General features: G+C 63.3%; 52 protein-coding genes (1 of these 52 cut by a window edge). 20 read left to right on the top strand and 32 right to left on the bottom strand.

Features of this window, described 5'->3' with window-relative positions; all coding sequences use genetic code 11:
* The 7 genes from pseC to QU481_RS13060 all read right to left on the bottom strand — a co-directional run.
* Nucleotides 1–471 carry the beginning of a UDP-4-amino-4,6-dideoxy-N-acetyl-beta-L-altrosamine transaminase gene (pseC, locus tag QU481_RS13090; protein WP_289830467.1) on the bottom strand. Its footprint begins 687 nt before the window's first position, so the window shows 471 of its 1,158 coding nt (coding positions 1–471); its start codon is at nt 469–471; its stop codon lies off the left edge, out of view.
* Nucleotides 472–474: 3 nt separating this feature from the next.
* Complete coding sequence (pseB, locus tag QU481_RS13085; RefSeq protein WP_289830466.1) at nt 475–1,473, bottom strand: UDP-N-acetylglucosamine 4,6-dehydratase (inverting); 999 nt, start codon at nt 1,471–1,473, stop codon at nt 475–477.
* A gap of 1,168 nt (nt 1,474–2,641) precedes the next feature.
* On the bottom strand, nt 2,642–3,376 hold the full coding sequence (locus tag QU481_RS13080) for an S-methyl-5'-thioinosine phosphorylase (protein ID WP_289830465.1): 735 nt from the start codon (nt 3,374–3,376) through the stop codon (nt 2,642–2,644).
* Nucleotides 3,377–3,642: 266 nt separating this feature from the next.
* On the bottom strand, nt 3,643–4,185 hold the full coding sequence (locus QU481_RS13075) for a hypoxanthine-guanine phosphoribosyltransferase (protein ID WP_289830464.1): 543 nt from the start codon (nt 4,183–4,185) through the stop codon (nt 3,643–3,645).
* 68 nt (nt 4,186–4,253) lie between these two features.
* Nucleotides 4,254–5,126, bottom strand: coding sequence for a UTP--glucose-1-phosphate uridylyltransferase GalU (gene galU / locus QU481_RS13070; RefSeq protein ID WP_289830463.1), 873 nt, complete (start codon nt 5,124–5,126; stop codon nt 4,254–4,256).
* Between the two features lie 88 nt (nt 5,127–5,214).
* The gene (gene ligA, locus QU481_RS13065) at nt 5,215–7,635 is read right to left on the bottom strand and encodes an NAD-dependent DNA ligase LigA (protein ID WP_289830462.1); all 2,421 of its coding nucleotides are present in this window, start codon (nt 7,633–7,635) and stop codon (nt 5,215–5,217) included.
* Nucleotides 7,636–7,701: 66 nt separating this feature from the next.
* Nucleotides 7,702–8,871, bottom strand: a complete 1,170-nt coding sequence (locus QU481_RS13060) for a cell division protein ZipA C-terminal FtsZ-binding domain-containing protein (RefSeq protein ID WP_289830461.1) — start codon at nt 8,869–8,871, stop codon at nt 7,702–7,704.
* Nucleotides 8,872–9,016: 145 nt separating this feature from the next.
* Between QU481_RS13060 and QU481_RS13055 the strand changes: the two genes are divergently transcribed.
* From QU481_RS13055 to QU481_RS13040, 4 genes are read left to right on the top strand one after another with little or no spacing between them, the layout of a single operon-like run.
* Nucleotides 9,017–9,493 (top strand): MarR family winged helix-turn-helix transcriptional regulator, encoded by a 477-nt coding sequence (locus QU481_RS13055; RefSeq protein WP_289830460.1) that lies wholly within the window; start codon nt 9,017–9,019, stop codon nt 9,491–9,493.
* Nucleotides 9,483–10,025: a cytochrome b gene (locus tag QU481_RS13050; protein ID WP_289830459.1), complete on the top strand. Its 543-nt coding sequence runs from the start codon at nt 9,483–9,485 to the stop codon at nt 10,023–10,025. Before QU481_RS13055 ends, QU481_RS13050 begins: the two co-directional genes overlap by 11 nt.
* A 38-nt stretch (nt 10,026–10,063) precedes the next feature.
* The gene (locus QU481_RS13045) at nt 10,064–10,606 is read left to right on the top strand and encodes a YceI family protein (protein ID WP_289830458.1); all 543 of its coding nucleotides are present in this window, start codon (nt 10,064–10,066) and stop codon (nt 10,604–10,606) included.
* Between the two features lie 32 nt (nt 10,607–10,638).
* Entirely contained in the window at nt 10,639–11,217 is a 579-nt protein-coding gene (locus QU481_RS13040; RefSeq protein WP_289830457.1) for a YceI family protein, read from the top strand.
* 77 nt (nt 11,218–11,294) lie between these two features.
* On the opposite strand, the gene QU481_RS13035 is transcribed toward QU481_RS13040, so the two are convergent.
* The 3 genes from QU481_RS13035 to smc form a co-directional block, all read right to left on the bottom strand.
* The gene (locus QU481_RS13035; protein WP_289830456.1) at nt 11,295–12,101 is read right to left on the bottom strand and encodes an energy transducer TonB; all 807 of its coding nucleotides are present in this window, start codon (nt 12,099–12,101) and stop codon (nt 11,295–11,297) included.
* Between the two features lie 15 nt (nt 12,102–12,116).
* Nucleotides 12,117–13,496, bottom strand: a complete 1,380-nt coding sequence (locus tag QU481_RS13030) for an MFS transporter (RefSeq protein ID WP_289830455.1) — start codon at nt 13,494–13,496, stop codon at nt 12,117–12,119.
* A 235-nt stretch (nt 13,497–13,731) separates the two neighbouring features.
* Nucleotides 13,732–17,217: a chromosome segregation protein SMC gene (smc, locus tag QU481_RS13025; protein WP_289830454.1), complete on the bottom strand. Its 3,486-nt coding sequence runs from the start codon at nt 17,215–17,217 to the stop codon at nt 13,732–13,734.
* Nucleotides 17,218–17,404: 187 nt separating this feature from the next.
* Between smc and QU481_RS13020 the strand changes: the two genes are divergently transcribed.
* The 9 genes from QU481_RS13020 to QU481_RS12980 all read left to right on the top strand — a co-directional run bounded on the left by QU481_RS13020 (nt 17,405) and on the right by QU481_RS12980 (nt 23,689).
* Entirely contained in the window at nt 17,405–17,962 is a 558-nt protein-coding gene (locus QU481_RS13020) for a YqgE/AlgH family protein (RefSeq protein ID WP_289830453.1), read from the top strand.
* Complete coding sequence (gene ruvX / locus QU481_RS13015) at nt 17,955–18,389, top strand: Holliday junction resolvase RuvX (RefSeq protein ID WP_289830452.1); 435 nt, start codon at nt 17,955–17,957, stop codon at nt 18,387–18,389. The genes QU481_RS13020 and ruvX overlap by 8 nt, the downstream gene beginning before the upstream one ends.
* Nucleotides 18,390–18,631: 242 nt before the next feature.
* Nucleotides 18,632–19,093, top strand: a complete 462-nt coding sequence (locus QU481_RS13010; RefSeq protein ID WP_289830451.1) for a DUF3592 domain-containing protein — start codon at nt 18,632–18,634, stop codon at nt 19,091–19,093.
* Nucleotides 19,094–19,516: 423 nt separating this feature from the next.
* Nucleotides 19,517–20,530, top strand: coding sequence for a methionine ABC transporter ATP-binding protein (locus QU481_RS13005; protein WP_289830450.1), 1,014 nt, complete (start codon nt 19,517–19,519; stop codon nt 20,528–20,530).
* A complete protein-coding gene (locus QU481_RS13000; RefSeq protein ID WP_289830449.1) occupies nt 20,527–21,195 on the top strand; it encodes a methionine ABC transporter permease in 669 nt (222 codons plus the stop codon). Before QU481_RS13005 ends, QU481_RS13000 begins: the two co-directional genes overlap by 4 nt.
* A gap of 71 nt (nt 21,196–21,266) precedes the next feature.
* Nucleotides 21,267–22,049, top strand: coding sequence for a MetQ/NlpA family ABC transporter substrate-binding protein (locus tag QU481_RS12995; RefSeq protein ID WP_289830448.1), 783 nt, complete (start codon nt 21,267–21,269; stop codon nt 22,047–22,049).
* Between the two features lie 326 nt (nt 22,050–22,375).
* Nucleotides 22,376–22,522, top strand: a complete 147-nt coding sequence (locus QU481_RS12990) for a hypothetical protein (RefSeq protein ID WP_289830447.1) — start codon at nt 22,376–22,378, stop codon at nt 22,520–22,522.
* Between the two features lie 227 nt (nt 22,523–22,749).
* Nucleotides 22,750–23,085 (top strand): hypothetical protein, encoded by a 336-nt coding sequence (locus QU481_RS12985; protein WP_289830446.1) that lies wholly within the window; start codon nt 22,750–22,752, stop codon nt 23,083–23,085.
* Between the two features lie 91 nt (nt 23,086–23,176).
* Nucleotides 23,177–23,689: a hypothetical protein gene (locus QU481_RS12980; RefSeq protein WP_289830445.1), complete on the top strand. Its 513-nt coding sequence runs from the start codon at nt 23,177–23,179 to the stop codon at nt 23,687–23,689.
* Between the two features lie 106 nt (nt 23,690–23,795).
* Here the strand turns inward: QU481_RS12980 and QU481_RS12975 are convergent, their stop codons facing one another.
* Both QU481_RS12975 and QU481_RS12970 read right to left on the bottom strand, forming a co-directional pair.
* Complete coding sequence (locus QU481_RS12975; RefSeq protein ID WP_289830444.1) at nt 23,796–27,584, bottom strand: ATP-binding protein; 3,789 nt, start codon at nt 27,582–27,584, stop codon at nt 23,796–23,798.
* Between the two features lie 16 nt (nt 27,585–27,600).
* Nucleotides 27,601–28,293: a response regulator gene (locus QU481_RS12970; RefSeq protein WP_289830443.1), complete on the bottom strand. Its 693-nt coding sequence runs from the start codon at nt 28,291–28,293 to the stop codon at nt 27,601–27,603.
* Between the two features lie 246 nt (nt 28,294–28,539).
* Between QU481_RS12970 and QU481_RS12965 the strand changes: the two genes are divergently transcribed.
* Both QU481_RS12965 and QU481_RS12960 read left to right on the top strand, forming a co-directional pair.
* On the top strand, nt 28,540–29,709 hold the full coding sequence (locus QU481_RS12965; RefSeq protein WP_289830442.1) for a patatin-like phospholipase family protein: 1,170 nt from the start codon (nt 28,540–28,542) through the stop codon (nt 29,707–29,709).
* Between the two features lie 59 nt (nt 29,710–29,768).
* Complete coding sequence (locus tag QU481_RS12960; RefSeq protein WP_289830441.1) at nt 29,769–29,960, top strand: YqaE/Pmp3 family membrane protein; 192 nt, start codon at nt 29,769–29,771, stop codon at nt 29,958–29,960.
* Nucleotides 29,961–30,141: 181 nt separating this feature from the next.
* Here the strand turns inward: QU481_RS12960 and QU481_RS12955 are convergent, their stop codons facing one another.
* From QU481_RS12955 to QU481_RS12900, 12 genes are all read right to left on the bottom strand, one after another.
* Nucleotides 30,142–30,795, bottom strand: coding sequence for a LysE family translocator (locus QU481_RS12955; protein WP_289830440.1), 654 nt, complete (start codon nt 30,793–30,795; stop codon nt 30,142–30,144).
* Nucleotides 30,796–30,873: 78 nt separating this feature from the next.
* The gene (locus QU481_RS12950) at nt 30,874–31,629 is read right to left on the bottom strand and encodes an AraC family transcriptional regulator (protein WP_289830439.1); all 756 of its coding nucleotides are present in this window, start codon (nt 31,627–31,629) and stop codon (nt 30,874–30,876) included.
* Between the two features lie 16 nt (nt 31,630–31,645).
* Nucleotides 31,646–32,266: a glutathione S-transferase family protein gene (locus QU481_RS12945; RefSeq protein ID WP_289830438.1), complete on the bottom strand. Its 621-nt coding sequence runs from the start codon at nt 32,264–32,266 to the stop codon at nt 31,646–31,648.
* Nucleotides 32,267–32,342: 76 nt separating this feature from the next.
* Nucleotides 32,343–33,374, bottom strand: coding sequence for a MerR family transcriptional regulator (locus QU481_RS12940; protein ID WP_289830437.1), 1,032 nt, complete (start codon nt 33,372–33,374; stop codon nt 32,343–32,345).
* Between the two features lie 133 nt (nt 33,375–33,507).
* On the bottom strand, nt 33,508–35,769 hold the full coding sequence (locus QU481_RS12935; protein ID WP_289830436.1) for a YgiQ family radical SAM protein: 2,262 nt from the start codon (nt 35,767–35,769) through the stop codon (nt 33,508–33,510).
* A 152-nt stretch (nt 35,770–35,921) separates the two neighbouring features.
* Complete coding sequence (gene ylqF / locus QU481_RS12930; protein WP_289830435.1) at nt 35,922–36,878, bottom strand: ribosome biogenesis GTPase YlqF; 957 nt, start codon at nt 36,876–36,878, stop codon at nt 35,922–35,924.
* A gap of 4 nt (nt 36,879–36,882) precedes the next feature.
* Entirely contained in the window at nt 36,883–37,095 is a 213-nt protein-coding gene (locus QU481_RS12925; RefSeq protein ID WP_289830434.1) for a DUF3820 family protein, read from the bottom strand.
* Between the two features lie 240 nt (nt 37,096–37,335).
* Nucleotides 37,336–37,695 carry a DUF4870 family protein gene (locus QU481_RS12920; protein WP_289830433.1) on the bottom strand — a complete coding sequence of 120 codons (360 nt, stop codon included), beginning with the start codon at nt 37,693–37,695 and terminating at the stop codon, nt 37,336–37,338.
* Between the two features lie 20 nt (nt 37,696–37,715).
* Nucleotides 37,716–38,306 (bottom strand): hypothetical protein, encoded by a 591-nt coding sequence (locus QU481_RS12915; RefSeq protein WP_289830432.1) that lies wholly within the window; start codon nt 38,304–38,306, stop codon nt 37,716–37,718.
* 467 nt (nt 38,307–38,773) lie between these two features.
* Nucleotides 38,774–40,393, bottom strand: coding sequence for an electron transfer flavoprotein-ubiquinone oxidoreductase (locus QU481_RS12910; protein ID WP_289830491.1), 1,620 nt, complete (start codon nt 40,391–40,393; stop codon nt 38,774–38,776).
* A gap of 98 nt (nt 40,394–40,491) precedes the next feature.
* On the bottom strand, nt 40,492–41,688 hold the full coding sequence (locus tag QU481_RS12905) for a CaiB/BaiF CoA transferase family protein (protein WP_289830431.1): 1,197 nt from the start codon (nt 41,686–41,688) through the stop codon (nt 40,492–40,494).
* 458 nt (nt 41,689–42,146) lie between these two features.
* Nucleotides 42,147–43,331: an acyl-CoA dehydrogenase gene (locus QU481_RS12900; RefSeq protein ID WP_289830430.1), complete on the bottom strand. Its 1,185-nt coding sequence runs from the start codon at nt 43,329–43,331 to the stop codon at nt 42,147–42,149.
* Between the two features lie 156 nt (nt 43,332–43,487).
* Between QU481_RS12900 and QU481_RS12895 the strand changes: the two genes are divergently transcribed.
* Nucleotides 43,488–44,300, top strand: coding sequence for an IclR family transcriptional regulator (locus tag QU481_RS12895; RefSeq protein WP_289830428.1), 813 nt, complete (start codon nt 43,488–43,490; stop codon nt 44,298–44,300).
* Between the two features lie 89 nt (nt 44,301–44,389).
* On the opposite strand, the gene QU481_RS12890 is transcribed toward QU481_RS12895, so the two are convergent.
* Nucleotides 44,390–44,836: a CBS domain-containing protein gene (locus QU481_RS12890; protein WP_289830427.1), complete on the bottom strand. Its 447-nt coding sequence runs from the start codon at nt 44,834–44,836 to the stop codon at nt 44,390–44,392.
* A gap of 288 nt (nt 44,837–45,124) precedes the next feature.
* Nucleotides 45,125–45,997, bottom strand: coding sequence for an acetylglutamate kinase (gene argB / locus QU481_RS12885; RefSeq protein ID WP_289830426.1), 873 nt, complete (start codon nt 45,995–45,997; stop codon nt 45,125–45,127).
* Nucleotides 45,998–46,135: 138 nt separating this feature from the next.
* Between argB and QU481_RS12880 the strand changes: the two genes are divergently transcribed.
* The 4 genes from QU481_RS12880 (at nt 46,136) to QU481_RS12865 (ending at nt 52,449) form a co-directional block, all read left to right on the top strand.
* Nucleotides 46,136–46,774, top strand: coding sequence for a TetR/AcrR family transcriptional regulator (locus QU481_RS12880; protein ID WP_289830425.1), 639 nt, complete (start codon nt 46,136–46,138; stop codon nt 46,772–46,774).
* A 130-nt stretch (nt 46,775–46,904) separates the two neighbouring features.
* Nucleotides 46,905–47,987 carry an efflux RND transporter periplasmic adaptor subunit gene (locus QU481_RS12875; RefSeq protein ID WP_289830424.1) on the top strand — a complete coding sequence of 361 codons (1,083 nt, stop codon included), beginning with the start codon at nt 46,905–46,907 and terminating at the stop codon, nt 47,985–47,987.
* Nucleotides 47,984–51,067 (top strand): efflux RND transporter permease subunit, encoded by a 3,084-nt coding sequence (locus QU481_RS12870; RefSeq protein WP_289830423.1) that lies wholly within the window; start codon nt 47,984–47,986, stop codon nt 51,065–51,067. The genes QU481_RS12875 and QU481_RS12870 overlap by 4 nt, the downstream gene beginning before the upstream one ends.
* A complete protein-coding gene (locus QU481_RS12865; RefSeq protein WP_289830422.1) occupies nt 51,064–52,449 on the top strand; it encodes a TolC family outer membrane protein in 1,386 nt (461 codons plus the stop codon). Before QU481_RS12870 ends, QU481_RS12865 begins: the two co-directional genes overlap by 4 nt.
* A gap of 224 nt (nt 52,450–52,673) precedes the next feature.
* Here the strand turns inward: QU481_RS12865 and QU481_RS12860 are convergent, their stop codons facing one another.
* The 6 genes from QU481_RS12860 to QU481_RS12835 form a co-directional block, all read right to left on the bottom strand.
* Nucleotides 52,674–53,888 (bottom strand): WD40/YVTN/BNR-like repeat-containing protein, encoded by a 1,215-nt coding sequence (locus tag QU481_RS12860; RefSeq protein WP_289830421.1) that lies wholly within the window; start codon nt 53,886–53,888, stop codon nt 52,674–52,676.
* A 125-nt stretch (nt 53,889–54,013) separates the two neighbouring features.
* Nucleotides 54,014–54,211, bottom strand: a complete 198-nt coding sequence (locus tag QU481_RS12855) for a hypothetical protein (protein WP_289830420.1) — start codon at nt 54,209–54,211, stop codon at nt 54,014–54,016.
* A 154-nt stretch (nt 54,212–54,365) separates the two neighbouring features.
* Complete coding sequence (locus QU481_RS12850) at nt 54,366–54,623, bottom strand: hypothetical protein (protein ID WP_289830419.1); 258 nt, start codon at nt 54,621–54,623, stop codon at nt 54,366–54,368.
* A 226-nt stretch (nt 54,624–54,849) separates the two neighbouring features.
* Nucleotides 54,850–55,308 (bottom strand): hypothetical protein, encoded by a 459-nt coding sequence (locus QU481_RS12845; protein WP_289830418.1) that lies wholly within the window; start codon nt 55,306–55,308, stop codon nt 54,850–54,852.
* Entirely contained in the window at nt 55,301–56,065 is a 765-nt protein-coding gene (locus tag QU481_RS12840) for a hypothetical protein (RefSeq protein WP_289830417.1), read from the bottom strand. The genes QU481_RS12845 and QU481_RS12840 overlap by 8 nt, the downstream gene beginning before the upstream one ends.
* On the bottom strand, nt 56,066–57,199 hold a 1,134-nt coding region (locus QU481_RS12835), incomplete at its 5' end, for a DUF2345 domain-containing protein (protein WP_289830416.1). It abuts the gene before it with no gap.

The raw sequence follows: 57,199 nt of genomic DNA, 5'->3' as shown, positions 1-57,199 counted from the left end.
GTCTTCGACGATCTTAAAGCCATAGCGCTGGGACAAAGCATGGATCGCGGCCATGTCGCAGGGCTGGCCGCACAGGTGGACCGGCACGACGACCTTGGGCAGCGTGCCTTCTCGCTCAGCCTGCTCCAGCTTGCGTTCGAGCGCTTGCGGACACAGGTTGTAGGTGCAAGAGTCGATGTCGACGAAGTCGATCGTGGCGCCACAATACAGCCCGCAGTTGGCCGAGGCGACGAAGGTGATCGGCGAAGTCCACAAACGGTCGCCTGGGCCGAGCCCCAATGCAAGGCAGGCGATATGCAGCGCAGACGTGGCGCTGTTGACCGCCACGGCATGGCTCGCGCCGACATGGCGGGCCACACTTTGTTCGAAGCGCGGCACCATCGGCCCCTGAGTAAGGAAGTCCGATTGCAGCACATCGAGGACGGCATCGACATCGGCTTGGGTAATGTCTTGGCGGCCGTAGGGAATCATCGCTTAGAAGCTCCCAATCTTGTTGGCGTTGCGATCGAGCCAAGCCTGCAGCTGGGCGTCGTCCATCCACTCGCTGTTATTGTCACTGGCGTAGACAAAGCCCTCTGCCACCTTCTTGCCGTCCTTGATGCGCTTCTCGCAGGTCGCCCAGCCGTTGATATTCGGCAGTATCTTGAAGTGCTCGGGATACTCGTAGGTGTAGTAGGCGTCTTCGGCGCTGATCATCTGCTCGTGCAGCTTCTCGCCCGGACGAATGCCGATGATTTCCTGCCGTGCGTCGGGGGCGATTACGCGGGCAAGGTCGGTCATTTTCATCGACGGGATTTTCTTCACATAGATTTCGCCGCCCTCCATGTCCTCGAAGGCATGCCAGACCAGTTCCACGCCCTCTTCCAGCGAGATCATGAAGCGAGTCATACGCTCGTCGGTGATCGGCAACACGCCTTTGTTTTTGATTGACATAAAGAAGGGAATGACCGATCCGCGCGACCCCATCACATTGCCGTAGCGGACAACAGCGAACCGGGTGCCCTCGCCGCCCGAGTAGGAATTGCCCGCCACGAACAATTTGTCGGACGCCAGCTTGGTGGCCCCATACAGATTGACCGGGCTGCTCGCCTTATCGGTCGACAGCGCCACGACCCGCTTGACGCCCTGGTCGATGCACGCATCGATCAGGTTCATCGCGCCGTTCACGTTCGTTTTGACACACTCGAAGGGATTGTATTCGGCCGTCGGCACGATCTTGGTGGCGGCTGCGTGCACGACGTAATCGACTCCGTCCAGCGCGCGGTACAAACGATCTTTATCGCGCACATCGCCGATGAAAAAACGCACCCGGGAATCGCCCTGAAATTTCTTGGCCATTTCCCATTGCTTCATTTCATCTCTGGAATAAACAATTACCTTTTTAGGATTGAACTTCTCCAGAGTCATCGGCAAGAAAACATTACCAAAAGAACCAGTTCCTCCAGTCACCAAAATTGTTTGATTGTCAAACATACCCTCTTTTACCGATGACATCACCACCCCAGCTAAAAATTACGTTATCAATGGAATTTGATCGTAGTGCAGAAAATTTTATTTAGCACAGAAAACTTATTTCTCGATCAAACTTGAAAATTAATCAAACCCGGAAACTTTCCAATTCATAGATAGACAATGGAAGTCCACCTACTGAAGCTCATCTTCAGTTTTGATTCCTAATCCGCGATGCTAACTACCCATGCCTACAATCAGGTTAATGTAGACGCGTCCAGTTTTTCATTTGAGCACAGTGTTGCAATAAGCAAAAAAAGGTAGCTGCAAACAACAAAGAAGCATATCTATGTCATAAAATATTACCAATAAAACCTCAAAGTCATTGCAGACTCCTCTCCTTCAGCCCCGATACATTGCATGCTGAAAGACATACTATTTTCGACCGTATCGCCAAACACTTGAACAACTCCAATGCAACCTCGGCATCACAAGGAGCTGCCGCTCTTCAGCGAAGAGGTGCTCTAGGAGAACTGTTCAAAGGCAGCTTGGGTCACTACCTGGGTGGTTAAGTCCAATAAAATCAATTAGTAAGCATACCATGCAGATGCCTAAAAACTATATGCACTCCGTACCCAACAGCCTAAGCCAGCTTGAGTAGCGTCGAGCCAAGCGCCTGGCCTCTGATTGGCAAGACTCACCGTAATGACACAGGCACAACTCCTGTTGCGACACAGTTAGGCCAGCATGCAAAGCACAAGCCAGCCCAAAATCGTCAATCAACACCCACTCACAGGTCAAGTTACCCTCCAGTCAGGACTTGCAAGGCACACTCTTCCCCAAGAGGTCAGGAGTCAGGAGTCAGGAGTCAGGAGTCAGGAAAAACAGGATGCTGTGAGGGTTGCTAACTTGCCAAGCACAATTCCCCGCCCGCCGCCACGGCTAAGAGCCGCTAACAACCCCCTTGGCGTTGTTATGCGGCCTCGCTGTACTACTTTCACTGCCAGGGACGAACGACAACGCGGTGTGCCGGCAGGGTACGGTCCCGGAGGGCAGGCCCGGCAAACGGACAGCGCAGTCCGTCAAAAGACTTTGAACAGGCTCTAAGGACGCAATGGGCAGTAGCGCTGCAACGATTCCCAAGCTCCAGACACCCTCATAACTTCCCTGTTACCTCAACCACCGCAGCCATTCAGAACAGCACGCCAAATAGCTTGCGAACTCGCTCCATCGCCGTGCTGGCGTGGTCCGGGTCGAACGCACCGGCGCTACCGTTACCCTCGCCGATGCGCTTGCCGGCCGCCCATCCGGTCACGCCGCACAGATGTGCGTAGGGGATGCCCAGCTCGCGGGCCAGTGCCGCTTCGGGCATGCCGGTCATGCCGACGATATCGGCGCCGTCCCGCTCGATCCGGTTGATCTCGGCCACAGTGGAAAGGCGCGGTCCTTGGCTGCAGGCGTACACGCCGCCGTCGACGATGTCGACGCCGGCGGCCTCGGCCGCCTCGAGCAGGCGCCGGCGTAGCGCCGCATCGTACGGCTCGCTGAAATCGGCATGCGTCACCGGTCGGCCAGCGCCTTCGAAATAGGTGTGCTTGCGCCCCCAGGTGTAATCGATGATGTCATTCGGCACCACCAGCATCCCCGGGGCCATGTCGGGGCGAATGCCGGCAACGGCGCCGATCGCGAGCACGCCCCGTATCCCCTGTTCCTGCAGCGCCCAAAGATTGGCGCGGTAGTTGATCTCGTGCGGTGACAAGGAATGGCCGTAGCCGTGACGGGCGATGAACACGACGCTCTGGCTGCCGATGCGGCCGAAGGTCAGTGCGCAGGATGGGTCGCCGTACGGGGTGCGAACGACACGGCGGTGTTCGACGTCGAGTTCGGGCAGGCGGGCCAGGCCGCTGCCGCCGATGATGGCCAGCATGATGCTCTCCTTGTTGTTCTATCTGCCAGGATCCAACGACAGGACCCTCTACAATCCACTGCACATTCCGGATGCTTCGCCGGGCGGTCGGCGTCCGTATCCGCGATACGCCCATTCACGCACCAAGCGTCTCTCCTGTGAAACGCTCGCGACGGTAAGAGCCCCCTCATCCGCACGCCAGTGATGCTGATGTAATCCTACTCCGAAAAACAATACCCCGCGCCAGCAATGCCAGGGCGGGGTGTATCAAACGTTGGCCAAGCCGATTACTTCAGTGCGTAGATCGCCGGCAGGTTGCGCCAGGCGCCGCGCACGTCCATGCCGTAGCCGAACACGTAGCGGTCCGGCATGTCGATGCCGACGTAGTCAGCCTTGATCGGCTTGTCCTTGTTGATCATCTTGTCGGCGAACACCGCACAGTGGAACGACTTGGCGCCCATTTCCAGCACGCGGTCGCGGATCGCTGCCATGGTGTGGCCCTCGTCGAGGATGTCGTCGAGCACCAGCACCACGCGGTCGCGTACTTCTTCTTTCGGTGCGGTCTTCCACAGCAATTCACCGCCTTGGGTCTTGTCGCCGTAGCGGGACACGTGCACATAGTCGAAATCCAGCGGGAACGCCAGTTTCGGCAGCAGTTGGCCAGTGAACACCACCGCGCCGCCCATCACCGCCAGCACCAACGGGTAGGAAGTGCCGAGATCGGCGGTGATCTCGGCGGCCATCCGGTCGACCGCGGCGGTCACTTCTTCGGCGGTGAACAGCACGTCGGCACTGTTGAGGATACCGTTGGCTTCAGCAAGGTTGGGCATGGCTACTCCTAACGACATAAACGTGAAAACGCCCCTTTCGGGGCGTCGATTGGGTCAGTGCGAAGTCTCTAGCAGTCAAGAGTCTTCAAGTAATGGGCGAATTCTACCCCGACCTCGGGATGCTTGCAGCCATATGCGATGGTTGCCTTCAAATAACCCAATTTGGAACCACAATCGTAGCGAGTGCCCTCAAACGGCAAGGCCAGCACCCGCTCTTCCTTCAGCAGCGCGGCGATGCCGTCGGTGAGCTGGATCTCGCCACCGGCTCCGGGCCGGGTTTCGCGCAGTTTGTCGAAGATGCGCGGTGTCAGGATGTAGCGGCCGACGACTGCCAGCGTCGACGGTGCGACGTCCGGGTGCGGCTTCTCGACGATGCTGCTGACCTGCTGGCAGCCTTCCGCAACCGGAGCGACTTCGACGATGCCGTAGGAACCGGTCTCCTCGCGCGCGACGTTCTCAACGCCCAGCACCGACGCGCCACTGGCCTCGTAGAGCTTTATCATCTGCTCCATCGCGCCCGGCTCGCCGTCGATCAGGTCGTCGGCCAGGATCACCGCGAACGGCTCGTCCCCGACTGCCGGACGGGCGCACAGCACTGCATGACCGAGGCCGAGCGCCTCGGTCTGGCGGATGTACAGGCAGCTGACGTGCGGCGGCAGGATTTCCTGCACCAGGCTGAGCAGCTTCTGCTTGTTGCGGATCTCCAGCTCGTTCTCCAGCTCGTACGCCTTGTCGAAATGGTCCTCGATGCTGCGCTTATTGCGGCCGGTGACGAAGATCATTTCAGTGATGCCGGCGGCGACCGCCTCTTCCACCGCGTACTGGATCAGCGGCTTGTCGACGATGGGCAGCATCTCTTTCGGGCTGGCCTTGGTCGCCGGCAGGAACCGGGTACCCATGCCGGCCACCGGAAACACCGCCTTGGTAATCTTTTTCGTCATCTTGCTCACGTCATCTCTGATGGTTATACCGGCCATTTTACCCACAGGTATCGCTCGCCCCCAACTGAATCGAGCATAGACCGGCCACTCAGTTGCCCAGCAATGCCTTCAGGCCAGCCTCGTCGAGCACCGGCACCCCGAGCTCTTCTGCCTTGGAAAGCTTGCTGCCGGCCGCCTCGCCGGCCACCACATAATCGGTCTTCTTCGACACGCTGCCGGCCACCTTGCCGCCAGCCGCTTCGATCAGTGCCTTCGCCTGATCGCGGCTCAAGGTCGGCAGGGTGCCGGTAAGTACCAGGGTCTTGCCGTCCAGCACCTGCGCCGCCGCGCTTTCGGCCGGCAACGCGGCAAGCAGCTCGGCGCGCAGTGCGTCGAGTGCAACGAGCTGCTCGCGATGACCCGCCCCATCCAGCCAATCGGCCAGCGCGTTGACCACCTCGGCAGGCAGGCTCAGCCCGATCACCTGTCGGCGCTCCAGCCCCGCCAAGGCGGCTAGGCCATTGACCTGTGCCGTCAGCTGCTGCGCGCGGATCTCGGTCAGCTTCGGGATGCCGAGTTTTGCCAGCAACAAGGCCGGCTCCAGCCGTTCGGCCAGTCTCGGGGACGGCGCATGCTCGTCCTGCGGTGCGACTCCGGCGGCCAGTAGCGCGTCGAGGCCGACTTCGTTGTTCGGCTCGGCGAAAAACTCGGCGATCGCGTCGGCGACCACCGCGCCGATGTCGGGCAAGGCGGCCAGCAGCGCGGCCGGGGCACGGCGTACATAGTCGAGCCGGCCTAGCCAGTCGGCCAAGGTCTTGCCGGTCGATTCGCCGACGTGGCGGATACCGAGCGCGAACAAGAGCCGCGCCAGCGGCGGGGTCTTGCTGGCGGCGATGCCGGCGAGCAGGTTCTCCGCCCATTTCGTCGCGATCTTGCCCTGCTGTACCGTCTCCGGCACCACGCCGTCGCGTTCGTCGGCCCGGCGCTTCATTTCCAACAGGTCGTCGAGCGTCAGCGTGTACAGGTCGGCGACGCTGTTCACATACTCGAGATCGACCAGGTTCTCGATGTAACGCTCGCCCAGACCCTCGATGTCCATCATCCGCCGCCCGGCGAAGTGCTGGATCGCCTGGCTGCGTTGCGCGCGGCAGATCAGGCCGCCGGAACAGCGTGCGACTGCCTCGCCCTCCTCGCGTACCACATGGCTGCCGCACACCGGGCAACGGTTCGGCAGGCGGTAGGCCGGATACAGCGGCTCTTCGGCGGGATCGAACAGGTCGGCACCGCCGGTGCTCGGCCGCATCGGCCGCCGCTCCAACACCACCGACACCACCTCCGGGATCACGTCGCCGGCGCGGCGTACCACCACCGTGTCGCCGACGCGCACATCCTTGCGGCGCACCTCGTCCTCATTGTGCAGGGTGGCATTGGTCACCGTTACGCCGCCGACGAACACCGGCTGCAGTCGCGCCACCGGGGTCAGCGCGCCGGTTCGGCCCACCTGCACGTCGATCGACTCGACCACCGTCAGCGCCTCCTCGGCCGGGAACTTGTGCGCTATCGCCCAGCGCGGCGCGCGCGACACGAAGCCAAGCTCGTCCTGCTGGTCCAGTCGGTTGACCTTGTAGACCACGCCGTCGATGTCGAACGGCAGGCCGGCACGGCGCTGATGTACCTGCTCGTAATAGGCGGCGAGTTCGGCGACGCCGTTGAGCCGGGGGCGCAGGCTGGCCTCGGGCACCGGCAGCCCCAACTCGGCGAGCCACGACAGTTCTGCCGCATGGCTGTCCGGCCAAGCCGCACCGTCGACCTGAGCGATCGCATACGCGAAGAACGAGAGACGGCGGCGCGCGGTGATCTTGGAGTCGAGCTGACGCAGGCTGCCGGCGGCGGCGTTGCGCGGGTTGGCGAAGGCCTTGTCGCCGCGCGCGAGCTGGTCGACGTTCAGCTGTTCGAAGTCGCGCTTGAGCATCAGCACCTCGCCGCGCACCTCGAGCAGGGCCGGCGGCGCTGCGGTGTTCAAGCGCAGCGGGATCGCCCGCACGGTACGGACGTTCTCGGTGACGTTTTCGCCGGTCACGCCGTCACCACGGGTCGCCGCCTGGACGAGCACGCCGTTGCGGTACAGCAGGCTGATCGCCAGACCGTCGAACTTCGGCTCGGCGACGTACTCGACAGTCGCAACGCCCAGCCCCTTGCGCACCCGCTCGTCAAACGCGATGAGTTCGGCGTGCCGTTCGGCCAATGTCTCCAGCGTCAGGTCGGAGAAGGCATTGTTCAACGACAGCATCGGCACCGCGTGGGTCACCTGCTCGAACGCCGACAACGGCTCGCCACCGATACGCACGGTCGGCGAATCGGGCCGCTTCAGCCCGGGGTGTGAGTGCTCGATCGCCTCGAGTTCGCGCAACAACCGGTCGTATTCGGCGTCGGGCACGCTCGGCGCGTCGAGCACATAGTATTCGTAGCCATAGCGGTTGAGCAGTTCGGTCAGCTCGGCAAGGCGCGTAGCCGGATCGGTTAGGGACATGGTGGCCTCGTCAACGCAACGGGCCGGCACAGTGGCCGGCCCGACATCACAATCATCAGGAAAAAATCAGGCGAACAGCCGCAGGGCGGCGTCCCCGCCCGGCTCCAGTTCGCGCTCTTGCATGCGCTCGTAGATCTGCGCCAGCTGCTGGCGGATCCGCGCCAGACCGGCGTCGGTCAGCGGACGGCTGTTGTCGTCGACCAGCTGGCCGCCGAACTCGTGCGCGAGGCTGCGCGCGAATGCCAGCGCCTGGTCGAACGAGACAACGCCGCCCTCGACGCGCGGCACATCGTAGACCAGGGTCAGCGCGGCGAACGGTTTGTCGAGCAGCGTATGCGGGGTGAACGGCGTCTGGTCGGCCGCGGTCAGCGTGTACAGCGTGTTGCCGTGCTCCGACAGGTAGTGGAACGCGCCATCCGGCTCGAGCATGAAGCCGGCCGCTTCGACCACGACGCGCAGTCGGCTGCCGTCGATCGGTGCGCTCGGCGCGATGTTGATGCCGATCATCACGTCGACTTCGGCGCAGAACTGGTCGAGCTCGCGGGCCGCGGTGAGCTGCTCGTGACGGTGCGGGAAACTCACCGCCGCGTCATGCGCGTCGGCGAACTGGGTGACCTGCTGGCAGAACTGGCCCAGATCCGCCTCGGACAACACGCCGCTGCGATCAACCAGTTGCAGGCCGATGCGAAACGCCACATAGCGCACGCCCGGCAGCGCCTCGACCGGCTGCCAGCGCCCCTGCTCGGTGCAGCCGATCATCTGCACGCGGCGCGTGGTATTGAAACGCGGCACGCTGGTGAGCGCGTGGGGCGCGGTCAGTGCGATGTCGGCGATGAAGTCGAGCGAGTCATCGAGCCAGGCCAGATCGACGAGCTTGAGCTCGTTCACATCCATCATCGGCTCGGCGTGTACAGGCGGGATCTCTTCCGTTCGCTGCGGCTCAGCGATGGCTGGCGCGGCGGCGTCGGCAGGCTGTGACGGCTTGTTGTTGAGGCTGGCCGGTTCGACCCGCTCGGCAGCCGGTGCGGCGCCGGGGAACACCGGCTCGAGGCGGTCGGCCTTCACGCCGTCGCGCACATGGTTCTTCGGCACGTCGAGCAGCACGTCGGAATGCTGACGCGCGAACGCCTGACGCGTCTTGCGGCGGAAACGCCACTCCTGGAACACGTTGAAACCGAAGACCAGGGTGATGATGGCGGCGCCGAGCACCAGGAGACCTATTTGCAATTCGCTCATGTCGGAGTCCGGACGGGATCGGTTGGAATGAGGGCCATTATAACGAAACCCATTTGGGGTGGCAGGGTGACGGGCATTTTCATTTTTCCGGCTAGCATTTATTTCTAACTAGAACTAAACTAGTCGGAACTATTTGGAAGCCTCTATGACAAATCACAGCAAGGAAACCTTCCTGCCACTGATGCGTGAACTGGCTCAGACCTTCCAGGCCTTCGAACAGTTCTCGGACGCGCACGTGCGTGAGATGGGACTGACGCCGCCACAGTTCGACGTGGTGGCGACACTGGGCAACACCGAAGGCATGACGGCGAGGGAACTGTCGGAAAAGACGCTGATCACCAAGGGCACGCTGACCGGGGTGATTGACCGGCTGATCGACAAGGGACTGGTGTCGCGCACGACGCCCCCCGGCGATCGGCGCTGCGTGACGATCCGGCTGACCGCGGAGGGAGACGCGCTGTTCCAGCGCGTGTTTCCGGCCCACATGACACATATGCAGGCGGCGTTCGCCTGTTTTACCGCAACCGAACTCGGGGAAATCCGCAACGAACTGCGCCGCCTCGGCGACGCGTTCCGCTCGGCCAACCTCGACTACATGGAGAATTCTGAACGTGCAGATTGACCGTTATTCCCGGCCAGCGATCGCCATGCACTGGCTGGTTGCCCTGTTGATCGTCGGCGGCTTTGCCCTCGGCCTCTACGTGGCCGACCTGCCGCTGTCGCCGGCCAAATTCAAGCTGATCGCCTGGCACAAGTGGATCGGCATCACCGTGCTGACGCTTGCCGTGTTGCGACTGGTCTACCGTCTCGTCAACGGCGCGCCCCCGCTGCCGGAGAGCACTCAAGGCCTGATGCGCGCCGCCGCGCACGCCGGCCACCTCGCGCTGTACGTCTTGATGTTCGCCATCCCGCTGACCGGCTGGGCGATGAGCTCGGCGTACGGCTTCCCCGTGGTGCTGTTCAAGCTCTGGCAACTGCCCGAGCTGGTCGGCCGCGACGAGGCGCTCGGCGACCTGCTCAAGAGCGTGCACCAGTGGCTGAACTGGAGTATGGCCGCCTGTGTGGCCGGCCATGTCGCTGCCGCCTTCAAGCACCATTTCGTCGACCGCGACGGCCTGCTGTGGCGGATGAGCCCGCATGCCCAGCGCCGTTGACCCAATTCTTATCGCCCACTCGCTAACAGGACACCACGATGCGACTGATCACCGCCCTGACCCTAGCCACACTGCCGGTGCTGGCGCTGGCCCAGCCGATCGACGCGGCCAAGAGCCAGATCGGCTTCACGATGAAGCAGCTGAACGTGCCGGTCGACGGCCGCTTCAAGGCGTTTAACGCCAACATCGACTTCGACCCGGCCAAGGCCGCCGCCGGCCGTGCCGACATCACCATCCAGACCGGCTCGATCGCGCTGCCGACCCGCGACGCGGAAGGCGAGGCGAAGAAGAAGGAATGGTTCAACACCACCCAGTTTCCGACCGCGCGCTTCGTGACCAGCAGCATCAAGCCGCTGGGCGGCGACCGCTACCAGTTCAGCGGCAAGCTGACCATCAAGGGCACCACGCGCGACGTGTCGGCCCCGTTCACCGCCAAGAGCACCGGCGGCCAGACCCTGGTCGAGGGCGTGCTGCCGATCTCGCGCACCGCGTACAAGATCGGCGAGGGCGAGTGGGCCGATGATGGCACCGTCGCCGATGCAGTGCAGATCAAATTCAAAGTTGCCCTGAACGGCAAATAAACCAGCAACGTCCAACTCAAACGGAGAATCCGATGCAACTTCGCAAGACTCTGCTCGCCACCGTCCTGGCCGGCCTCACCGCCAGTGCCTTCGCCGCCCCGGTAACCTACTCAGTGGACCCGACCCACACCCACGCCGGCTACGAAGTCAGCCACCTGGGCTTCTCGATCCAGTCCGGCGTATTCACCCAGACCAGCGGCACCGTGGTACTGGACAACGCCGCCAAGAAGGGCAGCGTCGACATCAGCATCGATGCCAACTCGCTGAACAGCTACCTGCCGGCCCGCGACAAGCACCTGAAGAGCGCCGACTTCTTCAACGTCGCCAAGTACCCGACCATCACGTTCAAGTCGAACGACCTGGTATTCAGCGGTGACAAGCTGACCGAAGTGAAGGGCAACCTGACCCTGCTGGGCGTAACCAAGCCAGTCACCCTGAAGATCACCAACTTCCGCGGCGGCAAGCATCCGATGGCCGGCGGCAAGCAGGCCTACGGCGCCAACGCCGAAGCCACCATCAAGCGCAGCGACTTCGGCATGGGCATGATGGTGCCGGCGATCAGCGACGACGTGAAACTGGACATCACGATCGAGGCGATCGCCGCCAGCTGATCGACACGGCTTCAGCCACGCAGGTCGAATGCAATGCAACAGCCCGCCACATGTCGGGCTGTTTTGCGTTGGACGGGTCAGTAGTCGGCCAGTGAAAACGTTATCTTCACACTCGGCCACGCCTCGACCGGCGTGTCACCGTCGGGCGCCGGAGCGAAGAGCCAGCGCTCGACTGCCCGCTGCGCGGCGCGATCGAGCCGCTGGAAGCCGCTGGAGTGCCATATCCTCACCTCGAGTGGTATTCCGTCGTGCCCGACCCTCACCTTCAACTCCACCCGCCCCTCCTCACCCAGATCGCGCGAACGAGCCGGATAGGCGGGCCGAGGGTGGTCGAAACGGGAGGATCCATCACGCACCGGCGTAATCGCATGACCGCCCCCCTGGCCTTGCCCGCTGCCTGCGCCGCTATCGCTGCCCCCAGCGGTGCTCCCCTGCTCGCCGGGAACCGTGGCCGGATTGGCCGCAGTGCCGGCATGCCCAGTATCGGCCGCTACCGTCTGGCTTTGCGCCGACAGCGACGCCGACTTCTGTGCTGGCGCTGCCGCTGTTTCGGCCGACTTGCCGACCGGCAGCGCCCGATCGGCCGTCTGAGCGGCCATCGTCCGCGACGGCTGGGAAGGAGCATTCAGCGGATGGGACACAGCGGGCAGCGGGGTCGTACGCGCGGGCGAAGCTGCCGGCATGGTGCCGCGCCCAGCCGGCCTGACCTCATTCCCGGCGGCCTTCTCACCATCACCTTGCACCAACAGGCCGACCTGTAACGGAACCGTCCCCGACGGCGATCCGGCCGGCCACGGCCTGAGCGCCGCGAGCAACACCGCATGGACAGTCAGTGAAAAAAGGATCGCCAGCGCAAGACCGCGCGGCACAGGTAGTCGGTTCATGGGCATGATTTTAAATCAGCATCGCATCGGCGCGTCGGGGCGTGCATACAGCCACCATGCCACTACCATCGCGATCAGATAGAACACCAAGAACACCCCGAAGGCCGGCACGAAGCTACCGGTCAGGTCCAGCGAGCTGCCGAAGGTCTTGGGGATCACGAAGCCGCCGAATGCCGCCATCACCGAGCTGACGCTCATCGCCGCCGCGCCGCGCTTGCCGCCGCGCGCGTAGGCATCGGCGACGGTCTCTCCGCGCGCCGCCGCCTCGCGGCCGGCCTCGATCAGGAACACCTTGGGCGCCAGCTGATAGGAGGCGCCGTTGCCGACGCCGGCAGCGAGGAAGATCAGGAAGCACATCGCCAGGAACAACCAGAACTGCCCGCCGTCGTTCTCGCCGGGCAGGCTGACAAACACCCCGAGCGTACCGAGCGCCATCAGCGCGTAAGCGCCGCACGAGGCGATGCCGCCGCCGACCCGGTCGCCCATCCAGCCGCCGAACGGCCGCGACAGCGCCGCCACCATCGGGCCGATGAAGGCGTAGGCGGCTGCATTGTCGAGCGGGAACATCTTGCCAACCAGCAGCGGAAACGCGGCGGCGAAACCGAGAAAGGTGCCGTAGCTGCCCATGTAGAGCAGGCAGATGGCCCAGGTATGGCGCTCACCCATCATCGTCAGCTGGTCGCGCGGCGTGAGGCGGATGTCCGGCAGGTCGTGGCTGTACAGCCAGCACGCCGCGGCAACGATCAGGATCACCGGCCACCAGACGTAGCCGGCGTTCTGCAGCCACACCTCGCGCACCTCGCTACCCATGCCCCAGATCTGCGGCTCGCCGCCGAGGCGGCCGAACATCGCGCCAGCGATGGTCAGCGGGATCAAGAGCTGCGCCACCGACACGCCGAGGTTGCCGAAGCCGGCGTTGATGCCCATCGCCAGGCCCTTTTCCGATTTGGGGAAGAAGAAGCTGGTATTGGACAGGTGCGAAGACGACGCGCCGCCGCCGATGCCGCAGCTGGCGGCGACGGCGAGCAGCAGCCAGAACCGTGCGTCGATGTGCTGCACCACGTAGGCGACGCCGGCGGCCGGCAACAGCAGGAACAAGGTCGACAGCGCCAACCAGCGCCCGCCGCCGAACAGCGTCCAGGCGGTCGCGTACACCACCCGCATCAGCGCGCCGACCAGAGGAGGGATCGACACCAGCAGAAACTGCTGCTGGCTGGTCAGCGCGAAGCCGATCGCCGGCAGGTTGACCACCACCATGCTCCACATCATCCAGACGATGAAGTTCAGGTGCAGGGCCAGGGTGGACAGGATCAGATTGCGCCGGGCGATGCGTTTGCCGCGGATCAGCCAGAACAACAGGTTTTCCGGTTCCCAGCGCTTGATGGCGATGGTCATCGCGAGCTCCAAAGGTGACGAGTGGCGCGAGTCTGCCGAGGGCATCGCCCTGTCACCTTGCGACACATCAAAGCCCGTTCTGGAATGCCGCCAGCGCCTTATTCCACGTCGCAAGCTGGCAAAACGGCGCCGGTCCGGCCCCCGTTTGCACAGCCCGGAACGGAAGGCGGGAAGAGTTGGACCCGCAGTACGCGATTCCGCGAGCGCGTCCGCGCAGTAGCGTTGGAGACAGCGCTCAGGCCACCTCGCGCATCTTCAGCGCCTCGACGATATCTACCGCCACGATGCGGCTGACGCCCTGCTCCTGCATGGTCACGCCGACCAGCTGTTCGGCCATTTCCATGGTCAGGCGGTTGTGCGAGATGTAGAGGAACTGGGTGCGCTCCGACATGCGCTTCACCAGGTCGCAGAAGCGGCTGGTATTGGCGTCGTCGAGCGGCGCGTCCACCTCGTCGAGCAAGCAGAACGGCGCCGGGTTCAGGCTGAACAGCGAGAACACCAGGCTCATCGCGGTCAGCGCCTTCTCGCCGCCCGACAGCAGGTGAATCGTGCTGTTCTTCTTGCCCGGCGGCTGGGCGATGATCTGGATGCCGGCGTCCAGAAGGTCTTCGCCGGTCAGCATCAGCTCGGCGCGGCCGCCGCCGAACAGGGTCGGGAAGAACTCGCTCATCTTGGCGTTGACCGCGTCGTAGGTGGCCTGCAGCATCTCGCGAGTCTCGCCGTCGATCTTGGCGATCGCCTCCTCCAGCGTCGCCATCGCTTGCGCCAGGTCCTCGGACTGGTCGCGCAGGTAATCGCCGCGTTTTCTTGCCTCTTCCAGTTCCTCCAACGCCGCCAGGTTGACCGCGCCGAGCCCTTCCAGCGCGCGGGCAATGCGGGCGATCTCGGCCGCCAGCGCGTTCGGCTTCACCGCGTCGGTCAGATCGGCCAGCAGCGCCGCCTCGTCGGCTTTCGCCTCGGCCAATTCCTCGTTGAAGCGCTCCAGCGCCAGGCGCGCCTCCTGCTCCTTCAGCAGCCACTGCTGGCGCGCCTCGCGGATCGCCGGCAGCGCCGCGTGCGCCTGCTGCTGCTGCTGGGTGAGCTGGCGCAGTTTCTCGGTCAGACCGTTCAGTGTGTCGCGGCTCTCGGCCACGCGCTGTTCGTGCAGCTCCCGTTTGGCCAAGGCCAGTTGCAACGCGTCCTCGGGCAGCGCCTCCTCGCCGGCCTCGGCCTCCATCGCCAGCGTCTCCAGCCGTTCGGCCAACAGCTCGTCGCGGTCGGCAAGCTCGCGGGCGCGCCGCGCCAGTTCGCCGCTCTTCTGCTCCGAGGTGGAGAGCGCGAGGCGCGCCTCGTGCACCAACCGCTCGGCATCGCGGGTCTTGTTGCGCGCCAGGTTCAGGCCCGTCTCGGCATCGAGGCGGGCGATGCGCGCCTCCTCCAGCACCTCGACCAGTTCCTCCAGCGTGATCGCCGCTTCCTCGGCGATGATCTCGGCCTCGGCGATGGTCTCGGCGGCGGCCTGGCGCTCCTCGGCCAGCCGCTCGCGCTCAGCGTTGATCGCGGCGAGGCGCGCCGCGCCCTGCCGGGCCGCCTGGTCGAGCCGCACATGTTCAAGCGTGGCAGCGTTCAGCTCCGCTTCCAGCCGGCTCAGCGAGCCCTTCTGGGCTCGCGCCGCTTCGGCCAACATGCCGGCCATGCTGACCAGCGATTCGCGGCGGCGCTGCAGCTGCGCCAGCTCCGGCAGCAGCGCGTCGACCTTGGCCTGGGCCGCCTCGCAGGCAGCCTTGCGGGCCAAGAGGCCGTCTCCGCTCGCCTCGCTGTGGAACAGCACGCTGGCGGCGAACACCCGGTGGCCGTCCGGGGTCAGCCAGCATTCGCCGGCTGCCAACTCGCCGCGCCGCGCGATCGCTGCGTCGAGCGAGTCGACGCAGTACACACCGGCCAGCCAGTCGGCCAGCGCCGCGTCGAATGGCGCCTGCACGGTCAATTTGCCGAGCAGGCTCGGGCGGTTGCCGGCAGCAGCGACTGCGTTGGGCGAAGCACCGTCGACCAGCGCCAGCGCGGCCGGCGGAGCCTCGCCCGGCAGCGCGGCGGCGCGCGCCGACAGCCGTTCGGCCAGCACCGCCTCGAACGCCACCTGCCACTCGGGAGGCACCGTCACCGCCTGCCACAGCAGCGGCGCGTCGGACAGATTGCGTTCGGCCAACCAGTCCTGCAGTGCCTCGCCGGCCGACTCGCGCGCCAGCATCGCCGCCAGGGCGCCGGCCTCGGCCTCGGCACGGGCGTGCTCGGCGCGGCGCTGGCTGAGCGTCTCGTCGAGCTTCTCGCGCTCGCTGGCGAGATCGGCTAGCTTCGCCTCGTCGGCTGTCAGCCGCGCGCGCACCGCCTCCAGCGCGCTCTTGGCGCGCTCCACCTCGGCCTGCGCCGCCTCCAGCGCGACGCGCTCGGGCAGGTTGAGGTCGGACAGCTCCTTGGCTAGCGCCGCCTCGCGACCGGCCAGCTGTTCCTGGCTGCGCGTCAGGTGCTCGCGCTGCTGGCGTGCGAGATCCCTTTCGCGGGTCAGGTTGGCCTGCTTGGCCACCAGGTCGTTCAGTGCCTGTTCGTGGCGGCGGAATTCGGCCTCGGCGGCAGGCAGGCTGTCGGCACCGTCCTCCAGGCCCATCTGCGCCTCTTCCAGCGCCAGCATCGCCTCTTCGCGGCGCGGCAGCCATTCGTCCAGCTCCAGTTCGACCGCGCTCTTCTGTTCGGCCAAGGTCTGCCGCTCGTTGCGGGCGGCGGCCAGTTCGCGCTCGATCCGCTCGCGGTTCTGCAGGCGGTGGCGCTGCTGCTCTTCCAAGCGCGCCAGCTGCGCGTTGGCATCGGACAGTTGCTGCTGCGCCGCCTGCACCGCGTCGCTGGCGGCGTAGTGCTGCTCGCGCAACAGCTCCAGCTCGGCCTCGACCCCGGTCGCCATCGCGTCGAGTTCGGCCTCCTGGGTTTCCAGCCGCGCCAGTTCGGCGCGTGCCGCCGCCTCGTTACGCGCGGCTTCCTCGCGGCGCGCCAAAGCCAGCAGATTCTGCTTGTGGGTCAGCGCGCCACGCAGGTCATGGTATTGCGATGCCACTTCGGCCTGCTCGGACAGCCTTTCGACCTGGCGCTCCAGTTCCTGCTGCAAGTCGCCGATGCGCTCCAGGTTGTCGCGGGTATCGGCCAGACGACTCTCGGTCTCGCGGCGGCGCTCCTTGTACTTGGAGACGCCGGCGGCTTCCTCCAAATAGGCGCGCAACTCTTCCGGGCGCGCCTCGATAATGCGCGAGATCATGCCCTGCTCGATCACCGCGTAGCCGCGAGCACCGACGCCGGTGCCGAGGAACAGGTCGGTGATGTCGCGGCGGCGCACCTGCTGGTTGTTGATGTAGTAGCTCGACTCGCCCTGGCGGGTCAGCACCCGCTTGATCGCCACCTCGGCGTACTGACCCCACGGCCCGGTGAGCGCGCCGTCGGCGTTGTCGAACACCAGCTCCACCGAGGCTCGGCCGACCGGTTTTCGGGTGGTCGAGCCGTTGAAGATCACGTCCTGCATCGATTCGCCGCGCAGCTGCTTGGCAGACGATTCGCCCAGCACCCAGCGCACCGCGTCGATCACGTTGGACTTGCCGCAGCCGTTCGGGCCGATCACCGCGACCAGTTGGCCCGGCACCGGGATCGCGGTCGGGTCGACGAAGGATTTGAATCCGGCAAGCTTGATGTGGGTCAGTCGCAAAACGGCCTCGGAGCGGGAAAAGTCGTCAGAAGCGGCGATTTTAGCAAGCCTTGCGCCGAACGCGCCGTCCGGGCGCTCGAACGGAGGCAATCCATTGTGAAAAAATCATGACAAAAACCTATTGGCGTCTGCGTTTCCATGACTGGATTCACCGCCCGCACCGTTCGGCTGTGCCATAATGCTTCCTATGGAACCGCTATCGCTTGCCGACCAATTTCTGATCGCCATGCCCAATATGGCCGACCCGCTGTTTGCCCACGCACTGGTGTATGTGTGCGAGCACGGCGAGCACGGCGCGATGGGCGTGATCGTCAACAAGCCCTCCGGCATCGCGCTGGCCCAACTGTTCGAGCAGATCGGCCTGTCGATCAGCGACGAGCAGGCCGGCTTGCCGGTCTACTTCGGCGGCCCGGTGCACCCGGACCGCGGCTTCGTGCTGCACACGCCGGTAGGCAGCTGGCAATCGAGCCTGCTTGTCACCGATGATGTCGCGCTGACCACGTCGAAAGACGTGCTCACCGCCGTCTCCAAGGGCGAGGGGCCCGACACGCTGTTGGTGTCGCTCGGCTACGCCGGCTGGGAGAGCGGCCAGCTCGAAGAGGAAATCTCGCAGAACGCCTGGCTGACCGTGCCGGCGCGCCCGGAGATCATCTTCGGCCATGCCCCGGAAGAACGCTACGACGCGGCGGTGGCGCTGCTCGGCTTCGACCCCTCGCTGCTGTCCGGCGAGGTGGGGCATGCCTGACCGCCACGGCACCGCATTGGCGTTCGACTTCGGCGAGGCTCGTATCGGTGTCGCTGTCGGCGAACTCGAACTCGCGATCGCCCACCCGCTCGAAACCATCGCCGCCGAGGCCAACGACGCCCGCTTTGCCCGCATCGGTGCGCTGATCGCCGAATGGCGCCCGGCGCAGCTGGTGGTTGGCCTGCCCACCCACACCGACGGCACCGAGCATGAGCTGACCCGGTTGGCGAAGAAATTCGCGCAGCGCCTGAAGGGGCGCTTCAACCTGCCGGTGTGGCTGGTCGACGAGCGCCTCACCTCGCTGGTCGCCGAGTCGCTGCTGGCCGAAGCCGGCGTCAGCGGTCGCCGCCAGAAACCAGCGCTCGACCAGGTCGCCGCACAGGCCATCCTGACCACGTGGTTCGACACGCCCGGACAGGCCCTGTAGCGCCCCATCCGGCAACCGTCTCTCTGAGCCGGCTGCCTCTCGCATCGCCTATCGATTTTGTCCCCACCCCGGTCCCTGTTTGGGTACCGGCGGGTTCACCACTCCGGCGAACCCGGCCGGTGCAGTGCGTGTCAAACCCCGCTGCAATGGGGTTTACGCAGAGGCGGGCATGCGACATGTTGCCGGTGACCTTTCCCCGGTTCTGATGCGACGTGCCATCACCGCTTCCTTCGGAGACCTACATGACTTCCCGCCTGATCGGCCTGGCCCTCCTCGTCGTCGGCCTCGCCGCCTTCGGCTACCTTTGGCGGCTCGGCAGCCGCGGAGCCGCATCGGCCAGCTGGCCGACAACCGCCGGCACCGTGCTCGACAGCCGCATCGACACCTACTTTCGTACAGGCGGCGGTGACAGCGCCAACCGCGAGCTCTATCTCGGCCTGGTCCGTTACCGCTACAGCGTGAACGGCCACGACTACGAGTCGGCCAACCGACGCTTTCCCAACCCCGGCTACGGCATGTCCCAGAGCGAGGCCTCCGCGGTCGTGTCGCGCTACCCGGTCGACAGCGTGGTGCGGGTCTATTACAACCCGGACAATCCGGCCGAGGCGTGCTTGGAGACCGGCGAACACTGGACCGCTTGGGCCGGCAAGGCGATAGCGCTGGTCATCGCTGCCGTCGGGGCGATGATGTTACTGCAAAGCTGACATCGGCCACGGTCCTTGCGACTCCCCGGCACGGTGCCCTGTCGGACTCATGTTGTCCCGCTTGGAGTGCACTCAGAATATTCATATGCGTCCGGTACGCTAAGCGGACTTGCGCTGTTGATCCTTTAGCCAGCAGAGTCCGGTCCCAGCCCCTTAAGAGCAAGACATACGAATAACCCTTCCCCATATTTCCGCTAGGAATAAAGCGTGGCGATTGTATTCGTTCACGACGACAGGGAAACCGGTTAGCATAAGCTATCGGGTCACCCTCCCCCGCATAGAGTCGCTAACAAAACCCAGCGAAGCGATCCCGGCCAGACGCACTGTCGCAGACGTCCCGTAAGGCAACGTCCAACACCGGGATTTCAGTATCGCAGAAGCTTTGTTAGCGACTCTTAATTACTGATACGCACGGTTACCCTCGTGATACGCCTAGAAAATCTGGAAAAGACCTTTATCGTCGATGGCCGCTCCGTCCCTGCGCTGCGCGGCATCTCGCTCGACGTGCCCGCCGGCGAAGTGTTCGGCATCATCGGCCGCTCCGGCGCCGGCAAGAGCACGCTGATCCGCATGCTCAACCTGCTGGAACGCCCCGACAGCGGCCGCATCGTCATTGACGGCCAGGATGTCACCTCGTTGTCCGAGACCGCGCTGCGCGGTATGCGCCAGCAGGTCGGCATGGTGTTCCAACACTTCAACCTGCTGTCCTCACGCACCGTTGCGGAGAACGTCCGCCTGCCGCTCGAACTGATCCGAAGCGGCAGCCGCGCCGAGCAGAACGCCCGCGTCGACGAGCTCCTGGAACTGGTCGGCCTGGCCGCCCACCGCGACAAATACCCGAGCCAGCTGTCCGGTGGCCAGAAACAGCGCGTCGGCATCGCCCGTGCGCTGGCCAACCGCCCCAAGCTGCTATTGTGCGACGAGGCCACCAGCGCGCTCGACCCGCAGACCACCCAGTCCATCCTCGACCTGATCGCCGACATCAACAAGCAGCTAAAGCTGACCGTGGTGCTGATCACCCACGAGATGGGCGTGATCCGCCGCATCGCCGATCGCGTCGCAGTGATCGACGGGGGCCGCATCGTCGAAATCGGCCCGGTCGCCGAGGTGTTCCTCCATCCACAGCAGTCGGCCACCCAGAGCATGGTCGCCGAGCTGTCTCACGCCGACGAGCTGGAGGATTCCGGCCTGCTCGACAGCGCCTCCGGCGCGGTCTGGCGATTGACCTTTGTCGGCGCCACCACTCACGAACCGATCCTGTTCGATACCGCCCACCGTTACGGTCTGTCGTTCAGCCTGCTGCAGGGCACGGTTTCACGCCTGAAGGACCTGCCCTACGGCCAGCTGGTGGTCGAGTGGCAGGGTGAAACGGACAAGTTGGCCGCAGCCCGCGAGGGGCTGGCGGCGCGTAATGTGGTAGTGGAGGTATTGCGATGATGGGGCTCGATTGGAGCATTCTGGACTGGGGCGAAATCGGCCTGGCGAGCTGGGACACGCTGCGCATGATGGGCTGGTCGCTGCTGTTCACCGTGGTGTTCGGCCTGCCGCTGGGCGTGCTGTTGTTCCTCACCTCGCGTCGCCAGCTGCTGCAGAACAACTGGCTCAACCGGGCGCTGTCGTTCATCGCCAACGTGCTGCGCTCGCTGCCGTTCCTGATTCTCTTGGTGGTGATGATTCCGCTGACCGCCTGGCTGGTCGGCACCTCGCTCGGCGTCGAAGGCGCGATTCCGCCGCTAGTGGTCGGCGCTACGCCGTTCTTCGCCCGCCTGGTCGAAAACGCGCTGCGCGAAGTCGACCGCGGTGTGATCGAGGCAGTGCAATCGCTCGGTGCCACCCGCTGGCAGATCGTCTGGAAGGTGCTGCTACCCGAGGCGCGCCCGGGCCTGTTGGCCGCGCTCACCGTCACTGCAATCACCCTGGTGTCGTATACCGCGATGTCCGGCGTGATCGGCGGCGGCGGCCTGGGCGATCTGGCGATCCGCTACGGCTACCAGCGCTTCCAGACCGAGGTGATGATCGTCACCGTGGTGATCTTGATCGTGCTGGTGCAGCTGTTGCAGATGCTCGGCGACTGGTTGGTCGCCCGCGTCTCGAAGAAATGAATTCGTGCCGGGCCCTCAACGGCCCGCCCTGGTTTTTGCAGTACCGTCTCTCTGGAATTAGGAACGAAACGATGAAGAAGACCCTGATCTCGCTGGCCCTGGCCGCCAGCGCCTTTGCCGGTGCGGCCAACGCCGCCGACAAGCTGGTGGTGGCCGCCAGCCCGGTACCGCATGCCGAAATCCTCGAGCACATCAAGCCGGCACTCGCCAAGCAGGGCGTCGACCTGGAAGTAAAGGTGTTCACCGACTACGTGCAGCCGAACGTGCAGCTGGCTGAAAAGCGCGTCGACGCCAATTTCTTCCAGCACAAGCCGTACCTCGACGAGTTCAACAAGAACAAGAAGACCAACCTGGTACCGGTCGTGGCCGTGCACGTCGAGCCGTTCGGCGCCTACTCCACCAAGGTGAAGTCGGCCGCCCAGCTGCCGGACGGCGCCACCGTGGCGATCCCGAACGATCCGTCCAACGGCGCGCGCGCCCTGCTCTTGCTGCAGAGCAATGGCCTGATCAAGCTGAAGGACCCGAGCAACCTGCTGGCCACTTCGCGCGACGTGGTGTCCAACCCGAAACACCTGAAGTTCCGTGAGCTGGAAGCCGCCACTCTGCCGCGCGTGCTTGGCCAAGTGGACCTGGCGCTGATCAACACCAACTACGCGCTGGAAGCGAAGCTGAACCCGACCAAGGACGCGCTGTTCATCGAGGGCAAGCAGTCGCCGTACGCCAACCTGCTGGTGGCCCGCCCGGACAACAAGAACAGCCCGGCCATGCAGAAGCTCGCCAAGGCACTCAACAGCGCCGATGTGAAAAACTTCCTCGCCACCAAGTACAAGGGCGCGATCGTTCCGGCGTTCTGATCCCCGTTACGCCGCCGCATCCGCACACAGCCGCCCCCGGGCGGCTGTTTTTTTACTCCAAGCAACTTACCAATGTTCTTGCAAATCAACAAAATTTATTCATTTTAACTTAACAGATAGCCTAAATAGCAGTGGTGCCTCTCGCTTTCCTTCTCTTTTCATCGCCGCTTAATACTTATTAACAGTTCACGATAGCCATTAACAGTTTCTGCGTTGATCTTATTTTCAGCTCGTGCAAATCTTCAAGCAAGAAAAATGATCTCGCCTTGGCGATGATTATTCCACTATTTATTGCACGTGATTGAAAGCACAGCAGGAGACCTTCCGTGAAACCGCTGTTGAAAAAATGCCTGATCTATTCGCTGGCTGCGCTGGCATTGGCACAACTGGCCGCCTGCGTGGTCGTCCCGGCCCGCCCTTACTACGGGTATTATGGGCCACCTGCGCACCATTGGCACCACGACTACGATTAATAACGCATTCGGCAATACCTCTTAACCGCCATCCTTGCGATGGCGGTTTCTTATTGCCCCTATTTTACCAAGCACTGGATCTTAGTAATTGGCTACCACTTTTACATTAGGAAACAGTCGGTAACCAAAACCCCAATAAAACAGGATTGCCGATTTAATCGGCAAACTGAATACTAGGGGCGTATTCAATGCATCGCATTGAGAACACTGATCGAGAGGAATATAAAATGACCAGCATCCGTAAAACCCTGAACGTAGTCCTGGTAACCGTTCTCGCCTCCGGCTTTGCCAGCAGCGCCATGGCCGAAACCGCTTGGCAGCACAACCACCCGCGCCGCGTCGAGGTCAACCACCGTCTGGCCAACCAGGACCACCGCATCAACCGGGAAGTGCGCGAAGGCGAACTGACGCACCGCCAAGCCCATGCCCTGCACAGGGAAGACCACCAGATCCGCGTGGAAGAGCGCGCAATGGCAGGCCAAAACCACGGCCATGTCACCAAGCTCGAACAGCGCACGCTGAACCAGCAGGAAAACGCCGTCAGCCGCCAGATCGGCCGGTAACCCTGTTTCCGGTTGATCGTCGGCCGGTCAACCGGAACGCGCCCTGCCCCGTTTCCTAGCACGCCAACAACAATCTTCGGAGACTCGACGCATGTTGAAGAAATCGCTGATCGGCGCGCTGATCGCCGCCGCCCTGCTGCCGCTGACCGCCTGCGCCTATCCGCCGCCGGCCTGGCAGGCCCCCGCTCCTGCCCCGCGCTGGCAAGGCGGCCCGCCGCCGAACTGGCACCCGGAGCAGCATCCCTACTATCTGCATGCAATGAGCGATTTGCGCATGGCTCGCGCCTACCTCAACCGCCCGGATTACGATCCGGTGGCCCACGATGAGCACATGGCGGTCAACGAGATCGACGCGGCGCTCGGGCTGATGCGCCAAGCGGCGTTCGATGATGGCAAAAACGCGAACTACCAGTTCCCAATCGATGCCAATCTGCGTCCGACCGACCGCTTCCACCAAGCGCTCAACCTGCTCGCCAAGTCTCGCCAGGACGCCGGCCACGAGGAAGACGACCCTTACCTGCGCGACCTGCAGCATCGCATCCTGCAACACATCGGCAACGCCCAGCGTGCGACCAATATGGCAATCAACGACGCGCTGCGCTAAGCCTCTTCGGCCCCTGACTACATGACCGCCGTCTCAATACGGCGGTTTTTCATGTTGACCAATCCGTGCCATGAGCCCGGTCCCCTGCGAATTGTGATCCTCCCGGTCATTCGCTACGCAACTCCCCATAGCATTGGGTCAGCCAGGCATCCAGCCGTCCCAGTTCGGTAAAGAAGGCCTCCTGCTCCTGACCGCTTGCCAGCGTTCCGGCTTTGCCCACCTTCTCCAACACCTCGGCCGATTGACCCAGCGCGCCGGCTCCCACCATGCGGCTGGCGCCTTTGATACGGTGGGCGAACCATGCCATCTGCTCGGCATCTTGCTGCCGCAGCGCTTGGCGCAAGCCCTCGACATCGTCGTCGTTGCTCGTCAGGAAGTCGCGCAAGATGTCCTTTTCTACCGCCAGATCCCCCTCGCTATAAACGGCAAGCATGGCTTGATCGAGCGGCGGCACCGTCGGTTCGGCCAAAGCCGGACTTTCCGAACTCGGTGCAGGTGGAGCAGGCCTTTCCGCACCATTGCCAGACAGCCAACGCCCCAGAGCCGCCGATAGCACCATCAAACCCAGCGGCTTGGTGAGGAAATCATCCATGCCGGCGGCTTGTGTCCGCATGGCTTCTTCCTTCCCTGCATTGGCGGTGCAGGCAATGATGGGCGTTCTGTCCATCCCCCGCAGCTGCTCGAGGTGACGCACTTCCCTTGCCAATTGATAGCCATCCATTTCGGGCATATGGCAGTCTGTAAGGATCAGACCATAGCGGCCACGCTGCCATTTTTGCAGCGCCTCGACGCCGTTCTCTGCCCAGTCGGCGCGGTAGCCCAGTTTTTGCAGCTGCTTGAGCGTTAGCTTGCGGTTGGTCGGGTTGTCCTCCACGAACAGGATGGGCAGTACATTGACGGCGGCTGCCTGCAGCGGCTTCTCCAATGCATCACGCTGCACTGCTGCCTGCTCGTCCATGATCCTTACCGGGATTTGCAAGCGAGCGATCGTTCCCTTGCCGAGTTCGCTTTCCAGCACCACCTGCCCGCCCATCAACTCGGCCAGTCGGCGGCAAATCGCCAGGCCAAGCCCGCTTCCCCCGAATCGCCGCGTCGTCGTGGATTCGGCCTGGGTAAAGGGTTCGAACAGTCGCGCCATGTTTTCCGGGCTCATGCCGATCCCGTTATCGTGAACCTCGAAAATCAATACTTGATGGGCATCCTGTATCGGACCCGCTGCGGTCAGCCGCACCGAGATCGTCCCCTGCGGGGTAAACTTGATCGCATTGCTCAAGAAATTCTGCAGTATCTGACGTATCCGTAGCGGATCCGCTTCCACCGTCGCGGCGACCTCCGGAGCCACCCAACGTTGCAGATACAACCCTCCTTTGGAGGCCGTTTCGCGATACAGGGAGACGACCTGTTCGATCAGCGTCCTCAGGTCGACCGGCTCCCTATTAATGTCGAGCTTGCTCGCCTCGATCTTCGAGAAGTCCAGAATGTCGTCGATCAGGCGCAACAGCGTCTGCGCCGACTCCTGGATGGTCGCGACCGTGTCCTGCTGCTCGGCATCGAGCGATGAGCCCTCCAACAGCTCCAGCATGCCCAGCACGCCATTCATCGGCGTGCGGATTTCATGGCTCATCGTCGCCAGGAAGGCGCTCTTGGCGTTGTTCGCCTGGTCGGCCTGGTCGCGCGCCCGGCGAAGGGCGATTTCCACGGCTTTGCGCTCGGTCGTGTCGAGGCAGGCGAGCAACAGGCCGTTATTCTCGATCGGGCATCCATCCAATTGAACCCAGATGCTCTCGCCGCTACGCTTCAGGCACCGCCATTCGCCATGGGTCTCCTCCCGATTGTCCCGGGCCACGATCAAAGCGTCACGAAACGCCTCCCACTCTGCATCGTCGGCAAACAGCTTATAAAGGGAATGTCCCACCATGCTTTCTTCGGAAAGGCCGAAGAGCTTGGCGGCGGCCTCGTTGGCACGGCAAATCGTGAAGTCCGCGTCCAGGCGCAGCAAGCCCACCGGGGAAGCGCGGTAGATCGCCTCTTCATCTCGCAAGACCCCGAGCAATTGCTGCTCGCTGATTTTCCGCTTGTCCTCCTCCTCGTAGTATCCCAGCGTGCTGGCAAATACATGCAGCAGTGCCGCGATATCGGTGACGCGGGGCCGGTACAGGACGATATAGGCCTTCAGTTCGCCGGCCCTCTCGATCGGCCAGCTGATCCAGCCGGGCAAGCTGGCGATCACCTGCGGCAAATCCACCAGTGCTTGCCCATGCAGCCCAGCATATTCCGGCAAGGCGCCGGCCAACACTTGGCTGCCCCCCTCCGACGCAGGAGCAGGACCGATCAGGCAGCCGGTCTCGGCCTGTGAAAATCGCACCAGGGTGTCCAACAGCGCCGCAAAGACCTCCGAGCGCGCGGCCCTCTCCAGCAACATGTTTTCGATCTGTGAAATGGACGACAACAGCGCCAGGTTGTGTTCCAGCGAAAGCTCGGCCTGACGGCGCTTGTTCTCGTTGCGAACGACCAGTAGCGTCAAAGCCTCACCGGTCTCGGATTCCACAGGGCTCGCGGTGATGCTGGCGTGAAACGTTGTGCCGTCCGGTCCCCAACCGGCGACCTGATCATGCCTGCGCAGCAACAGAGGGGTGAGTTCCGGCTCCTGCGACGAGTCCCCCAGATCCAGAAACCGGCTGATGTCCTGATGGATCATGTCGTCGACGGCCAGACCGAACATCCTGGCCGCGCCTTGGTTGACCATCAGAATCTGCCTGTCGTTTCGAATCGCGAAGATGGCTTCATCGGTAGAGTCGAGCAGACGCTGGAGAAAGTACAGCGGCCGCATCACCCGGCGTGAAAGCACGTACATCAGCGCGGCAAGCAGCAAGGCCGTTATGCCTGCCAACGCCAAGGTACGGAGCAATTCATTGTGATAATGACGGATGCTGTCCTCGGTCTGAATCTCACTGATGCTCGCGACCTCTCTGAACAGCTCCCTGGCCTCTGCCTGCAATCGAGTATTCAGTCCGATCGCGGCCTGCCGTTCCGCCGCGCTGAGCACCACTCCTGGCTGAGCCAACCGGGTCAACTGGCTCTCGCTGGCATTGTGCAACTGGTTGGCCAGACTCGCGGTGTCGATCAGCCGCCGTTGCAGTGCGTCGTCCCGGATGACTTGAGTGACTAGTCGCAAGCGTTCGAGCAACAGCTCGTCCCGCTCCCGTAGGGCAAGCAGCTGAGACTCCTCGGTGCTGTTGAGCTGCCTGGCCAACTCGGCTCGTATCTGGAGTGCGCCGCCCTCCGAACGCAGACTACGGCTGAGAGCCCAGGCGTTCAGCTTTGTGACGGTCAGCCGGGTCATGGCTGCGCTGGATTGGTCTCCCAGCAGGAAAGTGCTCTCGACCAGCAGCGAATCCACGCTGTCGAGCAGATGCGCCACCGCCAGTGAATAGCCGAAGCCCAGCGCCTCTTCCCGTCGGAACGGCCGGGCGGCCAAAGCGAGGTCCACCTCCTGTCGTACTCTTTGCAAATTGTCGACGGCCTGGCTCACCTTGGCCCCCGCCTCGCGAAGCTCGGCAGCGTCGATCCGGGCCAAGCCGAGCCTCAAGATGGATGCGTTGCGCTGTTGCAGTGCCTCTAAATGGGCGAGCTCCTTTGCCGATGGGGCCACTTCCCGCGACAACAGCACCCGTGTCTGGGTGTTCTCCTGTTGGATCAGGTCTGCCGCCGTGTACAGCAGACTGCTGGACTGGTTCAACTGCTCCAGGCGGGCAACAAGGCGGTGCTGCTTGAACGAGTCGCTCAGCAAGATGCCGAAGATAAGGACCAGGATGATGCACAGCCCCACCACGATGCCGATGACCGCTCGCCCGATGGAGCGAGTCTGATTGACGCTGGCGTAGGGGATGCGCACGGCGGCCGGTCTTCCCTCATTGCTCACTGGTTTCTTCCGGCACGACGGCGATGTGCGACACGCCATAGCGATCGTGATGTTCGCGCAGGACGTTCAACTGGCCCGCGGTGATCCGGCTTCCTGCGGGTAACAGCAGATGGCCGCTCAGGCTGAACAGATCCTTGGCCAGCAAGGCGTCTGCGGGAACATCCCAGAGCTCGAGCTCCTGTGCCGGGTCGGACTCAAGCGGGGCTTGGGCAAACCTTCTGCCCACAAAACCGCTGTCGTCGATCTGGGCGGTGTAATAGGCGAAGGGATCCACTAGCGGACGCGGACGCGACATCGTCAGGCGGATGGCTTTTTCCACCTCGGCGGGCGTCGGCGGTTTCACGATGAAATCATCGGCGTGCAGCTGTATGGCCTGCACCACGTTCACCGGCCCGGAATGGCCTGAGAGAAACAGGAAGGGTAGATTGGGCGCGTTGAGCGTATGTCCGCAGCGCAACTCCTTGAGTAGCTCGAGCCCGTTCATCGGGCGCATCTCGATGTCGCAGATGACCAGATCCACCGGGCGAACCTGGAGCAGGCGCAGCGCCGCAGTGCCATCGCTCGCCTGAGCGATCAACTCGGGATGGAATCCCATGCTTTTCAGCGTCTGGATCAACAAGCTGCGAACCAACATCTGGTCGTCAACCAGCAGCACCTGCAGCTTAGAATAGTCGATTGACATGTCGGCACCTCGCAATATTCAACACTTGCACTATGACAATAGGTTAATAAATAACGCTTGCCAACGACATTCGATGAGCCTGGGCTAAATCCAGCTGTCTCCTACTCGCGTCTTCGATGCCCGCCGCCACGCTTGAATCGACGACGAAGGACCAGCGGGCCTCACTAGACATGCCCTCTCGCACCGCCGATTGGCAGTGTCGCTTGGCTGGTCTAGCGTGGGAGAAGACGGGACGAAGGAGCGGCGATGACGGGGCGGACCAGGATCGGACTGGTGATGGCCGGCGGCGGGGCGCGTGCAGCCTACCAGGCAGGGGTGTTGCTGGCGGTGGCCAAGCTGTTGCCCGCCGGTGTCGGGAACCCTTTCTCCATCATCTGCGGCAGCTCGGCCGGTGCGATCAATGCCGCCGGCCTTGCCTGTGGAGCAGAAGAGTTCTCCCGCACCGCGATCTATCTGTCGAAAGTCTGGCAGCAGCTGCACGTGCCGATGATCTACCGCGCCGATCTTGGCTATTTCGTGCGCCGCACCCTTTACTGGGGACTGTCGTTCGTCAGCGGTGGTCTGGGCCCCTACAACCCGCGCTCGCTGCTCGATAACGACCCGCTACGTGAGCTGCTCGGCAAGACCGTGCGTTTCGAGCAGCTCGGCCTGGCCATCGCCAATGGTGCGCTCGACGCGCTCGGCGTCACCGCCTCCTGCTATAGCACTGGGCGTTCGGTGACCTTCTTCGAAGGACGGCCGGAACTGGAAGGCTGGCAGCGCCAGCTACGTGACGGCATGCGCACCCGGCTGACGCTCGAACACCTGCTCGCCACCTCGGCAATACCGCTGCTGTTCCCGGCGCAGCGCATCGGCCAACACTACTACTGCGATGGCGCGATCCGCCAACTGGCTCCGCTGTCGCCAGCGCTGCACCTGGGCGCGCAGAAGCTGTTCGTGATCAGTCTAGCCGGCGCCCACTTGCCGGTCCCGCGCAACGGCGATGGCCGCTATCCATCGCTCGCCCAGGTGTTCGGCCACCTGCTCAGCAGCGTGTTCTTCGACGGGATGGAGAGCGACATCGAGCGGCTGAGCCGGGTCAACCAGACGGTGTCGCTGCTGTCGTCGACGCTCCTGGCCCAACACGCCACGCCGCTTCACCGGGTGGAGGTGTTCACGCTGGCCCCCAGCCGCCCCCTGGAAGAGATCGCACGCGAACACATCCACAGCTTTCCGGCCCCACTGCGCTTCCTTCTGTCCGGAACCGGTGCCACTCACGCGCGCGGACTTGCGCTGTCGACCTATCTGTTGTTCGAGCCAGGCTATTGTCACGCGCTGGTCGAGCTCGGCTACCGCGACGCGCTGGCCCGCCGCGAGGCGATCCGCGCCTTCCTGGAGCTGCCAGGCAGTACGCCGGCAACCGAGCTGGCCGATTGACGCGGCCGGCGCGTCCCCCCTAAGCTGCGGCTCCGATCCCTTTCCCCCCGCGATCCGTTATGCGCCTGATTCTCGCCATCCTGATTCCGTGGCTACAGTTCTTCACTATCGGTCGACCGTTTGCCGGGCTGCTGTGCCTGGTGCTGCAGCTGACACTGATCGGCTGGATCCCGGCGGCGATCTGGTCGGTGTACGCGCTGAGCCAGTACAAGACCGACCAGAAGATCGCCCGCGCACTGGGGCGGCGCTGAGCGTAGCGGCCTCCCGGCCCTGGGTACGTGGTTTCCAAGACCGTTCGCCACAAACCCCATGAAAAAACACGAACGATATATAGCCGTTCGTGTTTTTTCGTGGGGTTCGCGGCAGAAGGCTTATCGCCCCGTCAAAAGAAAGCGATTTCCCAAGTCTGGGCCACTAGCATTGACCACACGTTCACAGCAGGGTCCGATAGCCGTCGGCAATCACCGACACCGCGAAATAGCCGAACAGCAAGGCCGAGCCGGCGTTGCAGAACAGCACCAGCTTATGGCCGAGCAGTTGCCGGCCTCGTCCGGCCAGCACCGCTAGGAAGCTGCTCCAGGCCAACCCGCCGCCGAAGAAGCCGACGAGAAAGAGACCGTTCATTCCTGTACTGCCATCGGTGGAATGGGCAATGATCGCGCCGCCCACCGCGGCGAACCACAACAGTGAGGTTGGTGACGCCAGCGCCATACCGAGACCGCGCAAGAGCTCAGCCCGTGCAGACCAGTCGACCGATGCGGCGACCGCCGCCTGTTCGGCCGAAGCGGCCGGCTGACGCGACGAACGCCAGGCCGCCAGCCCCATCCGCCAAGTCAACCACAGTAGCACCGCCCCCCCGCCCAGCCACAATATCCAGCGTACCGGCGTGTAGCTGAACAAGAGCGCCAGCCCGCACAGCGACAACACCGCGTAGAACAGATCGCCGAAACAGGAACCGAGCCCGACCAGGAAAGCCGGCCGGATGCCGGCACGCAGGCCGGTGTTGATCAGCGCTGTATTGACCATGCCCAGATCCAGGCATAGCGACAGGGACAGCAGGAAACCCTTCAGGACGACGGCAAACATGACAGGTAACGACAGCAATCAATGATGGCCTGACGATAGCGTCGCGCGCCGGCGCAGTCTTGTCAGAAATTGATCTGGTCAGACATTGGCCAGCCGGAACTGGCCGGGAGTCATGCCCGAGAAGCGGGCGAAGGCCTTGCTGAAATGGGCCTGGTCGGCAAAGCCTGCCGCCAGTGCCACCTCGGAGATCGGGGTACCAGTACGCAGCAGGCGGCGTGCTAGGCTGAGGCGCTGCTGGATCAGCCAGGCGTGTGGCGGCAGGCCGACCTGGCGGTGGAAGGAGCGCACCAGATGGGCGGGCGAGATGGCCTCGGCCGCCGCCAGCGCCTCCAGGCTCGGCGCTTCGGCCAACTCGTCGAGCAGGCGCTGCTGCACCCGGCGGATGCGCACCACATCCAGCGACGGCGCCTGTGCCGACGGCCGGCTGCCCACCAAGGCCCGCAACCGGTCAAGCAGCGCTACGCAGCCCTCCTCGACCAGGCTCCCCGACCGCGCGACGGCGGCGAGCTCGCGCACCAGCGCCGCCTCACGCACGCAGGGTCGGCCGAACTCGAACGGCGCCTGGAAATAGTGCTCGAACGCCTCTGGCCGCACATACAGCGACAGGCAGCGCCAGGCGCCGTCGCTGACCGCCCGGCTCGCCTGCACTTCGCCGGGGTTGTAGGTGGTCAGCGTCGCGGTGTCCACCTCGAAGGTCTTGCCGTCCAGCCATACCGACTCCAGCCCGTTCAGGCTGGCACTGATCACATACTCGTCATGGCTGTGCTTCGGAAAGCCCCGCGCCGGCGTGGAGAGCAGCGCCAGCTCGAGGAGGTCGTTGCGAAAGACGATCATGGCGGGGGCGTGCGGCTCAGCTCAGCGGCAGTGCCAGCGCCTCGCGGCTGGCCGGGCGGGCGCGCAGCCCCGCATACCAGGCCTCGAGCGCCGGGTGCGGCACGCGCGGCAGCGGCAGGTTGAACCACAGATGTACGGTGCAGCCGACCGCCAGGTCGGCCAGGGTGAACTGCTCGCCGACCAGATAGGGTGACTCGCTCAGGCGCGCTTCCAGGATCGGCAGCAGCGTCTCGGTCTTCTGCCGGGCCGCCTCGATCGCCTGCAGGTTGCGCTCGGCTTCCGGGGTGCGGATCAGGCCGTGCAGCGCCGGCCCCACCGCCGTCTGCAGTGCGGTGGTCTGCCAGTCGAGCCAGCGTTCCACCTCGGCACGCGGGTGCAGCGCGCTCGGGTACAGCGACTCGGCCCCGGCCTTGCTGGCCAGATAGCGCAGGATCGCGTTCGATTCCCACAGCACGAAGCCGTCGTCGTCGATGGTCGGCACCAGGCCGTTCGGGTTCAGCGCGCGGTACTCGGGCGTGTTCACCACGCCGAACTGGCGACCGGCGTCGATGCGCTCGTACGGCAGGCCCAGCTCCTCGGCCGCCCATACCACCTTCTTCACATTGGTCGAATTGATGCGCCCCCAGATCTTCAGCATGCCGATGTCCTCTCCTTGGTGAGCGTCCATTGTAGCCCGAAAGCCGGCCAGGCCGGCTCCCGGTCTCAAGGGCAGATCACGCCGGCTGGCCGCCCTGTGCGGCGATCACGAAGTCGAGCAGCGCCCGGTCGATGCCGGTGTTGAGCAACAGGTCCGGCTCGCTGCGCACCGCCTGCATGAACTTGTCGCGCATCGCCGGCTCGTTGGTGCAAAAGGTCGCGTGCGACAACGCCTGCCAGCGCGCGCCCAGCGCCCGCGCGTCCGGGTGATCCGGCGACAGGCCACGGTCCATCGCCTGGCGCACCGCGCCGACCAGCGCCGGCCATTCCGGCATGTGGCGGCGGAAGTTGCCGCGCAGCCGCTCGATCTCCGTCGCGTCGAAGTACTTGGCGTAGATCGGCAGGCGCGCCTCGGTCATCGCCTGGCTGACGTATTCCAGCACCGCGGCGTCGATACCGCTATGCGACTGCAGCGCCGGCTCGTTGCGGTGCATCGCGTCGAGCTTGATCAGCAGGTCCTCGTCGCCGTGCACCAGCGCCTGGGCGTGGTCCGTCCACTGCTGCGCCAGCGCCTGCGCTTCGGCCGCGTGCGGCGGCACCTTGGCGTCGATCAGCGCACGCACCCGGTCGGTGAGCGCACGCCAGTCGGCGTCGTACTGTTCGCCAAGCGCAGCCTTGCGCTGGCGCAGAGTGTCGGCTTGCTGGCTGGTCAGGTATTTCTCGTACATGGTCATCAACTCCAGTGTGGTCAACCAATCGGCCAGCGTCGGCTCGGCGTCGTCTGCCAGGCGCTGCTGCAACTGCTGCAACCGCGTGCGCAGCGCGAGCGCCTGCTCGATCTGTGCGTCGAGGGCGGCGAGCTGTTGCGCGATCAGCCCCGGCAGTGCCGGGCCGCTGCCGGCCAGCATGTCTCCGATTTCGGCCAGCGCGAAACCGAGCCGTTGCAGCGCCAGGATGCGGTACAGCCGGGTGACGTCGTTGGCGTTGTACAGCCGGTAGCCGCTGTCGGAGCGCGCAGAGGGGGTGAGCAGGCCGATGCCGTCGTAGTGGTGCAGGGCCCGGACCGTCAGTCCGGTCCGTTTGGCCAGTTCGCCAACTTTGAGCAGCATCGTTGCCTCCCTCACTGTGCTGATGTCATGGTGAAGCCTCACGTCGCGTGAGGGTCAAGCGCCGATTGTGCGCGGCACACGCGCAAAAAAACAGGCACCTTGCGGTGCCTGTGGCGGGAGGATGAAACCGGGCTCAGCGGCGGCCCTTCGGCTTACCGGCCGTGGTCGCGGCGGCGCCGTTGCGGCTGCCCGGCTTGTTGCCCTTGCCGACCTGCTTGCCACCCGGCTTGCGCGCGGCCGAGGCCGGCGGCGCGTCCTGGAAGCGGCGGGTCGGATGGTGGGCGGTACGCGCGGTGTTGAAGCGCTGGCCCTTGTCCTCGTTGCCCTTGGGCGGCGTCGGCGGAATCAGCTGGTGCTTGCCGTAGCCGATCAGGTCCTGGCGGCCCATGTCGATCAGCGCGTCGTACAGAATCTGCCAGTTGTCCGGATGGTGGTAGCGCAGGAAGGCCTTGTGCAACTTGCGGCGATAGCCGTCGCGCACCACGTCGACCTTTTCCGAGCTGCGGCTGAGCTTCTTCAACGGGTTGCGGCGGGTGTGCCACATCGTGGTCGCCATCGCCATCGGCGTCGGAGTGAAGGTCTGCACCTGGTCGAGGCGGAAGTTGTTCTTCTTCAGCCACAGCGCCAGGTTCATCATGTCCTCGTCGCTGGTGCCCGGGTGGGCCGCGATGAAGTACGGGATCAGGTACTGCTCCTTGCCCGCTTCTTTCGAGAACTTCTCGAACAGCTTCTTGAAGTTGTCGTAGGCGCCCATGCCCGGCTTCATCATCTTGGAGAGCGGACCCTCCTCGGTGTGTTCCGGGGCGATCTTCAGGTAGCCGCCGACGTGGTGGGTCACCAGTTCCTTGATGTACTCGGGTGACTTCACCGCCAGGTCGTAGCGCAGGCCCGACTGGATGTTGATCTTCTTGATGCCCGGCAGCGCACGCGCCTTGCGGTACAGTTGGATCAGGCTGCTGTGGTCGGTGTTGAGGTTCTCGCAGATGTCCGGGTACACGCAGGACAGCTTGCGGCACTTGGTCTCAATCTTCGGGTCCTTGCACGCCAGACGATACATGTTGGCGGTCGGCCCCCCCAGGTCGGAGATATGGCCGGTGAAGCCCTCGGTCTTGTCGCGGATCTCCTCGATCTCTTTCAGGATCGACTCTTCCGAGCGGCTCTGGATGATGCGGCCCTCGTGCTCGGTGATCGAGCAGAAGGTACAGCCGCCGAAGCAGCCGCGCATGATGTTCACCGAGTACTTGATCATCTCCCAGGCCGGGATGTGCGCATCGCCGTAGCTCGGGTGCGGATTGCGGGCATAAGGTTGGCCGAACACGAAGTCCATCTCTTCGGTGGTCAGCGGGATCGGCGGCGGGTTCAGCCACACGTCGCGCTCGCCGTGCAGCTGGACGAGAGCTCTAGCATTGCCCGGATTGGATTCGAGGTGCAGCACGCGGCTGGCGTGCGCATACAGCACAGGGTCGTAGGCCACCGCCTCGAAGGCCGGGATGCGCACCACGGTCTTGGCGCGCTGGGCGCGGCGGATCGCCACCCGCTCGTGCACGTTCATGAACTTGATCGGCTGGACGGTGGCAGTGGCACCGTTCGCCTCGGCCTGCTTGGCCGCCTGCTCGGGGATTTCTTCGTAGGGGTTCAGGTGCGCATCGACCCGGCCCGGCACGTCGACGGTGGTGGAGTCGGCCTCCTCCCATTCCTCGTTCGGCAGCCAGCCATGCGGCACCAGGAAGGCGGTGCCACGGATGTCGCGCATCTCCGACAGCTTCTCGCCGGCGGCGGCACGGTGGGCGATCTCCACCAGCGCGCGCTCGGCATTGCCGAACAGCAGGATGTCGGCCTTGGAGTTGGCCAGCACCGATGGGCGCACCTTGTCGCTCCAGTAGTCGTAGTGGGCGATGCGGCGCAAGGAGGCCTCGATGCTGCCGATCATCACGCCGGTGCCCGGGTAGGCCTCGCGGCAACGCTGCGCGTACACGGTCACCGCGCGATCCGGGCGCTTGTTCGGCTCGGCGTGCGGAGTGTAGGCATCGTCCGAGCGCGGTTTGCGGTCGGCGGTGTAGCGGTTGATCATCGAGTCCATGTTGCCGGCGGTGACGCCGAAGAACAGGTTCGGCTTACCGAGCGCGCGGAACGGCTCGGCGCTGTGCCAGTCCGGCTGGGCGATGATGCCGACCCGGAAACCCTGCGCCTCCAGAAGGCGCCCCACCAGCGCCATGCCGAAGCTCGGATGGTCGATGTAGCAGTCACCGGTCACCAGGATGATGTCGCAGGAATCCCAGCCAAGCTCGTCCATCTCGGCACGGCTCATCGGCAGGAACGGGGCAGTGCCGAAGCGCTGGGCCCAGTACTTGCGGTAGGAATTGATCGGTTTGGCGGGAGTGGTCGGCGTGTTCATGGTGGGTGTGTTTTCCGGCAAGGCGCGCATTATGCCAGAAAAGCGCGCCTGCTTCAGTAAAAATCCTGTTCAATCAATCATCTACGCAAAAACGGCAGCCCAGTGAGCAGGGCTGCCGTTTTGCTGGGCCAAGCTTGGCCGAAGGCAGGGCCTCAGTGGCTGTTGCGGCCGGCTTCGGCAAGACGACGCTTATGCTCGCGCTCGTTCTTCAGGTCCTCGCGCTCCTTGATGCGCTGCGCCTCGCGGGCCTTCGACTCCTCTTCCCAGACGCGCCATTCGTCGGGCGTCTCCAGCGTGATGCGGCCGATGGCGCCGGCGCGGAAGTCGGTCAGCACGATCTCGGCGGCCTTTTGCATGTTGACCCGGCCACCGCCCAGCATCGCGCCGCGGCGCCGGCCGATCGCCTCGAGCAGTTCCTCGTCGCGCAGCGTCTCGACGTCTTCCTTCAGGCCGTAGCGGGTGGCCAGCTCCTTGGCGTAGTGCTGGCCCAAGTAGGCCAGCAGCTCCAGCGCCACCTCTTCCTCGTCCATCGCGTTGCGGCCGACTGCGCCGCTGGCGGCCAGGTTGTAGCCGCCCTGCTCGACGATGATCTTCGGCCACAGCATGCCCGGGGTGTCGAACAGCCAGAAGCCGTCGGCCAGGATGATGCGCTGCTCGCCCTTGGTCACGCCTGGCTCGTTGCCGGCCTTGGCGACACGGCGACCGGTCATGGAGTTGATCAGCGTCGACTTGCCGACGTTGGGAATGCCGCAGATCAGCACGCGCAGCGGCCGATCGACGCTGCCGCGGTTGGGCACCAGGTCGAGACAGGCGTCGATCAGTTTCTTCGCCGGTGAGCGCTCGCCGGCATCGAGGCCGATCGCCTGGGTGTGGCTCTTGCCCTTGTAGTAGTCGATCCACTGCCGGGTGCGCTGCGGGTCGGCCAGGTCCTGCTTGTTGAGGATCTTCAGCGCCGGCTTGCCGCGGGTCAGCTGCGCGATCATCGGGTTGGCGCTGGACGCCGGCAGGCGCGCATCGAGCATCTCGATCACCACGTCGATGTCCTTGACGCGTTCGGCCACCGCCTTCTTGGCCTTGTTCATGTGGCCTGGGAACCATTGGATCGCCATGGATTTATCGCTTTCGTAAAGGGTCGAGCAAGGGCCTGAGCCCGTTGAGCTGGATTTCGTGCATCAGCGCCAGCAAGCGGCCGATCTCGCCGGGCGGGAAGCCCTGCCGGGCGAACCAGTCCAGATAGTTTTCCGGCAGGTCGGCCAATAGCACCCCCTTGTGCTTGCCGAACGGCATGCGCAGGGTGACTAGGGTTTCCAAATCAGCGGCTTGCATCGCAGTGGACTCGTCGGGAAGGGGCGCATTGTGCCAAAGCGCGCGTCGCTTGGCGAGTGCAGTCGGTGTCGCTGCCAATCAAGAACCACCGGCCGGATCAGCCCGCCAGCCGGATGGTAAGCAAGGCTGGGCTTGCAGGAGGACTCGCTCATCGCTTGCCGCGATTCGCGCTAAGCCATCTTGCAAGCCCCCTAGGGTACCCGCTTTTTTATAGCGTAATACGTGGAGCGGCCACGGCGCTTAGTGGTCCTCGATCGCCAAACCGTCGTTGAACACCAGGTAGCCCTTCACCACCCGATAGATGAACCAGATCCAGGTGATCGCCAGCACCAGGAAGCCCACCAGCACCACCGTCAACAGGCCGCCGATCAGGTAGCCGGCCAGCGCCCACCAGAAGGTCTTGATCTGCCAGCGGAAGTGACTCTCGTAGCGCGTGCCGATCACGTCGGGCAGCTTCACATAGTTGACGATCACCGCGACGATCGCCGTCACGCCGACGAACAGGCTGATCGCCTGCAGCACGTACACTGCCATCGTCAGGTTGTTCAGCTTCTGGTCGTCGAGCCGGGTGATCACCGGCTGTTCCGGGTCTTGATACATGCAGTCTCCTTGAAAAATAGTCAGTCCGCCGCAAGGCCAAGCGCCGTGAACAATCCCGCCAGGCGGCGCCGCGCCGCGCGGTGCACCCGGCGGCTCGCATCGACGAGCCCTGCCCCCCGCCCGCTGGCGGCCGGCTCGGCCGCACACCAGCCGCGCAGCACCCCGACCTCGGCCGGTAGCACCGCCGGCAGCAGCACCGGCGATGCCGGGCTGACGCTCAGGTCGAAACGCTGCGCCAGCGCTTGAAGGCGGCGGTTGGCCTCATCGAGCTCGGGCAACTGCGCAGGCGTCACCAGCACATGGGTAAGCCCCAATACCGCGATCCGCGCCGCCAACCAGTCCGACGCGTCGGTTAGCCGCACCGGTGTCGGCGCTGCTTCCAGATTAGCGCGCAGCGTGGCACTGAGCATCGCCAAGAGCCGGATGTCCGGCAGCAGCGCCTCGGACAGTCGCAACGGCGTCAATTCCAGCGCCTCGGCCGGCGGCAGCTGTGGCGTACCGGGCATGGCATGTTCGACGTCGGTCAAGAGTGCCAGCGCGCACAGCGGACGGGCGCTCTGCAAGCTCAGGCTGGCCCGGGCGATGGACAACGAGTCGCAGACTTCGTTCATGGTAGATCTCCTGGTCTGGGGCTATCCAGGCGGCGGAGAATCATCGGGAAACGCAAATGCCGCCTGGAAGCGGCGGCATTTGTCGGGAAAGTGTTCTGTATTTCTAGTGTGCACGCGTTCCCTGGTGCCGCCGTGGTGAGCGGTACCAATAAAACGAAACGTAGGAGAACGCGAGTCGGGAATTCATGGACTCCATGCTGCGCCGCATCGTGCCCGGCTGTCAACCCTGGGCGTATGACAAGACGCAAAAACCGGCGCAGGGCGAAGCCCGGCACCGGTTCGGTCAACCTAAACCCCAAAATGTCCTGCAAAGCGTCGCGAGCGGGCGTCAGCGAGGGGCGGCTGGAACGCAGGAACCGGCATGTACTTAAGTACATGAGGATTCCTGACAGCTGAGCGAATCAATAGATTCACACGCCGACCACCCAACCCGAGATCACGCCCACGCAGCAGCTTTACGGGGCATTTTACATGTTCGGGTAGTTCGGCCCGCCGCCGCCCTCCGGCGTCACCCAGTTGATATTCTGGGTCGGGTCCTTGATGTCGCAGGTCTTGCAGTGCACGCAGTTCTGCGCGTTGATCTGCAGGCGCGGCTGGCCCTCGTCACGGCCGACGATCTCGTACACGCCGGCCGGGCAATAGCGCTGCTCCGGCGCGTCGTATTCGGCGAGGTTCACCTCGATCGGCACGCTCTTGTTCTTCAGCTTCAGGTGCGGCGGCTGGTCCTCGCTGTGGTTGGTGTTGGAGATGAACACCGACGACAGGCGGTCGAAGGTCAGCTCCCCGTCCGGTTTCGGGTAGTCGATCGGCGTGCACTCGGCGGCCGGGCGCAGCGTCTCGTTGTCGGCGTGACGGTGGCGCAGCGTCCACGGCGCACGGCCACGGAACAGGAAGGTGTCGACCGCCGAGTAGATCATTGCCGGCCACAGCCCCCAGCGGAACGACGGGCGGATGTTGCGCACCTTCCACAGTTCGTCGTACAGCCAGCTCTGCTTCACCTTGGCGCTGTAGCTGCTCGCCTCGACACCGGCCCCGCCCGCGTCGCCGGCCAACACCTCGACCACCGCCTCGGCGGCCAGCATCGCCGACTTCATCGCGGTGTGGGTGCCCTTGATCTTCGGCACGTTGAGGAAGCCGGCGGTGTCGCCGACCAGCACGCCGCCCGGGAAGGTCAGCTTCGGCAGGCTCTGGATGCCGCCTTCGCTGAGCGCACGGGCGCCGTAGGAAATGCGCCGGCCGCCCTCGAACACCTTCTTGATCGCCGGGTGGGTCTTGAAGCGCTGGAACTCTTCGAACGGCGACAGGTAGGGGTTCTCGTAATCGAGGCCGACCACGAAGCCGACCACCACCTGATTGTTCTCCAGGTGATAGAGGAATGACCCGCCATAGGTGGCGGTATCCATCGGCCAACCGACGGTGTGAGTGATGCTGCCCGGCTGATGGTTCTCCGGTTTCACCTCCCACAGCTCCTTGATGCCGATGCCGTAGGTCTGCGGGTCGGCGCCGTCGCGCAGGGCAAAGCGCTCGAACAGCGTCTTGGTCAGCGAGCCACGGCAGCCTTCGGCGAAGATGGTCTGCTTGGCCCACAGCTCGATGCCGGGTTCGCCTTCCAGCTCGCCGTTCTTGCCGGTGCCGACGTTGCCGGTGGCCACGCCCTTCACCGAGCCGTCGGCGTTGTACAGCACCTCGGCGGCGGCGAAGCCCGGGTAGATCTCCACGCCGAGCGCCTCGGCCTGCTCGCCGAGCCAGCGACAGAAGTTGCCCAGGCTGACGATGTAGTTGCCATGGTTGTTCATCTGCGGCGGGGTCGGCAGCTGCACCGACTCGGTCTCGGTCAGGAACAGGAAGCGGTCTTTCGCCGCCGGAGTGTTGAGCGGTGCGCCTTTTTCCTTCCAGTCCGGGATCAATTCGTTCAGCGTCCTGGGCTCGATCACTGCGCCCGACAGGATGTGGGCACCGATCTCCGAGCCCTTCTCGAGCAGGCACACGCTGATGTCGCGCCCCTGCTGTTCGGCCAACTGCTTGACGCGGATTGCGGCGCTCAGCCCGGATGGGCCGCCGCCGACCACTACCACGTCATATTCCATGTATTCGCGTTCCACCGTGTCTCCTTTGCGCGGTGCGTCATTGCTTAATGATCGAATCATGCAATGTTCGTGGCCGGCCGTCAAAATCAAACAAGCGTTTAAACGGTTCCGGATGCCTGAAGCGTGGCGATTTGTTCCCGGTCGTAGCCCAGCTCGGCCAGTACCGCAGCGGTATGCTCGCCAAGCTTCGGCGGTGCCTGTCGGTACATTGCCGGCGTGTCGGACAGTCTGACCGGGCATGCCATCAGCGGCACCGTCTGGCCGGCCGCATCCTGCATTTCGATACGCATGCCGCGCGCCACTACCTGCGGGTCGGCGAACGCCTCGGCCACCGAGTTGATCGGCCCACACGGCACGCCAGCCGCATCGAGGCGCGCCAGCCAATCATCGCGCGTGGCGGTGCCGAACGCCTCGGCCAAACGGCCTACCAGGAGCTCGCGGTGTACAACCCGTGCCGGGTTGGTCGCGAAGCGCTCATCGTCGGCCAGCGCCGGCTGGCCGATGAGTGCCGCCACCGCGCGGAACTGCTTGTCGTTGCCGCAGGCGAGGATGAAGTGGCCGTCGGCGGCGGCGAACACCTGGTACGGCACGATGTTGGGATGGGCGTTGCCGAGCCGCGGCGGGGTGGCGCCGCTGACCAGGTAGTTCATGCCGACGTTGGCGAGCATTGCCAGCGAGCAGTCGAACAGCGCCATGTCGATATGCTGGCCACGGCCGGTGTGGTGGCGGGCCAAGAGCGCCGCCTGCACCGCGTTGGCGGCATAGAGGCCGGTGAACAGGTCGGTGACAGCCACACCGACCTTGTGCGGTTCACCATCGGCCGGGCCGGTGATGCTCATCAGCCCGCTCATGCCCTGCACGATGTAGTCGTAGCCGGGCGAGTCGGCATACGGGCCGTCCTGGCCGAAGCCGGTGATCGAGCAATACACCAGTCGCGGGTTGAGCTGGGACAGGCTGGCGTAGTCGAGACCGTACTTGGCCAGGCCACCGACCTTGTAGTTCTCCAGTAGCACGTCGGCCTGCTCGGCCAGGCGGCGCACGATTGCCTGCCCTTCCGGCCGGGTGATGTCGACGGTGACCGAGCGCTTGCCGCGGTTGGCGGACAGGAAGTAGGCAGCGGTGCCGTCCGGCAGGCTGGGCGGTGCCCATTGTCGGGTATCGTCGCCGAGACCGGGGCGTTCGACCTTGATCACGTCGGCGCCGAGGTCAGCCAGCAGCTGGCCGGCCCACGGTCCGGCGAGTACGCGGGAGAGATCCAGCACCTTGATGCCGGACAGTGCGCCTTGGCCTTGCATGGGGGTGGTCCTTTGTCGAGAGTTCGGCCAACGTGGGTGCTGCCGGTTTCTTGAAGGTTGGCCGAAGCTTTAATTAGGAGAGTACGTACGAATTGCAGCATCTGCCTCGCCGGCAGGCGCTAACGCCGATCACGAATGCCACAGTAGACAGCCGAGGGACCCTTCCGCCGCGCCGTCCGGAGGACGTTCGGCGAGGTCTTAAGCCGCCGCATGTTCGAGCGATTCGACGTTAGCGAATCCCTGCGTGCGAATCTTTGATTCGCTCAGCGATTAGTTCGGCGACGCCTCGCCGGGCGTTTCCCGGGCGGAAGCAAGCGGCGGCGGGGCTCGCCTTTCTTTGCTTACTTTCTTTGGCGACGCAAAGAAAGTAAGGCCCCGCCGGCGAGGCGGATCGTCCAGTCTTCTGTAACGGTTCGGCCAACCTCAAACCCCCAAGGTTGGCCGACCCGATCCGCGACTCAGAACGCCGCGATCCCGGTCTGCGCGCGGCCTAAGATCAGCGCGTGCACGTCGTGCGTGCCCTCGTAGGTGTTCACCGCCTCCAGGTTCATCATGTGGCGGATTACGTGGAACTCGTCCGAGATGCCGTTGCCGCCATGCATGTCGCGCGCCACACGGGCGATCGCCAGCGCTTTGCCGGTGTTGTTGCGCTTGATCAGCGAGATCATCTCCGGCGCGGCGCGGCCCTCGTCCATCAGGCGGCCCACCTGCAGGCAGGCCTGCAGCCCCAGCGCAATCTCGGTCTGCATGTCGGCCAGCTTCAGCTGGATCAGCTGGGTGGCGGCGAGTGGGCGGCCGAACTGCTGGCGGTCCAGCGTGTACTGGCGGGCGGCGTGCCAGCAGAATTCGGCGGCGCCCAGCGCCCCCCAGGCGATGCCGAAGCGCGCCTTGTTCAGGCAGCCGAACGGCCCCTTCAGGCCCTTCACCCCCGGCAGCAGATTGGCATCCGGCACGAACACCTCGTCCATCACGATCTCGCCGGTGATCGACGCGCGCAAGCTGAACTTGCCGTGGATCGCCGGGGTGGACAGCCCCTTCATGCCGCGCTCGAGCAGGAAGCCGCGGATCTCGCCGGCGTCGTCCTTGGCCCACACCACACACAGGTCGGCGATCGGGCTGTTGGTGATCCACATCTTGCTGCCGGTGAGCACCCAGCCGCCGTCGACCTTCTTGGCGCGGGTCTTCATGCTGCCCGGGTCGGAGCCGGCATCCGGCTCGGTCAGGCCGAAGCAGCCGACCAGTTCGCCCTTGGCCAGTTTCGGCAGGTACTTGGCCTTCTGCTCGTCCGAACCGTACGCCCAGATCGGGTGCATCACCAGGGACGACTGCACGCTCATCGCCGAGCGGTAGCCGGAGTCGACCCGCTCCACCTCGCGGGCGATCAGGCCGTAGGCGACGTGGCTGAGCCCGGCGCAGTCATAACCGTCGATAGTGCAGCCCAACAGACCCAGCTCGCCCATTTCAGCAAGGATCTCGCGGTCGAAGCGCTCCTCGCGGTTGGCGGTGAGCACGCGCGGCATCAGCCTCTCCTGGCAGAACGCATGGGCGGTGTCGCGCACCAGGCGTTCCTCCTCGGTCAGCAACGATTCGAGCAGCAACGGGTCTTCCCAGGCGAACGGGGCGCGTTGTTGGGTGGCAGCCATCGTAGTCTCTCCTTTGTCATGATCGGGCCGGTGTCGGCCTTCGAGATTGTTCCGCTAAGCGGAATTTTGTTCTACCATGCAGAACAACATACGCCACCATTCTCACCATGTAAAGCAACTCTTTACAGCCCACCCAGCACAGGTATCCTTGGCGCCATGAAAAATACTTCGCTCGATCATGCAGCGTTGGCCGCCGATCCGGTGGACGACGACAAGGATCGCCTCTTCGTCACCGCGCTGGCCCGTGGCCTGGCGGTCCTCGGTGCGTTCCGCCCCGGCGAGGCCGCCCTGTCCAACCAGGAACTGGCGGCACGCACCGGCCTGCCCAAGTCGACCGTGTCGCGGCTCACCTACACGCTGACCCGGCTCGGCTACCTGGCCCAGGAGGCCGACAGCGGCTATTACCGGCTCGGCCTGTCGGTGCTGGCGCTCGGCTCGGTGGTGTTGGCCAGCTACGACATCCGCAGCATCGCCGCGCCGCTGATGCGCGAGTTCGCGATCAAGCACAACGTGTCGGTCAGCCTGGCAATGCGCGAGGGCACCGACATGCTGTACCTGGAAACCTGCCGCAGCCCGGCGCGGGTAACGGTTCAGCTGACCGTAGGCTCGCGCGTGCCGATCGCCACCACCGCGATCGGCCGAGCGTTCTACGCCGGCCTGACCGCGCACGAGCGCGAGTCGCTCGACGCGCAACTGGCCGAACGCTATCAGGACGACTGGCCGGAACTGCACAAGCGTCTGCAGCAGAGCCTGGCGCAATACCGCACCTGCGGCTACGCGGTATCCTGGGGCGAGTACGGTCCCGAGGTGATGGCGATCGGCGTGCCGCTGCCGTCGCCGACGCCGGGTCAGCCGCCGTTCGCGCTGAACGCCAGCGGCCCGAGCCTGCTGTTCACCCCCAGCGTGCTCGAGCACGAGATCGCCCCGGCGCTGGTCGACCTCGCCCGGTCTATCGTCCCGACCTTGTAGGCCACAACGGGTCGGGCCAAATGCAAAAAGCCGGACACGATGTCCGGCTTTTTCGTTCGTGGGATTCGGGCACTTGCGAGGGCGTCGGCTCAGGCACGTCCTCCACCGTGAATATAGGTGACCAGCTGGTCGATCACGTACTGCTGCTCGGCGATGGTGGCGTGCACCAGATCGCCGATCGACAGCACGCCGAGCACGGTATGCTCCCCGTCCAGCACCGGCAGATGGCGGATGTGCTTCTCGGTCATTAGCGCCATGCAGTGCTCGAGCGAACTGTCCGGTGACACGTACAGCACCTTGCTGGTCATGATGTCGCGCACCCGAGTGCCCGCCGACGTGCGGCCCTGCAGCACGATGCGCCGGGCGTAGTCGCGCTCGGAGAAAATCCCCAGCACCTCGCCCCCTTCCATCACCAATACGGCCCCGACGTTGTGCTCCGCCATCACCTGCAAGGTCTGGAACACCGTGGCATCAGGACTCACGAAGATCAGTTCCTGGCGGGCCTTGTTAGCCAGTATCTGGCCTGCATTCAGCATGGCAAATCCCCCTTTTGCTGGAATAAAGCAAACCCTGCTGACACTATAGCAAGTCGGCCGCCGGTCGCCCGCCCCGCGCACCTCGGCGACGCATCCGGCCTCCCTCACCCCGCAATGGGGCAAACCCACGATACACCTGTCGGAGGCCGCCATGTCTAGGCCGACGGCCCCTGCTGCGTAACCATGGCAACCGCATCGCGCGTGGACAGCGCCGGCGCGGTGCCACCAAGAAAAATGCCGTTCACCTAACGAGGTGAACGGCATTGTGCGGAAGGACGACGGTAGCGCTTATTCGGCGCGGATCATCGTGCCGACACCGGCCTCGGTGAGGATTTCCAGCAACAGCGCGTGCGGCACGCGGCCGTCGATGATGTGCACCGCGTTGACGCCGCTCTTGGCCGCGTCGAGCGCCGAGCTGATCTTCGGCAGCATGCCGCCGGAGATGGTGCCGTCGGCGAACAGTTCGTCGATGCGCTTGGCGGTCAGCTTGGTCAGCAGGTTGCCCTGCTTGTCGAGCACGCCCGGGGTGTTGGTCATCAACAGCAGCTTCTCGGCCTTCAAGGTTTCGGCTAGCTTGCCGGCCACCAAGTCGGCGTTGATGTTGTACGCCTCGCCATCCAGACCAACGCCGATCGGCGCCACCACCGGGATGAAATCCTGGCTGTCGAGCAGCGACACCAGCGACGGGTCGATCGACTCGATCTCGCCGACCTGGCCGATGTCGATCACGCCGGCGTCCGGCGACTTCAGGAACAGCTTCTTGGCGCGGATGAAATGGCCGTCCTTGCCGGTCAGGCCCACCGCCTTGCCGCCGTGCTTGTTGATCAGTGACACGATTTCCTTGTTGACCAGGCCGCCGAGCACCATCTCGACCACGTCCATGGTCTCGGAGTCGGTGACGCGCATGCCCTGGATGAACTCGCCCTGCTTGCCGACCTTTTCCAGCAGCTCGTTGATCTGCGGGCCGCCACCGTGCACCACCACCGGGTTCAGACCGACCAGCTTGAGCATCACCACGTCCTGGGCGAAGCCTTCCTTGAGCTTGTCGTCGGTCATCGCGTTGCCGCCGTACTTGATTACCAGCGTCTTGCCGGCGAATTGCCGGATATAGGGCAGCGCTTCGGCCAGGATCTGCGCCTGTTCGCTCGACGTCACGGTCATGATTGCTCCTTGGTGTATCGCGGGTTTTTCCTGCCCGTATTCTACCTACGCCGCCTGCTGAATTTCCATTTATTAACCTTGCGACCCGCCCGCCGACGCAGTACAGTGCCATCAGTTACTGAAACCATATTCACTATCATGACGAACGCAACACGCTGGCAACGCAAGAAAGACGTCCGCCCCGGCGAAATCCTCGACGCGGCGCTGACGCAGTTCGTGGAAAAGGGCTTCCGCGCTACCAAGCTCGAGGACATCGCCCGCGCCGCCGGCGTGACCAAGGGCACGCCGTATCTGTACTTCGCCAACAAGGAGGAGATCTTCAAGGCGGTGGTGCGCGAAACGCAGGTAGCCAACCTGTCGAAGCTGCAGGCCATGAGCCAGCAGTACGACGGCTCGTCGCGCGAACTGCTGCGCGCCTTCGTCGAGCAATGGTGGCAGCAAGTCGGCGCCACCCCGTCCGGCGGGCTGTGCAAGCTGATCATGGCCGAGACCGCCAACTTCCCGGAGCTCGCGCAGTTCTACTTCAACGAGGTGATCCTGCCGGCGCGCCAGATGGTCGCGCAGGTGCTCGAGCGCGGCATCGCCCAGGGCGAGTTCCGCGCCGTACCGATCGACACCACCGTCGAGACGCTGCTCGCCCCGCTGATCCATCAGCTGATCTGGACGCACTCGTTCGCCACGGTGCAGGGCGGTCGCTCGGCCGCCGAAAACGACCCGTGCCGGGTGCTGCTCGACGGCCTGGACCTGATGCTCAACGGCCTGCTGCCGCGCGACTGATCACCGGGCACCGCGTCGCCGGGATGTGTCGCAGCACCTCGGCCTACCAGCCCAGGCCGGACCCGCTACGCCGGCTTTTGTCGGCGGTGCCAAAACAACAAAGAACAAGAACCACCCACGAGGAAGAACCATGTTTGACGCTGCCCGGCCGCTGCTGCTGGCCACGCTACTCCCCCTGCTATTCGCCGCCTGCGGCAAGGCCCCCGCCCCCGCCGAGGAAGTCCGCCCGGTGCGCTACACCGTGGTCGGCGACGATGCCGCGCAGCCGAGCGAACGCTTCGCTGGCGAGATCCGCGCCCGTCAGGAAACGAAGCTCGGCTTCCGCGTCGCCGGCAAGGTGGTCGAGAAGCTCGTGAACGCCGGCGAACATGTGAAGAAGGGCCAGGCGATCGCTCGGCTCGACGCGCACGACTACGCGCTCGACCTGTCGGCCAAGCGCGCGCAGCTGGCCGCCGCCGAGCACGACCTGGCGCAGAAGGAGGCCGACCTGCGCCGCTACCAGGAGCTGCTCGCCAAGAATTTCATCAGCCAGGCGCAGGTCGACCAGCAGCGTAATGCGGTCAGTGCCGCGCGCGCCCAGCTGACCGCCGCGCGCGCCTCGGCCGACGCCAGCAGCAACCAGACCGGCTACGCCACGCTGACTGCAGTGGCCGACGGCATCGTCACCGACATCAGTGCCGAACCGGGCCTGGTGGTGTCGGCCGGCCAGCCGGTGGCCACCCTCGCCGCAGACGGCGCGCGCGAGGCGGCGATCGCGGTGCCGGAGAACAAGCTCACCGCGCTGCGCACCGCCAAGTCGTTCACCGTGACGCTGTGGGCGGCCAACAAACACTACACCGGCCACCTGCGCGAGCTGGCCGGGGCAGCCGACCCTGCCACCCGCACCTACGCCGCGCGCATCGCGCTCGACAACCCCGACGACGCGGTGAAGCTCGGCATGACCACCAGCGTGGGCCTGCCGAACGCGAACGCCGGCGAGCAGATCCGCCTGCCGTTAACCGCCTTGCTCGACGAGCAGGGCAAGCACTATGTGTGGGTGATCGATCCGGCAAGCCGCAAGGTGGGCCGAAAGCCGGTCAGCGTCGCCGCGGTCGGCACCGACTGGGTGGCGGTAAGCGGCGGTATCGTGCGCGGTCAGCAGGTGGTGACCGCCGGCGTGCACCTGTTGCGCGACGGCCAGCGCGTCAGCCTGCTCAAGGAGTCGGCGGCGTGACGAAAAGACTCAACCTCTCCGCCTGGGCGCTCAACAACCAGCCGCTGGTGCGCTACCTGATCGTGATGCTGATGGTCGCCGGCGTCTGGGCGTATACCCAGCTGGGTCAGAAGGAAGATCCGGAGTTCACCTTCAAGGCGATGGTGGTGCAGGTGATGTGGCCGGGCGCCACCGCCGTCGAGACCGAGCAGCAGGTCACCGACCGCATCGAGAAGAAGCTGCAGGAGATGGCCGAACTCGACTATGTGAAGAGCTTCACCAAGCCCGGCGAGGCGCAGTTCGTACTCAACCTGCGCGAGAACACGCCCGCGAAGAAGGTGCCTGACCTGTGGTACCAGGTCAGGAAAAAGCTTGGCGACATCAGGCAGACGCTGCCCTCCGGCGTGCAGGGGCCGTTCTTCAACGACGAGTTCGGCGACACCTTCGGCAACCTCTACGCGGTGACCGGCGACGGCTTCAGCAACGAGGATCTGCGTCGCTACGTCGACGACGCGCGCCACGAGCTGCTGCGCGTGCCCGACGTCGCCAAGGTCAACATCGTCGGCGACCAGGACGAGCGCATCTACGTCGACCTCGATTCGGCCAAGCTCGCCACGCTGGGCCTGGACGCGCGGCAGATCTGGCAGGCACTGGCCGAACAGAACGCCGTCACCCCGGCCGGCACCTACCAGACCGGCTCCGACCGCATCTTCGTGCGCGTGACCGGCGCCTATCGCACCGTCGACGCGGTGGCCAACACACCGATCCGCGCGAACGGCCAGACCTTCCGCCTCGGCGACATCGCCCGCGTCAGCCGCGGCTTCGTCGACCCGCCCACCTTCAAGATGCGCTTCGACGGCCGCCCGGCCCTGGGCTTGGCGATCAGCATGAAGGACGGCGGCGACGTCTTGAAGCTCGGCAGCAACCTCGACGCGACGATGGCACAGATCCGCAGCAAGCTGCCAGTGGGGGTGGAGATCCACGCGGTATCCGACCAGCCCAAGGTGGTGAAGGACTCGGTGAACGAGTTCATGCACTCGCTGGCCGAGGCGGTGATCATCGTGCTGGCGGTGAGCTTCTTCAGCCTTGGCATGCGCACTGGCATCGTGGTGGCGCTGTCGATTCCGCTGGTGCTGGCGATGACCTTCGTCGCGATGTACTTCTTCAAAATCGACCTGCAGCGCATCTCCTTAGGCTCCTTGATCATCGCGCTGGGCCTCTTGGTCGACGACGCGATCATCGCGGTGGAGATGATGGCGCTGAAGCTGGAGGAAGGCTGGAAGCGCTTCGACGCCGCCATCTTCGCGTACACCAGCACCGCCTTCCCGATGCTGACCGGCACGCTGATCACCGCCGCCACCTTCATCCCGGTGGGTCTCGCCAAGTCGAACGCCGGCGAATACGTGTGGAGCCTGTTCGCGGTGGTCGGCATCGCGCTGTTGCTGTCGTGGCTCGTCGCGGTGGTGTTCACACCGTACCTGGGCTACAAGCTGTTGCCGAGCAACCTGGCCGACCACGGTCACGACAGCCCCTACGACAAGCCGTTCTACCAGCGCTTCCGGCGCCTCGTGGCCTGGTGCCTAGACCATCGCAAGCTGGTGATCGTCGCCACCTTCGCCACCTTCGTGCTGTCGCTCGGCGCGTTCAAGCTGTTCGTGCAGCAGCAGTTCTTCCCCTCGTCGAACCGGCCGGAGCTGATGGTCGATATGTGGTTGCCGCAAGGCGCCAGCTACGCCGCCACCGAGCGCGAGGTGAAGAAGCTGGAGAAGAAGCTTGCGGGCGACGCCAACATCGACAGCGTCACCAGCTACATCGGCGGCGGCAGCCCGCGCTTCTACCTGCCGCTGGACCAGCAGCAGCAGCACCTCAACTACGCGCAGCTGACGGTGATGACCAAGGATGAGAAGGTGCGCGAGGATGTCAAACGCAAGCTGGAGCAGCTGTTCGACACCGACTTCCCGCTGGTACGCGGCCGCGTCACCCGGCTGGAGAACGGCCCGCCGGTCGGCTACGCGGTGCAGTTCCGCGTGATGGGCGAGGACCACGACAAGGTGCGCCAGATCGCCACCCAGGTGGAGCAGCTGGTGCGCGCCACCCCGGGCACCCGCCATGTCAACAACGACTGGGGCGAGCAGATCAAGGCGCTGCGCGTCACCATCGACCAGGACAAGGCGCGCGCGCTCGGCGTGTCCACACAGAACCTGGCGCAGCAGTTGCAGACGCTGATCTCCGGCAGCTCGGTCACCGACTACCGCGACGGCGATCGAACCATCGGTGTGGTCGCCCGTCTGAACGAGGGCGAACGCAAGGACCCGGCCGAACTCGGCAACCTGATGATCCAGACCGGCAGCGGCCGCTACGTGCCGCTCGCGCAGATCGGCCACATCGGCTACGCACCGGAAGAGAGCATTGTCTGGCGTCGCAACCGCCTGGCGACGATCACCGTGCGCGCCGACGCCGCCGACGGCGTGCAGGCCTCGGACATCTCGCTGGCGCTGTGGCCGAAGCTGCAGGCGCTCGAGAAGACCCTGCCGCTCGGCTACCACATCGAGCTGGGTGGCTCGCTCGAATCGAGCCAGAACTCGCAGAAGGCGATCAACGCGGTCGCGCCCTTGATGCTGGTGATCGTGGTGACGCTGCTGATGCTGCAGCTCAAGAGCTTCCAACGCACCGTGATGGTGCTGTTGACCGCCCCGCTCGGCATGATCGGCGTGACGCTGACGCTGATCCTGTTCCACGCGCCGTTCGGCTTCGTAGCGATGCTGGGGGTGATCGCGCTGGCCGGCATGATCATGCGCAACTCGGTGATCCTAGTCGACCAGATCGAGCACCACATCCAGGACGGCTACGACCGCTACGAGGCGATCATCGACTCCACGGTGCGGCGCTTCCGGCCTATCATGCTGACGGCATTAGCGGCGATCCTGGCGATGATCCCGCTAACCCGCAGCACCTTCTGGGGGCCGATGGCGGTCGCGATCATGGGTGGCCTCTTGGTCGCCACCGTGCTGACGCTGCTGTTCCTGCCGGCACTGTACGCGCAGTGGTTCCGCGTACAAGCGCCCGCCCGACACGACCAAGAACGACGAGAATTCGCATGAACCCAAAAAGACTTACCCCCCTCGCCGCCCTCCTCGCGCTGACGCTGGCGATGCCGGCGTCCGCCGTCGATCTGGTCGGCGCCTGGCAGGCCGCGCGCGACTACGACGCCACCTTCGGCTCGGCGCGCAAGCAGCGCGACGCCGGCCAGGAACAGGAGGTCCAGGGGCTGTCGCAGCTGCTCCCACAGGTTGGCCTGACCGGCAATTACAGCAACACCAACACGATGAGCCCGGCCGGCATCCCCAGCTACGAGACCCACGGCTATGGTGTGCAGCTGACCCAGCCCTTGTTCGACGTTGGCAAATACACCGGCTACCGGAAGGGCAAGCTCGGCACTGCTTTGGCCGACACCCAGTTCTCGGCGGCCGAGCAGCAACTGATCGTCAGCGTCGCCCAGGCCTATTTCGACGTGCTATTGGCACGCGACACGCTCGACGCGGTGCGCGCAGCCAAGAGCGCCTTCGCCACCCAGCTCGACCAGGCCAAGGCGGCGTTCCAGGTCGGCACCGCCACCATCGTCGACACCTACGAGGCGCAGGCCGGTTACGATGGCGCCGCCGCCAAGGAAATCGTCGCGGTCAGCGACCTGGAGGTAAAGGAAAATGCCTTCCGCAAGCTGACCGGCCTCGACCCGAAGGGCATCCAGCGCGTCAACGAACCGCTGGTGCTGGTCCCACCGAGCCCGGCGACCCTTGAGGCGTGGCAGAACCAGGCGCTCGCCAGCAGTCTGGACGTGAAGGCGAAAGAGCAGTCGCTGGAACTCGCAAAGCAGGATGTCACGGCGAAAAAGGGCCAGCACCTCCCGACCGTCGCGCTGACCGCCGGCTATCAGGACAACGTCACCACCGCGCCGATCTTCGTCGCCTCCCCCAGCTCACGCGCCAGCAGCGTCGGCGTCCAGCTGACCATGCCGCTGTTCACCGGCGGAGGCATCCGCTCGCAGGTGCGTGAAGCCGTCGCGAAGGAAGAGCAGGCACGCGACGACCTGGAGGCGACCCGCCGCCAGGTCAGCGAGAGCGTGCGCCGCGCCTACCTCGGCGTCACCAACGGCGCCGCGCTGGTGCGCGCGCAGGAGCAGTTGCTGATCTCGGCCAAGGCCAAGCTCGACTCGACCAAGCTGGGCAAGGAAGTCGGCGTGCGCACCAACATCGACCTGGTTCAAGCCGAACAGGCGTACTACGAGGCGGTACAGAACCTGGCAAGTGCGCGCTATGCCTATCTGAACGCGCGACTGCAGCTCGCTCAGGCGGCCGGCACCCTGGAGCCAGCGGTACTGATCGACGTGAACCGCTCGATCGGGCAGAGCACGGTGGCGCCGGCTCTGTCGGACGCGACGCCGGTGAGAAAAGGGAAAGCGACTGCGGCGAAGCAGCCAAGTTGAGCGCCGTTTCGACCAACGTTAAGCCCGCCTTTTGGCGGGCTTAATGTGGAACCACTTTAAGTTAAGAGAGGCTCAACCGTTGACAGCGGAATCCCCCAGTCGGACCCATCACATTACGACACGAGACCTAATCGTTCAGAGCCCTGCACTCACAAGCTGTCAGCATTCACATCTGTTGGCCCTGAGAGCTCGCACGGCTAGCAGAGTCTTTAATCCCGAAGGACCTATTCCAGCTTCCGCCAATAAAGCGAGTGGTACTCATACTTCCAGATGCGATTGGTCTCGGTTTCGTAATACCAAGCGTAGGCACTGCCATCGTTGGTCTCATCCCAACTCCTTCCTCCATCGGAGCTCACCAGCGTGATCGAATCACGCATTACCCGATCAGGCTGCTGACTCTCTCCCGCCAGCACCAGCTGGTCTTGCCGGCCGATAAACAGCGCGCCAGGGATGACATGCGGTGCAAACACATGACGGAAGGTTTCCTTGCCCTGCTGCCAATGTACATACGCTGCAAGACGCTGCTGCTCGCCATTGGCCTGATCAGGCTGTAACTGCCCCTGCAAAGCAATCAGGTGCACTCCACCATCCTTAGCGGCCTTGATGTCCATGAGGGACTGTTGCTTGAACACGGCATCTGGCTGCATCCATTTAGCCGGAAGCTCTTCCACCTTGGTTGTGAATGGCAGGCTGTACAACAAAGTGCTCTCCGTCACTTCACCTAACTTGGCGGCCAGCCTGGCCTTGCGTACGTAAAATGCCACCCGCAAGGTGCCGTCTTCCGACACGTCGAAGGCATCGAACCTGGCACGTGTATTTTTCACCCAAGGAGAGAAACCATTACCGTCCGGGTTCATCATCAGGCGCTGATTCGCCCAAGCCGGCAAGGGAAGCGCTTGCCAATGCAGGCCCCCATCGCTTGTACGCCAGATACGCATGCCATCGGCCACCAGGTAGCCACGCTGGCCATCGGCCATGAACAACGGTTGGCCGGGCTGGGTGCGCTCCGGCCAGGGCAGTTGTTGCCAATGCTGACCGCCATCCACCGATTTCCACAGGGCATGCCAGCGCTGACCATACCCATCTGGACCCATCGGGAGTTTGTAGTTAGACCAATCCGTAGTCAGGTAGATGGTCTGCCAGTCGGGCGACAGCCACCAGGCGCCGTTCTGGCCGGGTTTCTCGAAAATACGACGGATGCCCTTACCCATGTCGCCACGCAGCAGGCGAATGGTAGCGCGGTTGCTGATTTCATCAATGTCATTCATCCAAGGCTCGGTTGGTTCAGCAACCTCAGGATTTTTCCATTCTTCCATTGGTTTGAACTTTTGTTCAGGGCCAATTGGCTTGAAAACCATTACCTGCCGCGCATGAATACGCATATCGCCGCCGCCGTAGGGTTTGTCGTGCTCCATCAATTCGGTTTCGTAAGTCCACATACTGAATGCCTTATACAGTCCATAAGCGGAAGCGCTGATGCCGACTAGGACAACGATTGCCAGTAACAGCCATTTGAGCAGCGTGCGTAAAACGCGCCACAATAGTAATAATCTTGACTTGACCATTATTTAAAAACCAACATCAGACGCTTCATCGCGCGCTCCACCAGCTCCTTGCCGCCCTGTGCCGCCTGGCTACTCCAATCCTTGACCACTTCCATTCCGCTATCTTTTGCTTGGCGCCAAATATTGCTATCGGCCCATTCTTCGATGTTCGGCTGGCCACCGATCAGCACTAGATCTCTGACTGGCAAATCGGACAAGCCAGCATCCAGATAAGCCGGCACGTGAGTGTCGAACGCAAACCTCTTGAAATCTGTGTTATTCAGCTCCAACTTTTGTTGGGCAACGCTCGTCGAAACCGAGCGGTTGGGGTAACGTTTTCACGGGATGGTGATGACTGGCCCTTGCATATTATCATGCCAGCCCCTTCTCCATATTTATTTGCAACTGTTTCCTCCCATCGATCAACCACTTCTGCCCCGCCGGACTCAGTCTCGGCATAAGCTTCTTGCCATAGTTCGAGTAGTAGTAATAGCCGTAACCGACGTAGTACTCGGGTGGCTTATGCTCACAACCGACATGACGAACCATGAAATTAGCATGGCGCGACCAGTCTCCATCACTACTGCGTGCCTTGATTAGCTGGTCGCGGTTGCGAATCAGCTTCTGCACTACCACAACATCATCCCAAGGGTTCCAGGTTGTTGCCCACGCCTTAATTGCCTCAAGTGTGCTTGCTTCCGTTGTAAAATGGGACGGGTTTATTTAGAAATAAATCCGCCCCATTTTTTGTCATTGATATATCATAACAATTGACAAAGAATATCTGGCAATTTGGCGTTTATCCTTCCATGGTAATGCGCCGATTGCTTTGGCGTTAACGGTGCATTTCTATGTTTTATCTGATTAATTTCATTGGCACGGAGAATTTTCCAATCACTTTTGGCGGGGAGAAGAAACTAGTCTTGTAGATGTTACATGTAAGGGTTACCTTGTCTTTTAGATAGCTTAATAAATTTTCATAAGCAATTTTATCCCCAGAAGGGATTATTTGATCATATTTTGTGATGCTGAAGAATATTTCATAGCTGTATAATTTGTCGGAAAATAGTGCTTTTTCCTTCGTATGCCCACGCGCCTGATACTGTGCCGCGTTTGAATTAATGACTTCGCCGTCAAAAGAGCATTTAGTTAGTCCAAATCCGGGGTTTTGATAATCATCTCTATCTGTGATTATTTGCACAGAAAAAAAAGTAGAATCTCTCATTGACTCAACTTTACCTATTTTTATAGAGCCTTGAGCCAAGGACAAAGAGGTTGCCATAGAAATAATTATGGCGGCGAATAATTTATTCATTGAGAAATTTATTGATAACCTTATAGGTTTCATTTAGAGCCGTGTCTCCGTTTGCGTTGAGTTTGTATGTCATTGCAGCTAATGTTTCTGCATGATCTAGGTTTGCTGTCGCATTTATTCTTGGGCCGCTTTTCATTCTCCATTGCCCCCCCAGATCAGCAATGAAATCATTGCCGCTATAACTCTCTGCATCATAATAGATATTTATCCAATTCGTTATGTTAACTTTAGGTTCAGAGAAATATATATCTGCAAATGTGCCAATGACTACTCCTTGGCCAACTGGGTCCAATGTTATTAGCAAGCTTACATTTAATCCAGATGGTCCACAGGGGCTAATGCATTTTATTTTCTGTACTGACCTCCACTTTTTTATCGATGCGGTAAAATGAGCCCCGTTCCACCCACCTAGGCTATGACCAATAATTATTATTTCATTTTGTTTTAGAAATATTTCCCCATTTATTTCAAAATATAAATTTGCGTCATTCAGAACATTCCATATACTTCTCTCCCCAAAAATTTCATAATAACCTAGATAGATAATTCTTATTGCTCTATTACTGACTTCTTCTTGGTATTTTTTTGTGATTTGAGATTGTATTTCGGTTATTAAATTTGTTGGACCAGCCCCCATGAATGGCCTCTTGTCTGCAGCACCTCCTATAAGAAATATTATTAATTGATTTTTTATAGGTATAATTTTTTCTTCATTATTTTGACTGTCTGTTAGGAATTTTACTTTAATCTCACTCATTTACAGCACCAAGATTGATATTTTCTCAGGATTATTGGGGTTTTTTATTAGATGTGTGAACCCATTTTTATCAGTAACACCCACCTCTGCCTCTCCCCACTCTCTTATGATTACGTATTTTTTATTTTTTAGCGGGGCCCCGGTTGCGTCACAAACTATTTGATACTTATCATCAAATTTGGGAGTTGGCAGACTGTTAAAGGTTTTACTTAGGCTAGTTCCTCCACTAAGTTTGTGACTGGCTCCTTTGATACTGACTATTCCCGGACAATGCACCTCAATATTCCCGCTCTTCAGTCGAATATAGCCGCCTCCACTGGTCAACAAGACTTCCTGGCCCGCAGCAATCTGAACCTTGCCCTTACAGGCGGTAATGGTGACGTCCTTATCCCCTGTCACCTCCACACTGTCGCTCTGCGCCTGCAGCTGCACCTTGCCCTTCGCCGCAATCAACTTCATGGTGATCTGGTCTTTGACCCCCGCCACGAACAAGCTGAGGTGCTGGCCGACGTTGTGGATCCAGCGCCGCCCCGAGGTCTGGTTGGTGTCGCGTTGCGCGATGAGATCCAGGTTGGTGCCGGCGGCGACGGTGTGGCTCTGTTCGGTGACGCTGGCGATGCCGGCCGGGGCGGACAGGATGAGTAGCGGCTGCTGGCCTCCTTGATCCTTGGCGGTTCGTGAGTCTTTGTCTGTATTGGTCCCGGCCTCCCAGGCCTGCAGCGCTGCGGCATGGTGGTGCAGGTGGCCGTCGGGCTTATTTGATCCCTTGCTGTTGTCCGGCTGGATCTGCTCCGGGCCGGTCTCCATGGTGTCGGCCAGCTGGCCGGTGGCGGTCTCGGCCAGGCTCTGGCTGAGGCTGAGCGCGGCGTCGAGCTGGCTCTGGGCCTGCTCGCGCGCCAGCTGTTTGCCGGAGGCTGAGGGCTGCGCTTCGGTGCTGAGCAGCAGGCCGTGGGCGGCGCGGATCGCACCGTGCTGGTCGGTGCGTAGTTCGAAGCCGTCGCCGCGCGGCTGGCCCTTGCCGTCGCTCCTCGGGTGGATCAGATAGCCTTGGTTGAGCTGGGTCTTGCCGTGTTCGCTGGACAGCTTGGCGCGGACTTCGCCGGGGGTGTCGTCGAACAGCAGCTCGTTGTACTG

This window comes from Crenobacter oryzisoli (assembly GCF_030385785.1).
GTDB lineage: Bacteria > Pseudomonadota > Gammaproteobacteria > Burkholderiales > Chromobacteriaceae > Crenobacter_A > Crenobacter_A oryzisoli.
This window is presented reverse-complemented; position numbering and strand designations above follow the sequence as displayed.

Bases quoted from the DNA above. Each gene is read 5' to 3' on its own strand.
- QU481_RS12860 (WP_289830421.1), bottom strand. From the start codon at position 53,888: ATGTGGACTTACGAAACCGAATTGATGGAGCACGACAAACCCTACGGC.
- QU481_RS12905 (WP_289830431.1), bottom strand. From the start codon at position 41,688: ATGCAAGGCCAAGGCGCACTGTCCGGCATCAAGGTGCTGGATCTCTCC.
- QU481_RS12940 (WP_289830437.1), bottom strand. From the start codon at position 33,374: ATGCTGCTCAAAGTTGGCGAACTGGCCAAACGGACCGGACTGACGGTC.
- QU481_RS12965 (WP_289830442.1), top strand. From the start codon at position 28,540: ATGACGGGGCGGACCAGGATCGGACTGGTGATGGCCGGCGGCGGGGCG.
- QU481_RS12970 (WP_289830443.1), bottom strand. From the start codon at position 28,293: ATGTCAATCGACTATTCTAAGCTGCAGGTGCTGCTGGTTGACGACCAG.
- QU481_RS12865 (WP_289830422.1), top strand. From the start codon at position 51,064: ATGAACCCAAAAAGACTTACCCCCCTCGCCGCCCTCCTCGCGCTGACG.
- ligA (WP_289830462.1), bottom strand. From the start codon at position 7,635: ATGTCCCTAACCGATCCGGCTACGCGCCTTGCCGAGCTGACCGAACTG.
- QU481_RS13080 (WP_289830465.1), bottom strand. From the start codon at position 3,376: ATGCTGGCCATCATCGGCGGCAGCGGCCTGGCCCGCCTGCCCGAACTC.
- QU481_RS13055 (WP_289830460.1), top strand. From the start codon at position 9,017: ATGACAAATCACAGCAAGGAAACCTTCCTGCCACTGATGCGTGAACTG.
- QU481_RS12960 (WP_289830441.1), top strand. From the start codon at position 29,769: ATGCGCCTGATTCTCGCCATCCTGATTCCGTGGCTACAGTTCTTCACT.
- QU481_RS13020 (WP_289830453.1), top strand. From the start codon at position 17,405: ATGGAACCGCTATCGCTTGCCGACCAATTTCTGATCGCCATGCCCAAT.
- QU481_RS12945 (WP_289830438.1), bottom strand. From the start codon at position 32,266: ATGCTGAAGATCTGGGGGCGCATCAATTCGACCAATGTGAAGAAGGTG.
- QU481_RS12875 (WP_289830424.1), top strand. From the start codon at position 46,905: ATGTTTGACGCTGCCCGGCCGCTGCTGCTGGCCACGCTACTCCCCCTG.
- QU481_RS12950 (WP_289830439.1), bottom strand. From the start codon at position 31,629: ATGATCGTCTTTCGCAACGACCTCCTCGAGCTGGCGCTGCTCTCCACG.
- pseB (WP_289830466.1), bottom strand. From the start codon at position 1,473: ATGTTTGACAATCAAACAATTTTGGTGACTGGAGGAACTGGTTCTTTT.
- QU481_RS12900 (WP_289830430.1), bottom strand. From the start codon at position 43,331: ATGGCTGCCACCCAACAACGCGCCCCGTTCGCCTGGGAAGACCCGTTG.
- QU481_RS13035 (WP_289830456.1), bottom strand. From the start codon at position 12,101: ATGAACCGACTACCTGTGCCGCGCGGTCTTGCGCTGGCGATCCTTTTT.
- QU481_RS12935 (WP_289830436.1), bottom strand. From the start codon at position 35,769: ATGAACACGCCGACCACTCCCGCCAAACCGATCAATTCCTACCGCAAG.
- QU481_RS12880 (WP_289830425.1), top strand. From the start codon at position 46,136: ATGACGAACGCAACACGCTGGCAACGCAAGAAAGACGTCCGCCCCGGC.
- ylqF (WP_289830435.1), bottom strand. From the start codon at position 36,878: ATGGCGATCCAATGGTTCCCAGGCCACATGAACAAGGCCAAGAAGGCG.
- QU481_RS13030 (WP_289830455.1), bottom strand. From the start codon at position 13,496: ATGACCATCGCCATCAAGCGCTGGGAACCGGAAAACCTGTTGTTCTGG.
- QU481_RS12955 (WP_289830440.1), bottom strand. From the start codon at position 30,795: ATGTTTGCCGTCGTCCTGAAGGGTTTCCTGCTGTCCCTGTCGCTATGC.
- QU481_RS13060 (WP_289830461.1), bottom strand. From the start codon at position 8,871: ATGAGCGAATTGCAAATAGGTCTCCTGGTGCTCGGCGCCGCCATCATC.
- galU (WP_289830463.1), bottom strand. From the start codon at position 5,126: ATGACGAAAAAGATTACCAAGGCGGTGTTTCCGGTGGCCGGCATGGGT.
- QU481_RS12920 (WP_289830433.1), bottom strand. From the start codon at position 37,695: ATGTATCAAGACCCGGAACAGCCGGTGATCACCCGGCTCGACGACCAG.
- QU481_RS13040 (WP_289830457.1), top strand. From the start codon at position 10,639: ATGCAACTTCGCAAGACTCTGCTCGCCACCGTCCTGGCCGGCCTCACC.
- QU481_RS13000 (WP_289830449.1), top strand. From the start codon at position 20,527: ATGATGGGGCTCGATTGGAGCATTCTGGACTGGGGCGAAATCGGCCTG.
- QU481_RS13075 (WP_289830464.1), bottom strand. From the start codon at position 4,185: ATGCCCAACCTTGCTGAAGCCAACGGTATCCTCAACAGTGCCGACGTG.
- QU481_RS12995 (WP_289830448.1), top strand. From the start codon at position 21,267: ATGAAGAAGACCCTGATCTCGCTGGCCCTGGCCGCCAGCGCCTTTGCC.
- QU481_RS13045 (WP_289830458.1), top strand. From the start codon at position 10,064: ATGCGACTGATCACCGCCCTGACCCTAGCCACACTGCCGGTGCTGGCG.
- QU481_RS12910 (WP_289830491.1), bottom strand. From the start codon at position 40,393: ATGGAATATGACGTGGTAGTGGTCGGCGGCGGCCCATCCGGGCTGAGC.
- QU481_RS12985 (WP_289830446.1), top strand. From the start codon at position 22,750: ATGACCAGCATCCGTAAAACCCTGAACGTAGTCCTGGTAACCGTTCTC.
- QU481_RS12845 (WP_289830418.1), bottom strand. From the start codon at position 55,308: ATGAATAAATTATTCGCCGCCATAATTATTTCTATGGCAACCTCTTTG.
- QU481_RS12915 (WP_289830432.1), bottom strand. From the start codon at position 38,306: ATGAACGAAGTCTGCGACTCGTTGTCCATCGCCCGGGCCAGCCTGAGC.
- QU481_RS12980 (WP_289830445.1), top strand. From the start codon at position 23,177: ATGTTGAAGAAATCGCTGATCGGCGCGCTGATCGCCGCCGCCCTGCTG.
- QU481_RS12890 (WP_289830427.1), bottom strand. From the start codon at position 44,836: ATGCTGAATGCAGGCCAGATACTGGCTAACAAGGCCCGCCAGGAACTG.
- QU481_RS12840 (WP_289830417.1), bottom strand. From the start codon at position 56,065: ATGAGTGAGATTAAAGTAAAATTCCTAACAGACAGTCAAAATAATGAA.
- QU481_RS12925 (WP_289830434.1), bottom strand. From the start codon at position 37,095: ATGCAAGCCGCTGATTTGGAAACCCTAGTCACCCTGCGCATGCCGTTC.
- QU481_RS12895 (WP_289830428.1), top strand. From the start codon at position 43,488: ATGAAAAATACTTCGCTCGATCATGCAGCGTTGGCCGCCGATCCGGTG.
- ruvX (WP_289830452.1), top strand. From the start codon at position 17,955: ATGCCTGACCGCCACGGCACCGCATTGGCGTTCGACTTCGGCGAGGCT.
- QU481_RS13010 (WP_289830451.1), top strand. From the start codon at position 18,632: ATGACTTCCCGCCTGATCGGCCTGGCCCTCCTCGTCGTCGGCCTCGCC.
- argB (WP_289830426.1), bottom strand. From the start codon at position 45,997: ATGACCGTGACGTCGAGCGAACAGGCGCAGATCCTGGCCGAAGCGCTG.